At 53.1% G+C, this 57,671-nt stretch carries 46 protein-coding genes (1 of these 46 running past the window's edge); 31 read left to right on the top strand and 15 right to left on the bottom strand.

Annotated features, from left to right (window positions below; all coding sequences use genetic code 11):
* The 11 genes from F4Y39_11750 to F4Y39_11700 all read left to right on the top strand — a co-directional run.
* On the top strand, window positions 1-6,012 hold the 3' portion of the coding sequence (locus F4Y39_11750; protein MYC14391.1) for a T9SS type A sorting domain-containing protein. 282 nt of this gene lie to the left of the window's left edge; only the last 6,012 of its 6,294 coding nucleotides appear in the window; its start codon lies off the left edge, out of view; the stop codon is at window positions 6,010-6,012.
* Window positions 6,013-6,080: 68 nt separating this feature from the next.
* Entirely contained in the window at window positions 6,081-9,854 is a 3,774-nt protein-coding gene (locus F4Y39_11745; protein ID MYC14390.1) for a T9SS type A sorting domain-containing protein, read from the top strand.
* A gap of 89 nt (window positions 9,855-9,943) precedes the next feature.
* Window positions 9,944-12,040, top strand: coding sequence for a T9SS type A sorting domain-containing protein (locus tag F4Y39_11740; GenBank protein ID MYC14389.1), 2,097 nt, complete (start codon window positions 9,944-9,946; stop codon window positions 12,038-12,040).
* Between the two features lie 247 nt (window positions 12,041-12,287).
* A complete protein-coding gene (locus F4Y39_11735; GenBank protein ID MYC14388.1) occupies window positions 12,288-13,310 on the top strand; it encodes a Gfo/Idh/MocA family oxidoreductase in 1,023 nt (340 codons plus the stop codon).
* 181 nt (window positions 13,311-13,491) lie between these two features.
* A complete protein-coding gene (locus F4Y39_11730; protein ID MYC14387.1) occupies window positions 13,492-14,427 on the top strand; it encodes a hypothetical protein in 936 nt (311 codons plus the stop codon).
* Between the two features lie 269 nt (window positions 14,428-14,696).
* On the top strand, window positions 14,697-16,337 hold the full coding sequence (locus F4Y39_11725; GenBank protein MYC14386.1) for an AAA family ATPase: 1,641 nt from the start codon (window positions 14,697-14,699) through the stop codon (window positions 16,335-16,337).
* 145 nt (window positions 16,338-16,482) lie between these two features.
* On the top strand, window positions 16,483-18,006 hold the full coding sequence (locus tag F4Y39_11720; protein MYC14385.1) for a proteasome accessory factor PafA2 family protein: 1,524 nt from the start codon (window positions 16,483-16,485) through the stop codon (window positions 18,004-18,006).
* A gap of 167 nt (window positions 18,007-18,173) precedes the next feature.
* Window positions 18,174-18,365: a ubiquitin-like protein UBact gene (locus F4Y39_11715; GenBank protein MYC14384.1), complete on the top strand. Its 192-nt coding sequence runs from the start codon at window positions 18,174-18,176 to the stop codon at window positions 18,363-18,365.
* Between the two features lie 3 nt (window positions 18,366-18,368).
* On the top strand, window positions 18,369-19,172 hold the full coding sequence (locus F4Y39_11710) for a proteasome subunit alpha (GenBank protein MYC14383.1): 804 nt from the start codon (window positions 18,369-18,371) through the stop codon (window positions 19,170-19,172).
* Complete coding sequence (locus F4Y39_11705) at window positions 19,169-19,966, top strand: hypothetical protein (protein MYC14382.1); 798 nt, start codon at window positions 19,169-19,171, stop codon at window positions 19,964-19,966. The genes F4Y39_11710 and F4Y39_11705 overlap by 4 nt, the downstream gene beginning before the upstream one ends.
* Window positions 19,967-20,074: 108 nt before the next feature.
* Window positions 20,075-21,535, top strand: a complete 1,461-nt coding sequence (locus tag F4Y39_11700) for a proteasome accessory factor PafA2 family protein (protein ID MYC14381.1) — start codon at window positions 20,075-20,077, stop codon at window positions 21,533-21,535.
* 54 nt (window positions 21,536-21,589) lie between these two features.
* Here F4Y39_11700 and F4Y39_11695 read toward each other — a convergent pair whose 3' ends face one another.
* The 6 genes from F4Y39_11695 to F4Y39_11670 all read right to left on the bottom strand — a co-directional run bounded on the left by F4Y39_11695 (window position 21,590) and on the right by F4Y39_11670 (window position 27,865).
* The gene (locus F4Y39_11695; GenBank protein MYC14380.1) at window positions 21,590-22,135 is read right to left on the bottom strand and encodes a DUF1854 domain-containing protein; all 546 of its coding nucleotides are present in this window, start codon (window positions 22,133-22,135) and stop codon (window positions 21,590-21,592) included.
* A gap of 62 nt (window positions 22,136-22,197) precedes the next feature.
* Complete coding sequence (locus tag F4Y39_11690; protein MYC14379.1) at window positions 22,198-23,982, bottom strand: ABC transporter ATP-binding protein; 1,785 nt, start codon at window positions 23,980-23,982, stop codon at window positions 22,198-22,200.
* A gap of 96 nt (window positions 23,983-24,078) precedes the next feature.
* Window positions 24,079-24,702 carry a cysteine hydrolase gene (locus F4Y39_11685; GenBank protein MYC14378.1) on the bottom strand — a complete coding sequence of 208 codons (624 nt, stop codon included), beginning with the start codon at window positions 24,700-24,702 and terminating at the stop codon, window positions 24,079-24,081.
* Between the two features lie 13 nt (window positions 24,703-24,715).
* Window positions 24,716-25,846 carry a DUF1343 domain-containing protein gene (locus F4Y39_11680; GenBank protein MYC14377.1) on the bottom strand — a complete coding sequence of 377 codons (1,131 nt, stop codon included), beginning with the start codon at window positions 25,844-25,846 and terminating at the stop codon, window positions 24,716-24,718.
* A 159-nt stretch (window positions 25,847-26,005) separates the two neighbouring features.
* A complete protein-coding gene (locus F4Y39_11675; GenBank protein MYC14376.1) occupies window positions 26,006-26,218 on the bottom strand; it encodes a hypothetical protein in 213 nt (70 codons plus the stop codon).
* 216 nt (window positions 26,219-26,434) lie between these two features.
* A complete protein-coding gene (locus tag F4Y39_11670; GenBank protein ID MYC14375.1) occupies window positions 26,435-27,865 on the bottom strand; it encodes a sulfatase-like hydrolase/transferase in 1,431 nt (476 codons plus the stop codon).
* Between the two features lie 248 nt (window positions 27,866-28,113).
* Between F4Y39_11670 and F4Y39_11665 the strand changes: the two genes are divergently transcribed.
* Together F4Y39_11665 and F4Y39_11660 are read left to right on the top strand one after the other, a co-directional pair.
* On the top strand, window positions 28,114-28,638 hold the full coding sequence (locus F4Y39_11665; protein MYC14374.1) for a TRAP transporter small permease subunit: 525 nt from the start codon (window positions 28,114-28,116) through the stop codon (window positions 28,636-28,638).
* A complete protein-coding gene (locus F4Y39_11660) occupies window positions 28,635-29,954 on the top strand; it encodes a TRAP transporter large permease subunit (protein ID MYC14373.1) in 1,320 nt (439 codons plus the stop codon). The genes F4Y39_11665 and F4Y39_11660 overlap by 4 nt, the downstream gene beginning before the upstream one ends.
* A gap of 3 nt (window positions 29,955-29,957) precedes the next feature.
* On the opposite strand, the gene F4Y39_11655 is transcribed toward F4Y39_11660, so the two are convergent.
* Window positions 29,958-31,067, bottom strand: coding sequence for a TRAP transporter substrate-binding protein (locus F4Y39_11655; GenBank protein ID MYC14372.1), 1,110 nt, complete (start codon window positions 31,065-31,067; stop codon window positions 29,958-29,960).
* Between the two features lie 162 nt (window positions 31,068-31,229).
* On the opposite strand from F4Y39_11655, the gene F4Y39_11650 reads away from it, so the two are divergent.
* From F4Y39_11650 to F4Y39_11635, 4 genes are all read left to right on the top strand, one after another.
* Entirely contained in the window at window positions 31,230-31,424 is a 195-nt protein-coding gene (locus F4Y39_11650; protein MYC14371.1) for a DUF4160 domain-containing protein, read from the top strand.
* The gene (locus tag F4Y39_11645) at window positions 31,421-31,891 is read left to right on the top strand and encodes a hypothetical protein (protein MYC14370.1); all 471 of its coding nucleotides are present in this window, start codon (window positions 31,421-31,423) and stop codon (window positions 31,889-31,891) included. Before F4Y39_11650 ends, F4Y39_11645 begins: the two co-directional genes overlap by 4 nt.
* 80 nt (window positions 31,892-31,971) lie before the next feature.
* Window positions 31,972-32,559, top strand: coding sequence for a sigma-70 family RNA polymerase sigma factor (locus F4Y39_11640; GenBank protein MYC14369.1), 588 nt, complete (start codon window positions 31,972-31,974; stop codon window positions 32,557-32,559).
* A gap of 10 nt (window positions 32,560-32,569) precedes the next feature.
* A complete protein-coding gene (locus F4Y39_11635) occupies window positions 32,570-32,980 on the top strand; it encodes a hypothetical protein (GenBank protein MYC14368.1) in 411 nt (136 codons plus the stop codon).
* Window position 32,981: 1 nt separating this feature from the next.
* Here the strand turns inward: F4Y39_11635 and F4Y39_11630 are convergent, their stop codons facing one another.
* Window positions 32,982-34,079, bottom strand: coding sequence for a Zn-dependent alcohol dehydrogenase (locus F4Y39_11630; GenBank protein MYC14367.1), 1,098 nt, complete (start codon window positions 34,077-34,079; stop codon window positions 32,982-32,984).
* 280 nt (window positions 34,080-34,359) lie between these two features.
* Window positions 34,360-35,691 (bottom strand): sulfatase, encoded by a 1,332-nt coding sequence (locus F4Y39_11625; GenBank protein ID MYC14366.1) that lies wholly within the window; start codon window positions 35,689-35,691, stop codon window positions 34,360-34,362.
* Window positions 35,692-35,993: 302 nt separating this feature from the next.
* Here F4Y39_11625 and F4Y39_11620 point away from each other — a divergent pair, with 302 nt between their 5' ends.
* From F4Y39_11620 to F4Y39_11605, 4 genes are all read left to right on the top strand, one after another.
* Window positions 35,994-36,608: an NYN domain-containing protein gene (locus F4Y39_11620; protein MYC14365.1), complete on the top strand. Its 615-nt coding sequence runs from the start codon at window positions 35,994-35,996 to the stop codon at window positions 36,606-36,608.
* A gap of 23 nt (window positions 36,609-36,631) precedes the next feature.
* Complete coding sequence (locus F4Y39_11615) at window positions 36,632-37,117, top strand: DUF2231 domain-containing protein (GenBank protein ID MYC14364.1); 486 nt, start codon at window positions 36,632-36,634, stop codon at window positions 37,115-37,117.
* Window positions 37,118-37,122: 5 nt separating this feature from the next.
* Window positions 37,123-37,839, top strand: coding sequence for an RNA methyltransferase (locus F4Y39_11610; protein ID MYC14363.1), 717 nt, complete (start codon window positions 37,123-37,125; stop codon window positions 37,837-37,839).
* Between the two features lie 156 nt (window positions 37,840-37,995).
* Window positions 37,996-39,423, top strand: a complete 1,428-nt coding sequence (locus tag F4Y39_11605; protein MYC14362.1) for a sulfatase-like hydrolase/transferase — start codon at window positions 37,996-37,998, stop codon at window positions 39,421-39,423.
* 24 nt (window positions 39,424-39,447) lie between these two features.
* Here F4Y39_11605 and F4Y39_11600 read toward each other — a convergent pair whose 3' ends face one another.
* Complete coding sequence (locus F4Y39_11600) at window positions 39,448-41,019, bottom strand: 2,3-bisphosphoglycerate-independent phosphoglycerate mutase (protein ID MYC14361.1); 1,572 nt, start codon at window positions 41,017-41,019, stop codon at window positions 39,448-39,450.
* Between the two features lie 169 nt (window positions 41,020-41,188).
* On the opposite strand from F4Y39_11600, the gene acnA reads away from it, so the two are divergent.
* Both acnA and F4Y39_11590 read left to right on the top strand, forming a co-directional pair.
* A complete protein-coding gene (gene acnA / locus F4Y39_11595) occupies window positions 41,189-43,870 on the top strand; it encodes an aconitate hydratase AcnA (GenBank protein ID MYC14360.1) in 2,682 nt (893 codons plus the stop codon).
* Window positions 43,870-44,457, top strand: coding sequence for a Uma2 family endonuclease (locus F4Y39_11590; GenBank protein MYC14359.1), 588 nt, complete (start codon window positions 43,870-43,872; stop codon window positions 44,455-44,457). Before acnA ends, F4Y39_11590 begins: the two co-directional genes overlap by 1 nt.
* Window positions 44,458-44,625: 168 nt before the next feature.
* Here F4Y39_11590 and F4Y39_11585 read toward each other — a convergent pair whose 3' ends face one another.
* From F4Y39_11585 to cysC, 3 genes are read right to left on the bottom strand one after another with little or no spacing between them, the layout of a single operon-like run.
* On the bottom strand, window positions 44,626-45,987 hold the full coding sequence (locus tag F4Y39_11585) for a flagellar biosynthesis protein FlgA (protein MYC14358.1): 1,362 nt from the start codon (window positions 45,985-45,987) through the stop codon (window positions 44,626-44,628).
* Window positions 45,988-46,003: 16 nt separating this feature from the next.
* The gene (locus F4Y39_11580) at window positions 46,004-46,663 is read right to left on the bottom strand and encodes a cyclase family protein (protein MYC14357.1); all 660 of its coding nucleotides are present in this window, start codon (window positions 46,661-46,663) and stop codon (window positions 46,004-46,006) included.
* Window positions 46,664-46,665: 2 nt separating this feature from the next.
* The gene (gene cysC, locus F4Y39_11575; protein MYC14356.1) at window positions 46,666-47,271 is read right to left on the bottom strand and encodes an adenylyl-sulfate kinase; all 606 of its coding nucleotides are present in this window, start codon (window positions 47,269-47,271) and stop codon (window positions 46,666-46,668) included.
* A 250-nt stretch (window positions 47,272-47,521) separates the two neighbouring features.
* On the opposite strand from cysC, the gene F4Y39_11570 reads away from it, so the two are divergent.
* The 3 genes from F4Y39_11570 to queF (F4Y39_11560) all read left to right on the top strand — a co-directional run bounded on the left by F4Y39_11570 (window position 47,522) and on the right by queF (F4Y39_11560) (window position 49,464).
* The gene (locus F4Y39_11570; GenBank protein MYC14355.1) at window positions 47,522-48,688 is read left to right on the top strand and encodes a hypothetical protein; all 1,167 of its coding nucleotides are present in this window, start codon (window positions 47,522-47,524) and stop codon (window positions 48,686-48,688) included.
* Between the two features lie 69 nt (window positions 48,689-48,757).
* Window positions 48,758-49,117 (top strand): NADPH-dependent 7-cyano-7-deazaguanine reductase QueF, encoded by a 360-nt coding sequence (gene queF, locus F4Y39_11565; protein ID MYC14354.1) that lies wholly within the window; start codon window positions 48,758-48,760, stop codon window positions 49,115-49,117.
* Entirely contained in the window at window positions 49,114-49,464 is a 351-nt protein-coding gene (gene queF / locus F4Y39_11560; GenBank protein ID MYC14353.1) for an NADPH-dependent 7-cyano-7-deazaguanine reductase QueF, read from the top strand. The genes queF (F4Y39_11565) and queF (F4Y39_11560) overlap by 4 nt, the downstream gene beginning before the upstream one ends.
* On the opposite strand, the gene F4Y39_11555 is transcribed toward queF (F4Y39_11560), so the two are convergent.
* On the bottom strand, window positions 49,430-51,367 hold the full coding sequence (locus tag F4Y39_11555) for a leucine-rich repeat domain-containing protein (GenBank protein MYC14352.1): 1,938 nt from the start codon (window positions 51,365-51,367) through the stop codon (window positions 49,430-49,432). The two genes, queF (F4Y39_11560) and F4Y39_11555, sit on opposite strands and share 35 nt — an antisense overlap.
* Window positions 51,368-51,440: 73 nt before the next feature.
* The gene (locus F4Y39_11550) at window positions 51,441-52,166 is read right to left on the bottom strand and encodes a redoxin domain-containing protein (protein MYC14351.1); all 726 of its coding nucleotides are present in this window, start codon (window positions 52,164-52,166) and stop codon (window positions 51,441-51,443) included.
* Window positions 52,167-52,387: 221 nt separating this feature from the next.
* Here F4Y39_11550 and F4Y39_11545 point away from each other — a divergent pair, with 221 nt between their 5' ends.
* From F4Y39_11545 to F4Y39_11525, 5 genes are all read left to right on the top strand, one after another.
* The gene (locus F4Y39_11545; protein MYC14350.1) at window positions 52,388-53,677 is read left to right on the top strand and encodes a hypothetical protein; all 1,290 of its coding nucleotides are present in this window, start codon (window positions 52,388-52,390) and stop codon (window positions 53,675-53,677) included.
* Window positions 53,678-53,780: 103 nt separating this feature from the next.
* Window positions 53,781-54,047: a hypothetical protein gene (locus F4Y39_11540; protein MYC14349.1), complete on the top strand. Its 267-nt coding sequence runs from the start codon at window positions 53,781-53,783 to the stop codon at window positions 54,045-54,047.
* 171 nt (window positions 54,048-54,218) lie between these two features.
* Window positions 54,219-55,028, top strand: coding sequence for a phytanoyl-CoA dioxygenase family protein (locus F4Y39_11535; protein ID MYC14348.1), 810 nt, complete (start codon window positions 54,219-54,221; stop codon window positions 55,026-55,028).
* Between the two features lie 121 nt (window positions 55,029-55,149).
* Window positions 55,150-56,718: a DUF4038 domain-containing protein gene (locus tag F4Y39_11530; GenBank protein MYC14347.1), complete on the top strand. Its 1,569-nt coding sequence runs from the start codon at window positions 55,150-55,152 to the stop codon at window positions 56,716-56,718.
* Window positions 56,691-57,572, top strand: a complete 882-nt coding sequence (locus tag F4Y39_11525) for a DUF72 domain-containing protein (GenBank protein MYC14346.1) — start codon at window positions 56,691-56,693, stop codon at window positions 57,570-57,572. Before F4Y39_11530 ends, F4Y39_11525 begins: the two co-directional genes overlap by 28 nt.
* Window positions 57,573-57,671: the final 99 nt, after the last annotated feature.

Raw genomic sequence — 57,671 nt, 5'->3', positions numbered from 1 at the left:
GCAGAAGTTGCGGATTACGCCGCTATAACAGCATTTCCCATTGAGGTGTTTTTTCAAGCTGGTGAGATGAGTGCCTCAAATAGTGGAACCTTTTCGTTTGATCCAGCTCCTGATGGTGCTGGTGATGCTGATGACGAAACGCTTGTAATTCAAGCTGCGACTGGCGAGAACGCTGATGAAAAAACTGGTACAGCTAACCTGACCATACAAGAATTCATATCAAGCATTACGATCTCGCTCGATATGAATAGCTTTGTTGACACGGCTGATGCAACGACCGTGACAGCAGAGGTGATGGTTACTCTGAATGAAGCTCCGTCAGCAGATACTGAAGTGGTTGTGACCCTGACCGATATTACTGATCCTGATGGTGCTGATGGTGATCTGGAGACAGCTGCTGATAATATAGGTACAGCAGAAGCTGCTGATTTTACATTTACCGCTGGTGATCCTATCACAGTGACTGTTGAAGCAGACGCAACCAGTGGCACAGCGGAAGGAACCTTTACGTTCGATCCAGCTCCAGATACTGATGATGCTGATGACGAAATGGTTGTAATTCAAGCTGCAAATGCGGATGCTGGTCAAAGTGTTAGAGCTAACCTGACCATAACAGAACTCTTATCAAGCGTTGCGCTCGCCCTTTCTCCTGATGATAACTTTAAGGAAGGGACCACCACTTCGGTGCTCGCAGAGGCGACCGTTACTCTGGCTGCTATGGCGGAATCGAATATGTCAGTGACTGTGGCCGTGAGCGATATTACTGATGCTGATGGTGCAGATGATGATGTCGCTACGACCGATGATAATATAGGTACAGCAGAAGATGGGGATTACGCCGCTATAACCGCCTTTAACGTTGTGGTTAATATTTCCGAAGGCGCAATGAGTGGCACAGGGCGGGCACTCTTTAGTTTTCAGCCAGCTGCAGATGCTGATAATGATAGCGAAGTGGCTGTACTTGAAGCTGCGGCTGCTGGTCACATGGGTAGAGCCAACCTGGGAATAAGCGAAGGAGAAGTGGAAGAGGTCACAATCACGCTTTCTCCGAGTAGCGTGATGGAAGCGGACGGTTCAACTACCGTGACAGCAGAGGTGACCGTTACCCTGAATTCTGCGGTGGGAGCAGGTACTACTGTGACTGTGGATGTGGCCTTGCGTTCTGCTATGGGTACTGCGGAATCTGGGGATTACACCATTGCAGATCTTGAAGATACCGAGGTGGTTATTGACGGAAACGCCGTTGCCCCAGCTAACATGACCAGCTCAGTCACTGTAACCTTTTCGATTGATCCAGCGCAAGACGGTGATACGGATGACGAAACGGTTCAGATTACCGCTACGGCTGGGGGAGAATCGGGTATGGCTGACCTTACCATAACCGATGATGGTGACTCTGCTGGAAACATCATGATCTCTCTCAGTCTGGACGAGATTAGAGAAAATGTTCGTGCGAGAGATGTGGTAGTAACCGCGACATTGTCTGAGGGGACAGGGCCCGTGACGGTGATGGTGACTACCATGATGACGGGAACACCAGAGGAGATTACGACGGCCACGCCTACAGGCACGATTGAGATCGCGGCTGGTTCTGCCTCTGGATCAACCACGCTATCGCTTGATCCGTCTGATGACGATGTGCTTACGAATAGAAAAATCCGGGTGACAGGTAGTGCTGTGGCCGATGGTTATATGTCAGACTCTGCAGATATTACAGTCCTGGATGATGATAATGCTATCGGAGACCTCACAATCACTGCTGCCAGTCCACCCAGTGTGACTACGGGTGAAGCTACGAACGTGATTTTGACGGTGAAGGGCTTGCTATTCGATAAATTGGAGGATGACGGTACGGTCGTCGCGACTTTGACTACCACCTTAGGATCGTTCCAGAATACCACGAATACCAATGCTGCCTTTGTGACTGTGGATCCGAATAACCCCATGTCTGCCGAAGTTTCAATAGCTATGGCGGATCACGTTGACCTCATTCCCGATCAGGACTCTCCCGATGGCACGAGAAAAATCACACTGACCCTTACTGCGGCTGATGCAGCAACTGAGGGTACGATGATTACCGTGACTGCCTCGGCGGATATGTATAATGCGAGTGAGCGCGTGATTCCCGTAACAACTCGATCCGCCTTTGATCTCCAGGGTTATCGCGTTGTCCTGGTCAAGCCAGCAGCAAATGGCTGGGCAATCATAGGCAATGACAAGGTCGTTGTTGATGTGATGCGCGTCGGTAGCGTAGCGTATCCCTGGTCGCAGTTTGAGAGTATTAAGGCCTCGGTGCGCGATACGGCTCATGATAATTCAGATCCTGCTCATGAGATTGATGCCGTAACCGCGAGAAATTTTAACCTCGAAGACAACGGATCCGTTACTTTTGAGGAACCGGGAAGTCGCAGTCGCGGTGATGTTATCTGGCGCGGCAATGACACGATCCGATTTGAGATCAGGATAAGACCTCGCGATGATTCGGGTACTACAGATCCGGCGAGGGATGGTCAATATCTGGGCGCGTATGTGCATATTGAGTTCACTTCTGGTCAAGCTTCAGACTCATTCACAAATAGGGATTCAGACAAAGCGGTTTATCCTTCTAATCCCACACTTGTGGATGAAGCGAACAGATACAGAGGTGACGGGAAGTTGTTTAAGGTTGATAATCTCGCGCCTTCAAACTCTGCCATTACTGATGTCAGGGTTACATCTGGGTCAGGGGACGACGAAGAAGTGAACTCGGGTATTACTGCTACAGTTGGCGATGATATTCGCGTCGCTATCAAGGTTAGTGGAAATGTTCTTTTCCGAGACTCTGGTGTCCGGGTTCAGGTACGGCCTGTTGATGGTTCCGGGACAGCTATGGGAGGCGTCTCATATCCTGCTGGCGATGTCGCACCTCAGGCTAAGACCGTCAACTTTAGTGCTGCTCAGGTCATCGCTTCCACCGCAGATTCATTGCGTGTCTCCTGGACGGTAAATGAAGGATTCTTCCGATTTAAAACCGATAACTATGTCGAGGGTATAGGACGGCAAGGTGTCTTCTTTGAGCCGGATGAAGCGACGGGTGAGGTCCTTGTACAGGTAAATGATCAGGCGGGCAACTATAGTAGTGTTGCCTTCAAAAAGACGTTTGCCATTGACTCTCGTTCGCCGGGCGTTACGATCCGGTATCCTGCTGCGGATCCCGACAGTATCTATGATCATGCGCATCCCCTGCGTTTTACAGGTCATACATCGGATGATGTGCATGGCTATAGTGAGTTTCTCAATCCTCTGGTCGTTGAAGTGGATGAAGATCTTTCCATGCTCGAGGTCTTTGCAGTCGGAGCGGATACCCTGGATATCACTGACCAGTTTTCTTCGAGTAGTGTAGGGGATTCAACCGTTACTTATGAAACGTACGATCTCAGCTCTCCGAAGAAAGACGGGGAAGGCGATGATGATAAATATCCGGGCAAAGCCTACGTGCCATCGAGCGCGAATATAGCCGGTACAGACATAGAACTCGCTGTTTTGGCGACAGATATATTGGGTAACACAACCAAGACGACGATTTCTGGTGTTACGCACGATGCAGCACCTCCAAAGCTTACGGACTGGTTCCCCAAGAACCGTTTGCTTGAAGAGGACCAGTTTAACGATGCGACACCGCCGGTCTTTACACTGCCGGAAGACGTGGACTCGATTGCGGTCAGGTTCACTGCGACAGGTGGAGCCGATGTCATCAAGGAACGTGGTGGGGTAACGACAAAGGGCGAAGATAGCTTCGATTTCTCTGGTGAGTTAACGGATGAGACAAGCTATGATATGACGATATTTGTCCGCGATCTCGCGGGTAATATCTATATCACGCCTGCGGATTCCTCTTCGGGTATGCGATTTAACGCAGAATTCGATAATCCGATAGCGACCAGGTACACATTCGAAGCCGGGATGGACTCTGTGATTGCTGGTCAGGCAAATATGCTGACGATTCAGGCTGAAGATTACGATGCCGGGTCTGATACGAAGCGCATGGCGCTGACGTATAAGAACATGGCGCGGATCAGTGCCTGGGATACAGACGGTGGTGCTGCCGAGTCCGTGTGGTTTGAAGGCACGGGCGTGACAGATGATGCCGATAATCCCGATGGCGAGGCTATGCTGAGTGCTGCCGATTGGAGAATTGGTAAGCGCACAGTTACGGTCAAGTCGAACAAGGCTACTGGTTTCATCAAGATTATGGTCGAGCATCTGGATTCCGGTATGGGTGATACAGCAGTCGTGGGATTTGGTAGTGCAATCGATAGTCTCTACGTTGGTGCTGCCGACTTTGCCGGGTTTGATATAACCGCCTGGGAAGAAGGCGTAGAAGGCGCTGCACAAGAGATTTGGGGCGATTACACCCTTCGGGTGGTCCCGGTCGATAGGCATGGCAACCCCTCGGTAAGAGCGTTTGCGGCTGATTTCGACGACTCCCTGGATGTGCTGGATACCCGAGTGGGAGACAGTGGTGCCTTTGAATATAAGAATGGCATTGATGTCGAAATTATCGGCGTTCCCGCTATTGAAGACTTTGCTCTGTTGATCTTGAGTATCGGGAAGGATGGCGAGACTTATGATCTCGTCGCACCTGACAATAGACGCAGTCAGACGGTTCAGGTCAGGGTCGTGAATGGGTCCTTGAAAGAGGGCGATACCCGAAGCCAGAACATCAGAAGTACTGCGAAGTTCAAGATTTCTGCTCCTTTGACACCTATGCTTACGCTCTGGGTGCCCGGTATGGAAGAGGATCAGGCGGGTAAAGATGTTATGATTCCCGCTGATCCCGGTGAAATAACGGTCACGGTCGCAGCCGAAGGCTATAATGCTGGCGATATGGTGACCTTTACCCGGAACGGTGAGGATGCAGGGACCGTGGAAGCCGATGACGATGGCGTTGCCAAGTTGATGATTACCGCGAGTGTGGCAAGTACGACGATGGTGTCGGCTACGAATGGTCTGTATGAGACGGGCGAGTTGACAATTGTCTTTGACGATACGCCGCCTAAGCCAGTGCGCAAGCAGTTTGTCGATGCAAACGGCGATCCGGTTTATCTCATCTCTGCAGAGAATATGACAGTTGACGTGGCTGACTTCCTCGCTCTGGTTGCTGCGTTTGGTAGCAGCGAAGGCGATGATAATTACAATGTTCAGGCCGATGTCAATGACGATGGCATGGTTAATGTCGCTGACTTCGTCGAGTTTATCACGTCCTTTGGCAAGACAGCTGTTGGTCCGGCGACGAAGCCGCTCGTGTTGCTGCCCGGCGTAAACGAGAATGCTGAGTTCTCGCTGAGTTTGGGTAGTGAGCGCGTGGTCGCTGGCGAGACGGTGGCTGTCGATGTGTCGCTTGCCAATGTCGCTGCTCTGGTCGGTTATGGGTTCGCGCTCAATTACGAGTCCGATAAGTTCGAGTTCGTGAGTGTGGCGCCTGCCGATGAGGATCTGCTCAAGTCAACAGGTGGAGAGACGCTGTTCCACCATGTGGTTGCCGACGGTCAGGTTACCGTTGCCAATGGTCTGTATAATGGCACGGCGATTTCCGGCGGTGGCGATGTGGTTCGGTTCGTGTTCCGCGTGTTGCGCGAGTTTGAGGATAACGCCAGGTTTGAGATTGCCGACGGTCTGGTCTTTGACCCGGGTCAGCTTTCCAATCCGGCGGTGGTCGCGGGTGTGCTGGAACTTCAGAGTACGCCCAGAGAGTTCGCTTTGCACCAGAACTTCCCCAATCCATTTAACCCGGATACGACCATTAAGTACGATTTGGCCGAGTCCGCCGACGTGACGCTCCAGATTTACAATGTGTTGGGTCAGGTGGTTCGGACGCTGGTCGCTTCCGAGGCGCAGAATGCGGGTCGCTATCAGATTCGCTGGAACGGTATGGATGATCGCGGTGTGCCGGTTTCGAGTGGAATTTACTTCTACCAGATTTCGGCAGACGGAAAGTTCAGTGATGTGCGGAAGCTGATGCTGCTCAAGTAATTCGCCGATGGATCGGGAAGTCTCATCTGGGAAACTTCCCGATCCATATTTTCATATAGGAGTTTGTAATGTTTTTGAAAAAAAGTCTTTTGTCTATGACTGCTTTGGCATTGCTGATATTTGCAGGGCAGGCTTCTGCGCAGAGTATCTCGATCATGGGTACTCCAAGCAAGGTTTCTGGACAGGGCACGGAAATTACGGTTGTCGTGTCCCAAACGGGTATTACCCAATCCGTAAATGCCATACAGGTTGAATTTGATTTTGACCAGTCTCTTTTAACGCTTGCTGCACCTGCTGGCTGGTTACAACCAGATCCCGGCACGGTTTCCCTGTTATCTATTAGTGCAGTACCTGTGCCAGCAAGTGTTCCTTTCACTTTTACGACAAACACAGATGTGGCGGGTCAGGAATTTTCCATTGGCATTAAGTCGGTTACGCTTGATGGCCTTACACTTACCCCATCCGCTGCGGTCTCGTTTAATGGCATTGAAGCTGCTTTGACGAGTGATGGCGCAATCAATGACGATGGTGAACTCGTCGTCAATGTCGCTGTTCCCGATTTGGCGCAAGCAACGACTGGTGCTGAGATCATGTTTGCGGTTGAACCCGCTGGAGCGGCGGCGATCACAGGTGGTATGCCTGCTACCGGTTTGGGAGTACCTCCGGGCGGCGTAAGTGGTATGAGCGTTACACTTCTCGGCATACCGGCTGTGATGCTGGATGGCGGGAGTTACGGCTCTGTGACGTTTACAGTGAATCCCGATGCCACTGAGTTTACCATTAGTGTTGCCTCGTTTACGGTGCTTACTGCAGATGGAATGAGGAGGGGTGTGGGTGGTGGTGATGCTTTGACGGTCGTCCAGTTCGCGCCCTATCTCGAGGCGAGCGCAACTGCGGTTACGGTTGGCCACGGCGAGACGGGTACGGCGACGGTGACCGCGATGGATACGCAGGGCAAAGCGGTTGCGTTTACCGTAGATCCCGCCAGTGCGGGCACAGTGTCGGATGATGGTAATTCTGTGATGTTGTCCGCAACGGGCAATGCCACAGTGTCGGTGTCGGCAATGGTCGGTGGCGTGGCGCTTGGTCCGGTTGAGGTTGTTTTTACCAAGGCACCACCGGAACTACAGACTGAGAGTACCGAGGTGGTGTTTTCAGATTTTGGTGCCTCAGCTTCAGCGATGGTTACGGCTATCGGTTTTGATGCCGGTGCCGAGATTAATTTTAAAATTACGGGTGGTGCCGGGTTTGCTACAGGTGCTGGTGCTGCGACCTGGACGGTGACGACGAGTAATCCCGGGGATGTGACGATGGAGGCCACCGATGGCACGGCGACGACGGCTCCGCTGACGATTTCGTTTGTGAATCCTCCGCCTTATCTGACGGCAGATAACGCCGATGTTATTATTCCGACTGGTGGAGAGGCAACGGTGACAGTTACGGCAACGGGTCTGGGTGACGGTATTACTTATACGTTCACCGAAGTATCCGGTACAGCGTCGGTTAATGCTGTTACGGATGGTGCTATGGTCACGTTGACGGGTAGTGGTGAAGGTTCTGCTGAGGTGACGCTGAAAGCCATGGATAGTGACGGTAAGGAGACAAGTGCGTTGAAGGTTATCTTCAGGGCGATGCCTTCTGTTACGACAAATATGGCTGATGTCGAGGTTCCTCAGTCTGTTGTTCCCAGCGGTTCGTCATCGGTCGTGGCTGTTGGTTTTCCCGAAGGTGCTGAGGTTACGTTCGATGTCCAGGTGACGAGTGGTTCAGAGAGTGATCTTTCAATGTCACAGGATGGCAATGTTTTGTCCTTGACGGCCACGGGTCCAGTTTCTGTGAGTGTGACGGCTTCTGGTGCCGGCGTTACGACGGCTGCGGTAGAAGTTTCGTTTAGCCAGATGAAGCCCGCTGCGCCTGCGAGTGTGATGGTGCAGGATCAGGAAGGCGACAATGGTCACTATGTGATGGTGACTTTTGCCAATTCGGAAAATCACGGAGATGTGAGTCAGTATCGCGTCTATCGCGAGATGATGGTGAATGATTCAGAGGGTAACCCGATGGCAGAGTGGGTCGCCTGGGCTGTTGTCGATGCGATGGATAATGATGGTACGACGCGCGCCGTTGTTCCGGTGACGGATGCGAAGGCAACCCGCTGGGGCGTTGCTGCCGAGACCGGTATGGGTTCGGCAGAGGATGTGATTACGCCTGCTGGCAAGCGCGTGTTCTCCAAGGAGAGCGTGCAACAGTTGGTTCAGTTCCTGGGTCTGGATCCCAATCTCGTTGTGACCGAGGATGAGCTCGCACAGGTGTTTATGCCTTCTGCTGATTATTTGAACGCGCTTATTGGGAACCAGAAGAATGTGGTGTTTGCGGCTCTGGATCCCGATTTGAGTGTGCTCGTCGGTGGCGATTTGGCTGTTCCGCAGAATATCCGCACGGATGGATCTGGTCCCATTGTTTCGTCTGCAATTACGGCGACGGAAGATATGGTGGCTGCGGTTGACGATACAGCCCCTGCTGCTGCGACTGGTCTCGCCGCTGATGTTGAGACCGGAATGGTTACCTGGACGGTGTCCGCCGATGATGGCGGCATGGATATTGTGATGTATCGCGGTTACGGGATTATGATTCCGCACGTGACGGGATACGTGGTCAGAGGCGGTGCTGGCGAAGATTCGATGATTGATATCGGGCCTGCGCCCGCTGGTTCGGGCAGTTTCCAGGTTCCCCAGGCTTTGATCGAGTCTCTGATTAATCAGGGTCTGCCCGCGGTGCTGGTGTCTGTGGTTGCGATGGACGGTACCAATATGACGCCAAGTGTTCCTCTACTTGTTGAGCTTACGCCCACGCGCAGGGGATTTGTGGATGCAGATGGCAATCCCGTTTATATTGTCAGACTTCCCAGGCACGGGGAAACTCAAACGCCGCTGACGGTTGACTTTGAAGACTTTATAGCCTTTACGATGGCGTTTAATACAGATGAGACGCACGAGAACTGGAGAGTCTTTGTTCAGGCTGACCTGAATGACGATAAGATGGTCAATTTCGATGACTTTATCCTGTTCTTTAGCTCGTATGGCAAAGAAGCGCAGGGTCCGGCTGGCAAGTCTCTGATTCCGCCTCCTGGCGTGAATGAGACTGCCGAGTTGACGTTGCGTTTGGGCAGTGATCGCGTGGTGGCTGGCGAGAATATGTTTGTGGATGTGTCTCTCGCCAATGTGCAGGCTCTGATGGGTTATGGGTTTGTGCTTAACTACGATGCCGAGAAGTTCGAGTTTGTAGAGGCGATGCCAGTTGCTGAAGATTTGCTTTTGTCTTCAGGTGGCGAGACGCCGCTGTTGAGGGGTTGGTCGCCTGAGGCCGGGCAGGTTCACGTTATGAATGCGATCGTCAATGGTTCGGAGGTTTCCGGCGGTGGCGATATTGTTCGGTTGGTGTTCCGCGTGTTGCGCGATTTTGAAGATAATGCGCGGTTTGAGATTGCCGAGGGTCTGGTTTTCGATCCGAGTCAACTCGCCAATCCATTGGCTGGCGGTGTGCTGGATATCCAGACGACGCCTACAGAGTTTGCACTGCTCCAGAATTTCCCCAATCCGTTTAACCCCGACACGACGATCGGGTACGAATTGGCCGAGTCCGCCGATGTGACGCTCCAGGTTTACAATGTGGTGGGTCAGGTCGTTCGGACGCTGATTGCTGCTGAACCGCAGTCGGTTGGTCGTTATCAGGTCCGTTGGGACGGTATGGATGATCGCGGGACGCCGGTTTCGAGTGGTATTTATTTCTACCAGCTCTCGGCAGGGAAGTTCCAGGATGTGCGGAAGCTGATGCTGCTCAAGTAATTCGGTAAGGGCGAGGCATGCCTATGTCTCGCCCTTAATTTGTCATTTAGAACTTACAAGGAGTAGTTTTCAGCGAAGGAGTCTTGCAAATGTTTTTGAAAAGAGGATTGTTATTTTTTTCTGCCCTTGCATTTCTGGCGTTTGCGGGTCAAGCCTCTGCTGGTCCCAATGCAAATGCGACGGTGTCGATTGATTTGATTACCGATGGCGGAGCAGGCAATCAGACGGACGATGGCGTTCATGCTGGCAATGTCTCTGGACAGGGCACAAAAATTGCAGTTGAGGTTTTCGCCAAGGGCGTGACCACGTCGCTGGTCGGTGTGAAGATCGAATTTGATTTTAAATCTGAAGAGTTAAAGCTCGATAAGGTCGAGAATAGCGCGTTTCTGTTTGCTATTCCAGAGGCGACGGGCGTAAATTTTGCAGCGACTGCGCCTGTTTCACTGCCCGAGTCCGGTTTTCTTGGACGCGCCGAGTTTTCTACTGTGGCAGATGTGACGGATATGGAATTCCATCTGGGCATTAAAGCGGTGACGCTTGCCGAAAGTGCAGCGTCGAGCGATGTCATCGCGCCAGAGATGATGGCGATGATGAGTACGATTAACTTTAATGTCAAGCCCAGGCTGATGACAGATATGTCTATGATGGATATGTCTATGATGATTCCGGTGCCGCCAGGTGGCACGGGGTCGGTCGTGGTAACGGCGGTGAATTTTGCCGCGGATGCGACGATTACGTTTGATGTACAGGGCGAAATGATCGAGATGGTTCAGTCCATGATGGATGGTGCCAAGCTGACGTTGACGGCGAGTGGCCCGGCAAAGGTGACGGTGACGGCGAGTGATGGCATGACGACGACCGATCCGATTACGATTGAGTTTGTCGAAGTGAGGCTCCCCTCACTGGATGCCGTTGTCGGCATGGACATGATGAATATGATGGATGATGGCATGCTCTCGGCCAGTGCCGGTGCCAATGAAGAGATTGCTATTGAGGTGTTTGCAGGTGATGTAGAAGGTGGTCTCGGCGGTGCGAGTATTGTGTTTATGGTTGATCCGGCTTCTGCGGCAACGATCACGGATTTTGCGCCTGCTGAAGGTATGACGCTGCTGGGTATTTCCGGCAATCAGATCGATGTCGGTGCCGAAGAAGCGGTGATGCTGTCCAATGGTGGTTTTTTGGGTACGCTGAAGCTGATGACGGGTGCCGAGGAGATGCCTTTTTCAGTTGGCGTTGCGTCGTTTAGAGGCGTTCTCGCTTCCGGCGAGGAATCGATGCTACCTGTGCCTGCTCCGGTGTTGTATAACCACGGTCCGGGTCTGGATGTGTCACCTGGTCTCATCAATACAATCCCGCGCGGTGGCACTGCGGTGGTTACGGTTACAGCCTTGCGTTTTCCCGAAGGGGCTACGGTTACGTTCACTGTAGATCTCCTAGAAGGTGTGGGCGATGATCCACAATCCACGATTGAACATTCGGTCGATGGTAATGTCCTGACTTTGACAGCCGCTGGTTATGTTTCTTCGGTTGTGAAGGTGACAGCCTCGGATGGTATGATGGAAGCTCTTGAGGTCACCATTCAATTTACCGAGCAGGTGGCGGTTGAGTTGTCGTCATTTGTCGGTTCGGTGGTTGAAGACCGCGTGGTGATTAATTGGACCACGGCTTCGCAGACCAATAATGCGGGTTTCCGCGTGCTTCGCAGCACGGATGGAGAGACCTACGAGGCGGTTAGCGAGCTTATCTCTGGTGCTGGTACGACCGATCAGTTGATGGATTATATGTTTGAGGATAATAGTCTTCCCGCTGCTGAGATCGTTTATTATGTTCTCGAGCAGATTGATCTGGATGGGACGGTTAACCTTTCGAATCCGATTGAGGTGCTGTTGGGCGCGCGTTTCACCCTGCCCACAGAGTTTTCTTCGGCTGTTTATCCCAATCCGTTTAACCCGAGGACGACGATTTCCTACGAGTTGCCCACTGACACAGCTGTGTCCGTCATTATTTACGATGCGATTGGGCAGGAGATTCGTCAACTCGTGAGCCAGCATTATACGGCGGGTCGCTATAGTGTCCAGTGGGATGCTAAGGACCATATGGGCCGCAGCGTTGGTAGTGGCGTTTATATCGCCAAGATCAAAGCGGGTCCAAATACCGCGATCCAGAAGATGCTGCTGTTGAAGTAGATCCGCAGATGTACGCAGATGATTGTAGGGGCGAGGCATGCCTCGCCCGTCATTGCGGCAGGGTTGTAGCCGCAATCCAGGGTTTTCTAAAAGGCCATTGGACATTTTGTCCAGTGGCCTTTTTTTTGTTATTGCGGTATTATATATGTGAAACTATATTCGAGCACGAATAGAAGTGTGAAGTGGGAGGAGTCATCGCGGCATGTAGTTGAGCCGCGATCCAGAAGGTTTTCAAAAGGAGATTTTGATGGAGAAGGTGCGAATGGGCTTGATCGGGTGCGGTGGCAATATGAGCGGTCATATCAGGCGTTTGATGAATATGCAGGATGTGGAGATTGTGGCGCTTGCAGATCCGAGTGATGAGAGTTTTGCGCGGTTGTACGAACGCGTGCCAGAGACAGAGGCGTTGCCGAGGTTTGCAGATCACAGGGAGATGTTGCAAGAGGTGGAGATGGATGCGACCGAGATTTCTACGCCGCATACGTTGCATTTTGAACAGATTATGGATAGCCTGGATAAGGGTCTGCATGTGCTGACGGAGAAGCCGATGGTTTGTACGGTTGATCACGCGTTTCAGGTGATGGATAAGGCAGAGGAGGTGGATCGCGTTTTGATGGTGTCTTATCAACGGCATCTGGCGCCGACGTTTCGGTTTATTCGGAATCAGATTCAGGCTGGGGAGATCGGAGAGGTTCAGTTTATTCAGGCGATGCAAGACCAGCACTGGTATGAGAATCAACAGGGGAAGTGGCGACAGGTTCACGCGCTGTCGGGCGGGGGTCAGTTGAACGATTCGGGGAGTCATTTGCTGGATATTGTGCTGTGGATGGTGGATCAGGCACCCACGCGCGTGTCGGCGTTTATGGATAATCTGGATACAGAGGTGGATATCAATTCGGCGCTGTCGATTGTGTTTGAGAATGGCGCGCTGGCGAATTTTTCTATTGTGGGTACAGGTCCGGGTCCGGGGATGTGGGAAGATATTACGATTTGGGGCACGAAGGGGGCGATTTATTCTCGCAATGGGAAGTTGACGTGTAAATACGGTGGCAGCGCACCCGTGGAGGTCAATGCAGATAGTTTGCCTTCGCGGTTTGTAAGTCCAGATCAAAATTTTGTGGATGCAATTTTGGGACGCGATGAAGTTCAGGTGCCGCCGGTGTGCGGTTTGCGCGTGATTCAGTTGACGGAGGCCGCATGGGAGTCGGCAGAAAAAAACGGTCGCCCGGTGCGGGTGAAGCGGACGAGAAGTAGGAAGTGGGAAGTGTGAAGGGTGAAGGGTGAGACCAATTGTTGTAGGAGCGAGGCATGCGTCATCGCGGCATGCAGTTGAGCCGCGATCCAGAAGGTTTTGCTTTTGATTTTTATCCTGTTCATCTTTTCATCCTGTAAATCCTGATGAACTGGTCTGAAAATCGACCAGTTGTACATCGCTTCAGACAGAGGTTCTTATGCGTATATCAAAATTAACGATTATTTTGGGGTTACTCGTCGGTGTTGCACCCGATTGTTGGGCGCAGCCCACAGCGCTGACGCTGAAGTTTCCAGAGGGTCGCAAGGCGCGATATAAGCACAAGTTCCGGGTGGAGTATTTCAGCAATATGGGCGAGCAGATTGTGATGGAGAGCGGGCATATTCGCGTGATTATAGATAATGAATGGCGCAGCCATGAAGAGGTGATTGTGCCCCAGGCGTTGCCGGGGAGGACCATTCCCGAAGGGGTGATGGGTGTTCGCGCTGAGATTAAAAAGGGTGCGAGTGCAGCGATTTTTCTGGGCGAGAAGCAGACGTATGAGCAGTTTCCGTTTACGTTTGATCTGTTTAATGACAGGGTTTTTACCTGGCAGGTGACGCCCGAGGGTGTGGTGCAGAAGTTCGAGCCAGATTTTCCCGCGTTTCGCGTGGATCGTCAGGATTTGATTACGGATATGTTCCAGGGAGCGATACCCGCGTTTGCGCCCGTTTTGCCAGAGGGACCGGTTAATAAGGGCGATACCTGGACGGGCGAGCGCGATTTCTGGCGTCCTTTTGCGAGTATGGATATGATGGGGCGCGATTCGCAGATTAAAATTAAGAGTACTTATGAGGTGAAGAATATCAAGAATGAGAAGGGGCGCGTGGAGGTGCATATCGATGAGGAGAGTGAGGTGGAGTACGCGGGATGGGTTGAGGTGAGTGTGGCTTCTCTGTATTACAATGGGAAGGGTAAAGGCGGGGGGTCGTGGGTGATCGATGCGACGCGCGGGCTGGTGCTGGAACACAAGGTGCATTTTGATATCACTAAGCCTGTGGTTATTAAGGCGGGGAAGAAGGATCCGATTCCCAATATCGTCGCTGAGGTTAAGATCGATATGGAACGCAAGTTAGAGAAGCTCGAAAAGGAGTAGGTTCACGGCTTGACACGGGTTTTGAGATATGGTATTCTTGGTTGAAGTGTGAAGAGGGAAGTGTGAAGTAGGAAGAGAGACGTTAAAGGTACCCGTCATCGCGGCATGGGGTTGAGCCGCGATCCAGAAGGTTTTGCTTTTGCCTTTATCCTGTTCATCCTTAAATCCTGTAAATCCTGATTCAGACAGAGAGGGGGTCAGCCATCAATACCAATGATTCTGATCGTCAGAGAAAGTCACCTGAAGATTTTCTTCAGGACTATGTGGATATGCAGCATACGTTTCAGTCGCTGTCGATTATCGATCAAATTTTGATGACGATGGATGAGACGGATCGACGGCGGCCCCTGTTGTACCAGTTGCGCCGGCAGCTTCAGGAAGATGAGATTACATTTGAGGATGCGAGGCGCACGATTGTGGAGTTGGAAGGGGCGCTGGAGAAGGTGACGGCACCGGCAAATCGGGTTGGTACGTTGCTGTCGCCGCCGGAAAATGGCATCGCGTACATTACGGTGGGGGGGGCGGAGTATTACGCCAATGTGGATTCCCGGTTGGATGAGCGACGTTTGAAGGTGGGGACGCGGGTGCTGGTAAATGAGGCGTTTGCCGTGGTGGGCGATATGGGCGAGTCTCCGTCGGGTACGGTGGGTAAAATTGTCGATGTGCTGGATGATGGGCGTTTGCAGGTGGGGCAAGAACACGGTTCACAGACGCATGTTTTGCTGCGGGGAGCAGATCTGGAGGCCGAGGCTTTGAAGGCGGGCGAAGAGGTGCGGATCGATCCGCATTTTCGCGTGGCGCTGGAGAAGATGCCGCATTCCGAGGTTAAGGATTTTTATCTGGAGGAAGTTCCGGATTTGCCGTGGGAGAAGATCGGTGGGCAAAAGGATGCGATTCAGGCGATTAAAGATACGATTGAGATGCCGGTGTTGCACCCAGAGTTGTTTAAGCGGTTTCAGTACAGTACGCCCAAGGGATTTTTGCTGTACGGTCCGCCGGGGTGCGGCAAGACGCTGATTGGGAAGGCGACGGCGTACAATCTGGAGAAGCAGGTGCAGGAAGACGGTCTGAATCTCAAGGCGTGTTTTATGCATATTAAGGGTCCTGAGATTTTGAATATGTGGTTGGGAGAGTCCGAGCGCAAGGTGCGCGAGATTTTTTCTCAGGCGCGCGAGAAGCGGCGCGAGGGGTTTTTGCCGGTGGTGTTTATCGACGAGGCAGAGTCGGTGTTAGGGACGCGGCGGGCGATTCGGTCGCACAATATTTCAAATACGGTTGTGCCGATGTTCTGTTCCGAGATGGACGGGATCGATTCCCTGCAAGATGTGGTGATTATTTTGACGTCCAATCGTCCAGATTTGATCGATCCGGCAATTTTGCGCCCGGGGCGTATTGATCGCAAGATCAAGGTGCTGCGTCCGGATGAGGATGCCGCGCGCGAGATTCTGGGTATTTATTTGACGGCCGATTTGCCGCTGTCAGAGGATGCGTTAAACGCGCACGATGGCGATGTACGGGCAGCGGTTGACGATCTTGTGGCGCGCACGATAGCAGAGATATATGCCAGGCGCGATGATACGCGCTTTTTAGAGGTGTTGCTCAGAAGCGGTCGCAAGGAGGTGTTGAGCCGCGGAGATCTGTGTAGTGGGGCTATTCTCGAGTCTATTGTGCAGCGCGCGAAGGAGATTGCGATTAAGCGGTGTATTGCGTCGGGCGCAGAAGATGGGATTGGTTTTGACGATTTGCTCGTGGGAATAGAGACCGAGTACAGCGAGAATGAGATTTTCCCGCCGACGGATAATACAGAGGATTGGTTGAAGTTGCTGGATTACGATCCGGAAAATGTGGTGCGCGCAGTGCCGATTCGCCCCAGGCGAGAGCGACGCATCTCAAGGCATGGCGTGGTTTGAAGTGTGAAGTGTGAAGTATGAAGTGTGAACAACTGTAGGGGCAAGGCATGCGTCATCGCGGTATGCTTCCCTGCTCAACACCCTGCAGGGACAGGCCTGAGCCGCGATCCAGAAGGTTTTGTCATTACTGGCGTTGTGAGATAATATGACTCGTTTATTCGGTATAGAAACGGAATATGGGATCACGATTGACGAGGTGGATAAGGTCGATGTGGTCGAAGAGTCGATGCAGTTGATTCGATGCTATCAGCAAGGGGCTTTTGTTCCGTTGTGGGATTATCGGCTGGAGAATCCCCGGCGGGATGAGCGGGGGTTTGAGGTTAAAAATCTGTTGAATGATGCCGATGAAAAGGTGCATTTGCAACAGGACCGCAAGCGCAAGATTCCGTTTAAAGAATTGAAGAGCGATTTGATTATTTACAATGGTTCCCGGTTTTACAACGATCACACGCATCCGGAGTATTCAACGGGTGAGTGCACGAGTTTGTTCGAGCTTGTGGCGCAGGATAAGGCGGGGGAGCGCATTGTGGATATTTGCGCGCAGCGGCGCACGGAGATGCTCGATCAGGGCGTTGTGCGGATGTATAAGAATAATACGGATTTCGAAGGGCACAGCTATGGATGTCACGAGAATTATTTGATGGATCGCTCGGTGCCTTTCGAGCGTATATTAGAGGGGTTGTTGCTGTTTTTTCCCACGCGGCAGATTTTTTGTGGGGCTGGGAAGGTGGGTGTTGAGCGGGAGGATCGCGCACCGATTTATCAGTTGTCGCAACGCGCGGAGTTTTTTGAGGTGATCGCGAGTGTGGATACGATGCACAAGCGTCCGGTTGTGAATACGCGCGATGAACCCCACGCAGATGCGGCGCAATATCGCCGGTTGCACGTGATTGTGGGCGATGCCAATATGTCGGAGTATATTACGGCGCTCAAGGTGGGGTCAACGGCGCTGGTGATCGATTTGATTGAGGCGGATTGTTTGCCCGATTATCGGCTGAAGGATCCGATTGCGGCGATGAAGAATATCGCCCGGGATCAGTCGCATGCGTGGCTGGTAGAGGTCGAGGGTCCCGGCCATCGCCTCGTTCCCGCGGTTGAAATTCAGGATGCGTTTTTGGCTCTGGCACGACGCGAGTTTGCCGGGCGGGATCAGGAGACGGATTGGGTGTTGTCTGCGTGGGAAGATGTGATAGAGAAGTTGAGCCGCGATCCAATGGATCTGGTGGGGGTGTGCGATTGGGTGACGAAGAAGTGGCTGATCGATAGTTTTTGCGAGGCGGAGAATCTGGCGTGGGATAATCCCGATGATTTGTTCTGGATGCAGAGTCAGGATCTGGAATATAGCAATGTGGATCGGGATGCGGGGTTGTATTATTTGCTGGAGTCGCAGGGGCAGGTGGTGCGTCTGGTCGGCGATGATGAGGTGGCAGCGGCAATGTCGGAACCGCCTTCGGGTACGCGGGCGTATTTTCGAGGGCGCAGTTTGGAGAAGTTCGGCGATTATGTGTCGTCGATTAACTGGGATCGCATTGTGTTTAAGCGCAATGGTCGCCAGCATGCGGTGGATATGAAATTATTGGTGGATGAAGAGCGGGTGCAGCGTTATAATGAGGTACTCGATAGTTCGGAGACGTTGGAGAGTTTTTTAGAGGCGTTAGAGAAAGTGTGAAGTGTGAATACCTGTAGGGGCGAGGCATGCGTCATCGCGGCAGGGTGTAAGCCGCGATCCAGAAGATTTTGCCCCCTGCTCAACACCATGCAGGGGCAGGCTTTTGCTTTTCATCGGTGTTCATCGGTGTTCATCGGTGGTTGCTTTTTTCATTAAGGAGGCCGTAGATGGATAAGGTCTTACAGTTTGAACGACGGACGAAGCCGGTCGATCCGGGAGGACCTGGTCCGGGTGATGATGGCGATGGTGGCCCCGCGCGCCCGAAGGTGGAGCGGCCAGATACACGCGATTTGCTGCGGCGCATGCGGCGCGTTGATCCCAATCAGGCGCGGCGCTATCGCCAGCGTACAGGCGAGTAGCTTATGCAATCGGGTGGGGATTTTGTCGATTTGCTGCGGCAATCGGGCTACCGGTTTCCGGGTGAGAATTTGGGCGATGTACAGGCCGAGCGCGCGTTGCCTTTTGAGCCTACGGATGCGACGACGATTTTGGCATTTCAATATGCCGATGGGGTGCTCGTTGCGGGCGATCGCCGCGCCACTGCGGGCAATATGGTGCTTTACGACCGCGCGGATAAGGTGATCGATCTGGATGCGTTTTCGGTGATGGCGATTTCGGGGTCGCCTTCTATTGCGTTTGAGATTGCGCGGATTTTAGAGCATGCGTTTCAGTATTATCGCCGCCGTTTGCTCCAGGAGATGAGTTTGCAGGCGAAGTTGCGCCGGTTGTCGCTGTTGATCAAGGATAATTTGCCGATGGCGATGCAGGGTATTGGCGCTGTGATTCCCATTTTTGCGACGTATGACCGGGTGGATGCGCGGGGTAAAATTTATTTTTACGATGCGCTGGGGGCGCAGTTCGAGAGTGCGGATTTTACGACGACGGGGTCGGGGTCGCCGGCGATTCGCGGGGCGATGTATTATTTGAATCGCTGGGGCGGTCGGCGGTTTGTGGATATGGATCGCGATGCGGCTATCGGGCACGCGCTCCAGCTTCTGGATACGGCGTCGGAATACGATTCGGCGACGGGTCGATACGAGCGGTCGGCTGATATTTTTCCGTCGGTGAAGACGATTACGGCGTCGGGTTTGGAAGAGATCGAGACCGAGGCGTTGCGACAGCTCTATGTTCAATATGTGGATGGGGAGGAGGCGGGACGCGCATGATGTTGTCTGATGAGCCGTATCGCTGGGCAGAGGCTGTTGCGAATCGGCGCGATTATATTGAAGATCAGATCCGGACGGGGAGTCCGGTCGTGGGTGTGGGTTACGAGGGCGGGATTTTGTTGTTGACGCTGTCGCAGAGTCAGCAGAAGGTGTTTGAGGTGTACGATCGCCTCTTGCTCGCGGGGATTGGGCATTCGACGGATATCGAGAATCTGCGGCAGGCTGCGATTGATATGGCGCATTCGATTGGGTTTAATTATTCAGAAGACGATGTGACACTGCGTCAAATTGTGTATTTTGGTCTCGGTCCTGCGATTAAGGCGGGGTTTGACGATGTGGTGCGGTCTCCTTTTTTGGCGCGGGTGCTTCTCGCGGAGTTAGATGGGCAGGAGGGCGCGCACATTTTTTATTCTGTGGATTACGATGGCGCGTTTCACCGGCACGAGAAATGGGCTGCTGTGGGGGGTGTTGTGGAGGCGGATGTGATGATGGTGCGCGAGTTGTCGGGTTTGGATACGGAGGCGTTGTCTCTGTCTGATGCCGCAGGTGCCGCGCTTCGCGCATGGGCAATGGGGCGATGGATTGGGAAGATGGATGAGGTGCCCACCGATGCCGACGCGTTGGATCAGGTGGCCGGGGAGGTCGATGTGGCTGATGTGCTTGGGACGGAGTTGAAGGATCTGGAGGTGGAGGCGGTGGTGCTCGAGCGGTCGCGGGTAGGTAAAAACAAGTACCGCAATGTCGATGCAGAAGAAATTGCGCCCGCGCTGGCGCAGTTCATTGAGAATGCGTAAGAAGCGGTCAACGGTCGGCAATTAGAGCCGTCATTGCGGCATGCTTAAAGCCGCAATCCAGTGGGTGGTGGAAGGGAAGGGCTGAAAGCTGAAAATTGAGGGGTCCCAATGAGAGATCGCATTTTTGGCATAGAAACCGAGTATGGGTGTTTGGCGCCCGAGCACGAGGGTTTTGTGAGTCCCGATACCATTTCGGTGAAGGTTAAGGATCACATTTTTCACGTTGACCGTATCGGGATTGTGGATATTCACTATCGCGGACGGGATGAACCCCCGGGCAATGGGGGTTTTTTGTTTAATGCCGGGCGGGTTTATATCGATATGGGGCATCTGGAATACGCGACGCCGGAGTGTATGGGGTTGTGGGATATTGTGGCTTTTGATCGGGCTGGCGATCTCATTTTGCACCGGGCATTGCACGCGCTGGGGTTGGCTAAAGAAGCGTCGTTTTTGAAGAATAATATCGATCACTATACGGGTGCGACGTTTGGCTGTCACGAAAATTATCTGGTCAGGCGCAATGTGCCGTTTTCAACGGTTGTGATTCCCGCGCTGTTGCCGTTTTTGGTGACGCGCCAAATTTTTTGCGGTGCAGGTCGCGTGGGCAGTTATGACGACAGTTTTTATTATTATGGGCACAATGCGCGCGATGTGACCAACCGGGAGGATCCGGTGAATTTCCAGATTTCTCAGCGTGCGGATCATATTGTGACTGAGATTTATCAGTGGATTCAGTTTTCTCGCGCGATTATCAATACGCGAGATGAACCGCTGGCCGATCACAGCAAGTACCGCCGTTTGCACCTTCTGGTGGGCGATTCGAATATGTCGGAGTATGCGACGGCACTGAAGGTCGGCACGACTGCGATGGTGCTGAATCTTCTGGAGCGGAAGATTTTTCCCGGGGATGTGGTGGAGTTGGGCGATCCGGTGTGGGCACTGAAGGAGATTTCGCGCGATCCAACACATAAGTGGATTCTGGACCGGCAGAATGGGCGGTCTATTTCGGCTATTGATATACAGCGCGTTTATCTGGATTTGTCGCAGCGCCATTTGAGGGGTCTGGATGAGGAGTCGGATTGGGTGCTGGATGAGTGGGAGCGCACGCTGGATGATCTGGAGTCCGATCCGATGCAGTTGACAGATCGTCTGGACTGGGTGGCGAAGAAGTGGTTGTTGGATGCGTTTCGCGAGTCGGAGAATTTGAGCTGGGACGATCCGTGGTTGCAGAGTTTGGATCTGGAGTATCACAATATCGATCCCAATCGCGGGTTGTATTTCGATCTGGAGCAACAGGGTAAGATGAAGCGCGTGTTGACCGATGATCGCGTTGAAGAGGCTTGTGGGACGCCTCCGGCTGATACGCGGGCAAAGGCGCGGGCGGCAATGGTGAAGACGTTGTCGCAAAATCGGGTGCGGTATATTGTGGATTGGGATTCGGTGTATTTGGAAAATGATTACCATTTGAGTTTTCGCGATCCGTTTGATACGTATGACGAGGCGGCAGAGGCGTTTGCCGAGGAGGTCGAGATCGCGTCGAAGATGATGGGGTTGAAAAGGGGAAAGTGAGGGGAATTGTGAATATAAACAAAAAAGCCGACCACGACGTGGTCGGCTTTTTTGTTACCTTCTGCTCCTGCCACCTCGTCGTCCAGAGTAGTGGCGAGAGCTCATGGGCAGGTACGCGCGGGCGATTTTTTGACTGGCGCGGTCGAGTTTGGTATAGTTGGGGATTTTGTAGCGTTTGCGCGTTATGGCGTCGGTGAATACGATTTCGGGAAATGCGTTGAGGTTGAGGTTCTGATCGCCGCGGATTGTGAAGCGCATAGGTCCCGCGTCGGTGTTGATGTCCCAGGTTGTGCCGCCTTCTTTGTTGCTTTCGATGTTGAGTATGGTCTGGATTTTGGGGATGTCGTAGCGGTTTTTGAGGTGTTCTTCAACGCGTGCCCGGGATTGTGGGTTTAATCCGTCGAGTGTGGGCAAGAGGCCCAGTTCGGTTCCGTCCCGGTCGCGGAGGCTGATCCATTGGTCGGGCGTGGAAAAGGGGAAGCAGCGCGCGATGTGGTCGATGTGCAGTTCTTCTCCGTTGGCACAGAGGATCAGGCTGTCGCCGTTTTGACGTATGTCAATGGTTTCGGGGATGAGTTGGTTTTGTGTGATGGTATTCATAGGCAAGTGTGAAGTTAAAGGCACGTCATCGCGGCATGCTTAAAGCCGCGATCCAGTGACTTTTACGCTTCTTCCAACGCGAATTGCATGTCGCACAGGCGGGCGTAGAGGCCGTCGCTGGCGAGGAGCTGGGTGTGTGTGCCGTATTCGACGATTTTGCCGCGGTCGATGACGTAGAGGCAGTCGGCGCGGCGCACGGTGGATAAGCGATGGGCGATCGCAAAAGTGGTGCGGCCTTCCATGAGGCGTTCAAGGGCGTTTTGAATGAGCATTTCGGTTTCGGTGTCAACAGAAGATGTGGCTTCGTCCAGGATGAGGATACGCGGGTTGTTGAGGATGGCGCGGGCGATGGAGATGCGCTGTTTTTCGCCGCCGGATAAGCGCACGCCCCGTTCGCCAATGTGGGTGTCATAAGCGTCTGAGAATCCGCAGACGAAGTCGTGTGCGTTGGCCATCATGGCGGCGTTGATGATGTCGGCTTCGGTGGCGTTGAGTTTGCCATAAGCGATGTTTTCGCGGATGGTTCCGTTGAAGAGGAAGGGTTCTTGTAAGACCATGCCGATTTGGCTGCGCAAAGATGCGCGTTGCATGTTTTTGAGGTCATGACCGTCAACGCACACGGTTCCGGAGTCGGGGTCGTAGAAGCGGCAGATGAGGTTGATGATGGTGGTTTTGCCCGCGCCACTGGGTCCAACGAGGCCGATGAGTTGGCCGGGTTGTGCGCTGAGGGATACGCCCTGGAGGACGGGGGGTCCGTGTTCGTAGGCAAAGGTGACGTTTTGAAATTCAACGCCGCCGTTCAGGCGGTCAAAGGGGAGGGCGTTGGGGGTGTCTTTTATCTCGGGCTGGGTGTCCAGGATTTCAAAGATGCGACGCGCTGAGGCAGAGGCGCGCACGATGGTGTCGTTGATGCGGGTGAGGCTTTCTACGGGTCTGTAGAATTGCCAGAGGTAGCTTTGAAAGGCGAAGAGGGTGCCGATGGTGAGGTCGCCCGAGATGATTTGTCGCCCGCCAAAGAGGAGGACGAGGAGGGGCCCCATTGAGATGATGAATCGGGTGAGGGGGTAGAAGCCGACGCGGATTTTGATGATGGTGATGCTGATGGTGAGGAAGGCTTTGCACTTTTGGGTGAAGCGAGAGAGTTCGTGGCCTTCGCGGGCAAAGCATTTGATGACGCGGATGCCGGAGAGGTTGTCTTGCAAAAGGGCGCTGATGTCGGCTATGCGCTCGCGCGCCATGGTGTAATAGGGGCGTATGGTGCGGTTGTAGAAGATGATGAGGATGCTGTATATGGGCATGGGCAACAGGGTGATGAGGGCGAGTTCAAAGCTGAGGGCAAAGAGGATGCTGCCGAAGATGAAGACGGTTGCGATGTCGATGAGTACGCGTTCCAGGGTGTCTGTGACGGTGTATTGGAGGGATTCGACGTCGGCGGTTACGCGCGACATCAATTCGCCCGTGCTGCGGTCGTTGTAAAAGCGCAGTCCCAGGTGCTGGAGGTGGTCATAGACCTGGACGCGGAGGCTGAAGAGGATGTCCTGTCCCGTTCGGCCGAGGAGGTAGCGGTTGATGAAGCTGAAGACGGTGCGGAGTATATAGACGCCGAGGAGGAGCAGGGCGTAGTATTGGAGGAGGTCGAAGTCGGCTGCGATTTTTGTGTCGGAGAATCGATCACCGATGTAGTTCCCTTCTGTGAAGTAGGGGGTTAAGATGTTGTCGATGACTTCGCGCATGAGCAGGGGTTGTACGGCGTCGAGGCCGATGATGAGGAGGGTGGCGCCGATGCCGATGCTCACGCGGCCCAGGTAAGGGCGGATGTAGGTGATGAGGCGGAGGAAGACGTTCATGGGAAGTGTGAAGTGCGAAGGTTGAAGTGTGTAGGGGCGATCGTGAACTGGTCTGGACTGCGACCAGTTGTACACCGCCCGTGGTCGCCCGTTTTTTTACGCGTTGATAATTTGGTCTGTGGATACGATTTCAACGCCCTGTTGCTGCCATTCATCTACCAGGCGGTCCCCGCGTTCGGGGTTGATGGCTTGTGCGGCGTCCAGGACGAGCTGTATGGGCGCTGTGTTGCGGTTTAAGAAGCCGTTGATGGCGTAGGCGTTGCATACGTCGAGGGCTACGCCGTAGAGGACGATGCGGTCGGGTTTGATGGCGTTGAGTACAGGTTCGACGTTGGGGTTGGTGAAGACGTCGAAACGCTGTTTGCGAAAGATGATTTCACCGCTGTGTTTTTGTATCCGGCTGATGAGGTCGCCCGGGGCGTCCGGGTCGATCCAGAGGGGATTTTGCGGTTGGGTTTCGGGTACTTTTTTTTGTCCTTCTGTGCCGGCGATGCAGTGGGGCGGAAAGGTTTCCAGGAAGTCCGGGTTGTCTGAGATTTCAGGGTCGTCTATCTGGTGGTTGTCAACCGAGCCGTAGATGGGGATGTCCCGTTGTCTGGCATGGTCTGTGAGTTTTTTGAGGTTCGGCAAGCGCTTTTCCGATGCAGTGACGTAGAGTTTGCCGTCGGGCATGATGAAGTCGTATTGGGTATCGACATCCCAGAATATGACGCCGGGCATGAGAGACTCCTTTTTAATACAACAAATACTTTTCCCTCACAGTAGCGAATTCCTCCAATTCCCCTTCCCATCGCTCCCATATTTCCCGTGCGCTGTCGCCTTTTAGGAGGGCTTCGCGCACGGTGCTGGTTCCCATGGCCTGGTCAAAGCGTTCATATCGGTCTTTTGGGATTTTGAATTCGGGATATGTTGCCACGAGGTGTGCGAGTATGGATATTTCTGTGCGCGTTGGGCGAAAGGCGATGGGGTCTGTTATGTGCAGGAATATAGCCTGTACTTTTTTGTCGCGAAACAGCCATGTGTCGGGTTCAAATATTATGGGTTGAAATTCTACGCCGGGCAGTTGCAGGGCGTTCAGGTCGCGGGCTGTTTTTTCTGCGTTGATCCACGGCGCGCCAGCGATTTGAAAGGGCATGTCGGTTCCTATGCCGATGTGTACCGTCCCCAATGCGCCAATGGTTCCGGTTGCGGCAAAGGTTATAGCAGATTCGGGCGATGGGATGTTGGGCGATGGCTCGATCCAGTCGCGTCCGATGTCCGCCCAGCGCGTGTTGCGCTGGTAGCCTTCCATAGGGACGACGGTGAGGGAACACGCGAGCAGGTGTTCGCGGTTGAGATATCGGGCGAGTTCTCCTGCTGTGAGTCCATACGCGCGGGGTACCGGATAGAGTCCTCCAACTAATGATCGCCATTTTTCCTCGGTTATGGGTCCATCTACGGTTAGTCCGCCGAGGGGATTGGGGCGGTCGAGGACGATGACGCGCTTGTCGTGTTCGCCCGCCGCTTTTATGACTTTGGTCAGGCTCCAGATGTAGGTGTAGGCTCTGCTGCCCACGTCCTGTATGTCGTAGATTATGACGTCGATGTTGTCCAGTGCGGATTTTAAGGAGCGGTCACTTCCGTAGAGGGAATATACGGGCAGGCTGTCCATTTGTGTGTCGCGCACGTGTTCGCCCGCTTTTGCCTCTGCTTTGATTCCGTGTTCAAGTGCGAATAGGGCGACGAGATTTACGTCCGGGTGCTGTTGCAGGGCGGCGATTGTTGTGATGCCTGTTTTTGTGCGTCCCGTGGGGTTGGTGATCAGGCCGACCCGTGCGTCCGCTACCAGAGGGGTGTGGTGTTCCAAAAATACATCTACACCCATTTGTAGCTCCTGTTTTTGCGAGGTGCAGTTGAGACAGATGGAAAGAAAGAGAATGGAGGTACACCATTTACCTATTTCCACGCTTCGTTCTCCAAAAAAAACGGGCAGTTGCACACATGCGACTGCCCGTTTTGTTACATCAACCCGTTTTTGCTTTTTCTATACGGTTTCAACAGTTCGCGCCAGTTTTTTCCATTTGCCAAAGGCTTTCCAGTTGATGGTTTCGCGTTCGCCATTGCAATTTAATATGCCTGCTTGCAAATATTCTCTGATTCGTCCTTTTACCTGTTGGGGAGATATGTTCAATTGTGTAGCAGCAACTTCTTCACCAATCCCAGCCTCCAGCAGTTTTAACAATGCCGCGTCGTCCATGGCAGGGTTCCTTTTGAGAATTGGGGATAAGAATTAAGGACAAATGCAATATAGCCATTCTTTTCTTATTTGCAAGGTAAATTGTAAAGGTGAGACGTGAGATGTGCGACCCCGTATAGAGACACTACGGGGCAGGCTCCCGTCATCGCGGCCCCTGCTTAAAGCATACAGGGGCAGGCAGGGTGTAAGCCGCGATCCAGAGGTTTTGATTTTTTTTCAAACCGCAGGCAAGGGCGCGTGGTCATTCGTTTCGTGTTGCCACAGTCGAATGCGGGCTGCGATTTCCCGCGCCCGGTCGCGGTGCGCAGGGTCGTCGAAGAGGTTGGTTTCTTCATAGGGGTCGTTGTTCAGGTCGAATAATTCGCACTGGTCGCCGGCACATAAGTTGAGTTTCCACCGGTCTCCGGTTACGGCACAGCGCCAGGGCAAGGTTGACATGAGGTTGATTTTGGGATTGCCCAGGTTGCGGTCGCCAATGCCGTTCCATTCCATGAATGCGGTGTGGTCGCGCAGGTCGGCACCGCCGTTTAAGACGTCGGCACACGGGCGGCCCGGGAGGGTTTCTAATAGTGGCTGATTGGCGAGTTCCACAAGGGTGGCGATCAGGTCCGCGTGTCCAAAGACGCCGTCGATACGCTTTTGCGATTGGGTGAGCCACGGGACGCTTAAGATCATGGGTACGCGCGCGGATTCTTCGTAGAATGCGCGTTTTTCGAACATGGCGTGGTCGCCTGCCATTTCACCGTGGTCGCTGGTGACGGCAAAGATGGTGTTTTCCATTTGTCCGGTTTCTTCCAGTGCCTGTACCATGCGGCCTATGGCGTCGTCGATGATTTTTACGTTGCCGTAGTATTGCGCCCGCAGTTTTCGCCAGGATTTTTCTTGTCGCATGTCGTGACCTTCAACCCTGTTGTTGAGGTAGTGTTCTGCGCGCGCGCGGTTAAATAAGGCGTGTCCTTCTGGTTTTTTGATGAAGGTGGGACCTACGGGTAGGGCATCGGGGTCGTACATGCCGTCGTAGGGTCCGGTCATTGGGGGGTGTGGCTCAAATGTGCTGAATACGAGGAGCCAGGGGCGGTCTGTGTTTTCCCGGATGAATCGCTCGGAGTGGTTGGCGATGAAGGTGCCCATCTGGTATTCTGCGGGGAGTTGGGATCGCTGGCGCGGTGAGTAGATGATTTCTCCAGTGGCGCTGTTGTTTTGGGGTTCTATGCCCTGTTCTTTCATCCAGTAGTAATAGCTGCTGAAGGGCAGGCCAGGGCGGGAGTATTTGTTGCGGTGGTCGTCTTCTGTGCTGATCCATTCGTCGAATCCGTGTTGTCGCACGGAGTCGTCGCCGAGGTGCCATTTTCCAAACATGGCTTTTCGATAGGTGTCGGGTAGCATTTCTGCGATGGATGGGATTTCGTCGCGCAATATGTCCCGGTTGACCATGCATTCGTGATTGTGCGGGTACAGGCCCGTCATGAGGGATCCGCGCGCAGGGGTGCATACGGGTTGTGTGACGTAGGTGTTTTCAAAGACGAAGCTGCGCTCTGCCAATGCGTCTTGATGCGGCGATTGTATCCAGTCGTTGCCGTAACACCGCAGGGTGTCCGTGCGCTGTTGGTCGCTGATGAAGAGCAGGATGTTCGGTTGTTCTGCCATGCGGTTACTCCTTTTTGTGGGTGAGATAATTTGTGTAAATTTACACAAAAAATGATCCTATATCAAAGGTCATATTTTGTCGCCTGCTTTGCGAATTATTGTTTATATTCTGATACACAAGCAACCACAGCCTTTTTATCTGTGATTGCTCCTGGTTTTGATTTTATCCTGTTCATCCTTCCATCACTGGATAGAACCATTCCAGTGCAGGCTCTGCACATCCTGATCCTTTTTTTGAGGAGAGCATTTTGCAGGTGTTAAGAGCATATATCCGATTTGTCGATGGATTAAACGAGCGCGTTGGGCGTGTTGTTTCGTGGCTTACTGCTGTGCTGGTGGCGGTGGTGTGTTACGATGTTTTTACCCGCTATGTGCTGAAGAATAGCCTGGTGGCTGTTCAGGAGTTGGAATGGCATTTGTTCGCGCTCATTTTTCTTTTGGGCGCTGCGTATTCGCTCAAGCACGATCAACACGTGCGCGTGGATGTGTTTTATAGCCGGTTTTCTCCGCGCAAACAGGCGTGGGTGAATTTGATTGGTAGTGTTCTGTTTTTGATTCCGTTTTGCGTTATTGTGATTGTGAGTTCGCAGTATTTTGTGGTTAGTGCTTTCCACATTGGGGAGACGTCACCCGATCCGGGAGGCCTACCCGCGCGTTGGGTGCTCAAGGCGGCTATTCCACTGGGTTTTGTTCTGCTTTTGCTACAGGGCCTAAGTCTGGCGTGTCGGTCTTTGCTTTCCGTCCTGGGGCACGATGAGGAGGTGGATGGATGATTGAGGCGATGCCCCTGATTCTGTTTGGCGTTCTTTTTCTTCTTCTTTTGATCGGTTTTCCCGTTGCGTTTACGCTGGGTGGCGTTTCTTTTATTCTGGGCTATTTGACGTTTGGTCCGGCTTTTTTCAATCTTTTGCCCCTGCGTATCTGGGGTGTGATGACGAATTACGTGCTGATTGCCGTGCCTTTGTTTGTGTTTATGGGGGTGATGCTGGAGAAGTCCGGGCTGGCTGAGAATTTGCTGGAGACGATGGCGTTGCTTTTTGGGCATTTGCGCGGTGGACTGGCGATTTCTGTGGTTGCTGTGGGGGCGCTGTTCGGGGCTTCTACGGGGATTGTGGGCGCGACTGTGGTTACGATGGGTTTGCTGAGTTTGCCGACGATGCTGAAGCGGGGATACCGCCCCGAGGTTGCCGCAGGGACGATTTCAGCGTCGGGTACTTTGGGGCAGATTATTCCGCCGAGTATTGTGCTGGTGCTATTAGGTAGTGTGCTGAATGTTCCGATTGGGGATATGTTTGTGGGTGCTGTGTTGCCCGGGTTTGTTCTGGTTGGTTTTTATGCGGTTTATCTGATTCTGGTTGCGATTTTTAAGTCCGAGTGGGTACCGGCAATGCCAGAGGAGGAGCTCGCGCAATTTCACGGCAGGGCGATGGTGAAGCGCGTTTTGCAGGCGTTTGTTCTGCCGGCTGTTCTGGTTGTTGCGGTGCTGGGTTCTATTTTTGCGGGGGTTGCTTCGCCTACCGAGGCGGCGGCCGTGGGTGCGTTTGGCGCAACGCTTTTGACGGTGTTGCAAAAGCGGTTTTCATATCGGACGCTGAAGTCGGTGATGGTGGAGACGACGCATCTGACGTGTATGGTTTTTCTTATTCTGGTGGGGGCTACGGCGTTTGGTCTGGTGTTTCGCGGTATGCACGGGGATGCGTATTTGACGAATCTGATTCTGTCGGCGAATATGAGTCCGGGGGCGTTTCTCGCGCTTGTGATGGTTATGATTTTTGTGGCGGGATTTTTTATCGATTTTATCGAGATTACGTTTATTATTGTTCCGGTTGTGGCGCCTATTTTTGTGACGTTGGGGGTGGATCTTCTGTGGTTGGGTATTTTGATTGCGATGAATTTGCAGACTTCTTTTTTGACGCCGCCGTTTGGTTTTGCGCTTTTTTATCTGAAGGGGGTCGCGCCGCCCGAGGTCCGCACGGGCCATATTTATCGGGGGATTATTCCGTTTATTATTATTCAGCTTATTGGGCTGACGCTGGTTATTACGTTTCCCGAGATGGCGACGTCTTTGCCAAAATATTTGGGGGGGTAACGATTATGCACTCAAGTTCTCGTAATAGATTTTTTCCGATATCGCCGCCCAGCCGTGCATTTTTTTGCGAAATGATTCATATGCTTCATATACTTTTTTGCTCATGGCATCGGCTGCGACGAGTTCATCTTCGACTTCTCTGGCGTATTTTTGAAGTATGTCGAGGACTTCGTCGGGGAATTTTTTCAGTATGACGTTGTGGTCTTTTATGAGGGTTTGCAGATGCGCGTTGTTTTTTGCTTCAAATTCCGATAGTGTCCAGGCATTTGCGCGCGCTGCGGCGGTTCGCACGATGTCTTGCAGGTTTTTGGGCAGGGTTTGATATGCGGATTTGTTGACGATGAGTTCTATGACGGTGCCGGGTTCGTGCCAGCCGGGATAATAATAGTATTTGGCGGCTTTGTAAAAGCCCATGAGTGTGTCGTGATAGGGTCCGATCCATTCGGTTGCGTCGATGACGCCGCGTTCGAGGTTGGTGAAAATTTCTGCGCCGGCTGATAAGATAGCGGATCCGCCAGCTTTGGATATGACTTTGCCGCCGAGGCCCGGGATGCGCATTTTGAGGCCCTGAAGGTCGCTTGTGGCGTTGATTTCGCGGTTGAACCAGCCGCCCATTTGCACGCCGGTGTTGCCTGCGGGGATGGGGATGAGGTTAAATGGGGCGTAGAGTTCTTCCCATAAGGCGAGGCCTCCGCCACTGGTGATCCAGGCGTTCATTTGTTGGGCGTTCATGCCAAAGGGTACAGAGGCAAAGAATTGGGTTGCCTGCGCTTTTCCCGCCCAGTAATACGCGGCGCCGTGACACATTTCCGCGGTTCCCGCACTGACGGCGTCAAAGCCTTCGAGGGGGGGTATGAGTTCGCCGCCGCCATAGACCTGTATTTTGAGCTGGCCTTCGGACATTTCTTCTGTCCATTTGGCGATGTGTTCAGCGGATTCTCCCAGGATGGGGAAGTGCGGCGGCCAGGTTGTGACCATTTTCCATTCGTATTTTTTTCGCGTTTGTACAGCGGGTGCCCCGGTTTCTTGAGGGGATGCACAGCCCGCCAATAGTGCAGCTCCGCCGGCAAGTCCGGCTTTTTTTATGAAGTCGCGTCGTTTTACTCGTTCCATTGTGTCTCCGATTTAATTGCGGGGTTTGTACAAATCAAATTATACACCCTCTCAATATAAATAAAAAATAGAAAAAGTTTGAACCTTTTGGCCATAATAGGATAAATCAAAATTTTTTTGTCCGCTCTTGACAAGTGTAACCGTATATGGTTACATTTAAGAATGGGTAGAATTCGGCGAGGAAATTTCATTTTTGTGTTTTGGGCTGGCGACCATCCCCCGAGACATGTTCATGTTTATCGATCGGGCAAGCTGGTCGTTAAGTGGGATTTGGAAAACAATAGGGCGATGAAGGGAAAGCCGACGGGTCAAATTTTAAAATATATACGAGAATTGCAAGATAGAGGTGCGCTTTGAAAATTCGAAGAGTTGTGCCGAATAATCGGAAGAAGGCTTTTGAAGTTTATACGTACAATAATACCTATGTGTTTCCCTATGCGGTTGTGCGACCAATACCGCAAAAAGGGCGCTGGGTTGTCAACGTTTATGTGGATCCGGAGTTGGACAATGAGGGGTTTGTCTATGTGCTCGCTTCTGGAGATGAGGGGACGGTTCATATCGATCATGTGCTCGAATACAATCGCGATCCCGGTTATATGGCGGATTTGTTGCTCTATGAGTTGACGTGTCGGGTTCGGGAGGCTGTGAAGAAGTCGCCGTTGAGTACCCGTGAGATTATTCGTCGGCTGGGCACATCGCCCGCGCAATACTATCGTCTTCTGGATCAGACTAATTATCGAAAATCCGCTCGGCAATTGTTCGCGTTATTTCATATTGTGAACTGTAAGGTCGAATTTGTCGTAGAAGCTGATGTGACGCATTAAAAAAAATATGAACTTTTTGGCAATGTCAGGTGTATGCATATGTAGAAACGCGCAGTTAATCACGTACTGTTTGGTTTTTTATGTTCCTGATAAAATATCACACGCTTTCCGATGAAAAGCTCATGGCCCGCATTCAGCGGGGCGATACAGCCGCTTTTGACGAACTCTATACCCGATATAGCAAGCGGATGCTTTATTATTTTCATCGCATGCTGGGGGGGGACGAGGAGAAGGCGCAGGATTTTTTGCAGGATTTGTTTTTGAAAATTGTCGAGAAGCCCGCCCGATTTAAGCGGGGTAATGCCTTTGCGTCCTGGCTTTATACGGTTGCACACAATATGTGCAAGAATGAGTATCGCAAGCAGAGTGTGCGGAAGGTTGTGGTTAATGATCCCGATATCGATATGCATTGTGGCTGGGTTGATGGTGCTTATGCCATAGAAAAGGCGTGCGATGAACGGGCTTTTCTAAGTGCGCTGATGGATGAGCTGGATAAGCTCAGTGTGGATCAGCGTACGACGTTTTTATTGCGGCATCAAGAGTGTCGCAGTATTCGAGAGATTAGTGAGATTCTCGGGTGTCCCGAGGGGACGGTTAAATCGAGGCTGCACCATGTTACGCAGAAGTTGGCAGAAAGACTTCAGGGGCGAAATTCCCTGTGTGGATGAGGAGATGGATATGAGGCGGGTTATTCCGTTTAAAAAGAAAGAGAATGTGGATGAGTTGCTGAGCCAGGTGCTTGCGGTTCCCAGGACCGGCGGTCTTGAACCCGATCCGGCGATTCGCAATGCTGTTGTTGCTCAGATGTCTGCACGAGAACGCGGTGGGTTCAATGTGTTGCGTTCTTTCAGGTTTTCGATGCGCTTGCCCGTTTATCAAATGGCTTTTGCAATGGGGATTGTCCTGTTTGCTGTTTTGGGTATCCGCCAGTCGCAGCCCGATCCCGCGACGACACGGTCTCCCGAATCGCCTGGTGCTGTTATGGATACGAGCCGGACCGATTCTCCCCGGGTTTCGTTTTCGGATACGCTCTCACAACGCGCTATTACTACTATTTTTTCCGCTTCGAGTCCTGTAGATAGTCTTTGATTTAGAAGACGATCAGGCCTCGCGCGACTTCTCCAGCGGCCAGGGCGTCAAAGGCTTCGTTGGCTCCTTCGAGATCAAATCGCCGGGTTACGAGTTCGTCGATTTTTAGTTTTCCAGCGAGGTAGAGTTCTACCATGCGCGGGAAGTCGTCATAGATTCTCGCACTTCCATACCTGCAGCCGCGCAGGATGCGTTCGTTGGACTGGAGGCTGCCGGTGTCAAATGTGACGGTGGAACCGGTGGGAGGCAGGCCGATGAGCAAGCACTGGCCCCTGGATGCGAGACAGTCCCAGGCTTGATTGATGACTTGCGCGTTGCCGACTGCGACAAATGAATAATCCGCCCCGCGTCCGGTGAGGTCTTTTATGGCTTCGACCGGATTTTCTTTGCTGGCGTCTATGGTGTGTGTCGCGCCAAAGGATTTCGCGTATTCCAGTTTGGCGGGGTTGATATCGACTGCTATGATGGGGTGTGCCTGTACCAGGGTTCCGCCCTGTATGACGTTGAGGCCAATTCCCCCGGTGCCGAATACGGCCATGCTCGCTCCGGGCGTTACGGCTGCTGTGTTGATGACGGAGCCTACGCCGGTCATGACCGAGCAGCCGATTAAGGCGGCTACTTCGAGGGGCATGTCTTCCCGGATGGGGACGGCACAGGAGGCGGGCATGACGGAGTATGAGGCGTAGCTACACGCGGGTCCGTAATGGTACACGGTTTGGCCTTTTATTTTCATTCTGGATGTGCCGTCCATTAATACGCCTTTGCCCGGTGGGGTGCGTTCACACAGGTGCGATAGTCCGGTTGCGCAGTAGTGACAGCGCCCGCATGTCGATGCCCAGGATAGGATGACGTGGTCGCCGGGTTTTACGTGTCGAACACCGGGTCCCACTTCTTGGACGATTCCAGCCCCTTCATCGCCGAGTACCATGGGCATTGGATATCCGGTCCAGCTGCCATCTACGACGTGCAAACAACTGTGACATACGCCAGTGGCGGTCATGCGTACCATGACTTCGTCTTCTTTCGGTCCTTCCAGGTCCAGGTCCGCTACTTCCAGCGGTCTTCCCGGCTCATAGAGTAGCGATGCTTGCATTTTCATGGGGTGTCTCCTTAAAAAATGATGTGTTTCTTGTTTTAATTCATGCCTATCAACAGAGCCGTCATCGCGGCAGGTCCCCTGCTTAAGTCATGCAGGGGCATGCTTTAGCCGCGATCCAGAAGGTTTTATCTGCCTTTGATTTCGCCTTTGATTTTGCCTTTCATCCTGTCCATCCTTTCATCACTGGATAGAGGCGTTCCAGTGCAGGCTCTGCCCATCCTGATGAACTGGTCTGGAAATCGACCAGTTGTACACCGCTTCAGACAGAGGTTGACTTCCCCTACACCATAACCTCCGGCGTCTCATTCGGCGAGCGGCCATCGGAGTTGTTGACCTTGGATCCGCCCGGTGCAGCGATGTGCCCGTCTGGCAAGAGGGGGTCATTTGTTTCTTCCATCCATGTGTGCAATCGATGGCTCAGATCTTTCCGCACAGGTGCCATGTCTTCCCGGTCGATGATGTTGTGCGTTTCATCGGGGTCGAATATGAGGTCGTACAACATTTCCTGATCGCGCGGCAATTTTTCCCAGTTTTGATTGAGTAGGTACGCTTTTGTGGGTGTGTCATCTACGTTGGGCAATACGAGTTTGTCGCGGTTGTCGTATCGCCGGATATATTTGTATCTTTCGGTGCGGATGCTCCGCATGGGTTCGTACGCGGCGTGATAGGTGACTTCTGAAAAGATTTCTTCCCGATGGCGGTCTTCGTTTATCAGAGGGTGCAGGGATTTTCCCTGTACGTGGTCGGGTATTTCTATGCCGGCAGCGCGATATGCCGTGGGTAACAGGTCCATCAGGCTGACCATCGCGTTTATGACTTTTCCGCCTTCAAATCCGCCGGGTCCGCGTATGATGAGGTACACGCCGATGCCGTGGTCTGTCAGGTTGCACATGTTGCGCGGAAATTGCAGGCCGTGATCGGCAAAGCAGAATACGAGGGTGTTGTCGGATAGGCCGGTTTCTTCGAGTGCTGCGAGTACGTTGCCGTAGTGGTTGTCCATGATGCGGGCAGAGGCTTTGTAGTCGGCTGTGTCTGCCCGGGTTTCCGGTGTGTCGGGCAAGGGACGAGGTGGGGTGCAGTATTGTTCGCGTTCTGCGGGGTATTTGTCGGGTTCGGCACTGTGAAATGGTCGGTGCGTTTCGTTTAGGCCGAGGTTGAGAAAGAAGGGTTGTTGGGGTGCGTTTTTTATGAAATCCACGACGGCGTCCGCGGGTTCGATCCATTTGGGCTGTCCGGGGTAATTTGTGTCCAGTCCGGAGAGGATTTCGTCATATCCAATGGTGTCCAGGTCCGGTGCGGTGTGTTCCACGCCAGCGGTTGCGGTGAAGTAGCCATTTGTCTTGAAGATGCGGGCGGCATGCCAGTCGTAATTCGTCATGGCAAAGCCGCGGTGTGCAAGGCCCGTCATGCCACAGGTGTGGGGGTACATGCCGGTTAAGAAGCTGGCTCTGCTGGGCGAACAGGTGGGGGCTGTGGCATACGCCCGCCGAAAGAGTACGCCTTGTTCTGACAGTTGCTGCATGTGCGGCGTTGGTACGGCGTGTCCGTAGGGTTCAATATAGGTTCCGGTGTTGTGCGAGTGCATAAATAAGATGTTTGGTCGATCTGTCATAAAACCTTCCTTGTCGAGAGTCTTGTTTGTTTGTATTTTAACCCGCCCATTGTAATGGATTTTTCGCGGGATTGAAATAGTTTTTTTACTTTTAACAGATGTTACGCAGGTCTGGATGTTTGTCATGCTGAGCGGAGTGTAACGGAGCCGAAGCATCTGTTCCACCTGCGTTGGTAGAAGATTTTTCGACTCCGCTGCGCTCCGCTCAAAATGACAGGCCCATTATATTGTGCAGTTGCGTAACATCAGTTTTAACTTCATATTTTGAAAGTTCAGGGTCGTTTCACAGGAGAATTGGATCAATGAAGAAGGTTTTCATCTATTTGGATAATTCCAATATTTTTATTAGCGCGCAAGAGGCCGCTGCAGAGCGCGAGGGGGAGGCCGCTCGCTCGCGCGTGCGTATTCATTTTCGCAATCTCCTCGCTCTGGCACAGGCAGGCCGACCGATTGAGCGGGCCATTGCTGTTGGCTCTATTCCACCAGAGTTGCGTCAGATGTGGAACCGCCTTGAGAATGAGGATGTTGAGGTGCAGTTGTTGGAACGCGGGGCATTGCAGGGTAGCGAACAGGGCGTGGATCAAGTTTTGCAAACGATTATGCTTCGAGATACTGTAGATTATAATGGTGTACCGGGTATTGCTGTCTTGCTCACGGGCGATGGCAGTGGCTTTGTCGATGGCGTTGGATTTCACGCGGATATAGAGCGCATGCATCGCAGGGGCTGGGATATAGAAGTGCTGTCATGGCGTCACAGTTGCAACCGCCGCATGCGAGAATGGGCAGAGGAGAATGGAAAATTTATCGCATTGGACGATTTCTACAATAGTATTACGTTCCTGGAAGGCGCGTGGCCGGGACAACCCGTTGCAGACCCGCGGTATGCAGAGCCATTGCAACTCGACTTGCGCTCATAAAGAAAACGATCTCATCTCCCGTCATGGATATTCATCCTCTTGTTACACACTTTCCCATTGTCTTGTTGGTCATTGGCGTTGTTTGTGATGCGATTGGCATATTGCGTCACCGCGATTTTTTTGTGCGAGTGGGGTTTTTGCTCTTTTCGCTCGGTGCTTTGACCGCGATTCCGGTCGCACTCACAGGGGATAGTGCTGCCGAGGTTGCGCAACATATCGATGGTATTGCCGCAGATTTAGAGGTTCACGATACGCTGGGTACGGTCACCGCGTTTCTGGCTGTTGCGCTGGCACTGGTACGCACGCATTTTGTTTTGAAGAAGAAATTTGTCGGGTTTGTTCGCTATGTGTATCTCGTTTTTGGTCTTGTTACTGCGGGTCTGGTGTGCGCGGCGGGATATACGGGTGGATATTTGGTTTATTTTTACGGCGCTGGAACAGAGCCAGTCACGTCGCAGATTGAGTTGGAAAAGCGCGTGCCGCGAGTCGATAAATTTGAGAGCAGGTAGAGACAATGCCGATTTATCTCAAAAATCCGCACAGTATTCTGGCGGTGCTGAAAAAGCGTCCGCAGGATATTTTCGAGATTCGATTGCCTGCCAAACCGGGCGGTGATGCGTGGCGGACTGTGCGGGAACGGGCAGAGGAGATCGGTGTGCGCGTGTTTTTCGGGCGGGGCGAACAGGGGTCTGTGCGGCAGGGTCGGTCTCGTGGAGGAGACGCTGAAGCTGCGGTTAAAGAACATCCGGGTTGTGATCTCGCGGAGCTGTTTGCCGATAATGGGGGTCTTTTTTTGGCGCTGGATACGGTTCAGGATCCGCAAAATCTGGGGGCGATTTTTCGCTCTGCGGCTTTTTTTGGGGTGCGCGGTGTTTTGCTTAGTCGAGATCGTTCCGCTTCGATGACGGGCGCGGCGTACGATGTTGCTTCGGGGGGTGTCGAGTATGTTCCGTTTTCTGTTCAGACAAATTTGAGCCGGGCGTTGGATGTGGCGAAGGATGCGGGGTTGTGGGTTTTGGGGACTTCTGAGCATGCGGAGAAGGATTTGAGCGCGTTTTCGGCAGATCGCCCCTGGCTTCTGGTGCTGGGGAATGAGGAGAGCGGGATGCGACGCCTTACGCGCGATAAGTGCGATGAGGTATGCCGCATTGCCCCCCGCGGCGCTATCGGGTCTCTGAATGTGTCTGCCGCTGCCGCGATTTGTATGTATCATCTTACAAGGGATGATTAATACCAGAGACGTATCCAATATGTAGGGGCGGGCCCCCGTGCCCGCCCGTCATCGCGGCATGTCCCCTGCTTAAGACCTGCAGGGGCATGCTTTGAGCCGCGATCCAGAAGGTTTTTATTTTCGATTGTACCATAAAACTCATAATAGGAGATTACAATGCCGGATAACAGACCAAATATTTTACTTATTATGACGGATCAGCAGCGCGGGGATTGCCTGGGGATTGAGGGCCATCCCGTGTTGCAGACGCCCAATCTGGACTATATGGCTGCGTCGGGGGTGCGTTTTCGCCACGCTTATTCGGCTTGTCCGGTGTGTGTGCCGGCTCGCCGCACGGTGATTACGGGGCGCAAGCCGAGCAATCACGGCGCGCTTCAAAATGCCCAGGCACCGCTGCCGTGGCCGACTTTGCCCGGGGTTTTGCGCGATGCGGGATATCGCACCCATCTTTCGGGCAAGGCCCACTGGGGTCCGCCTGCGAGGGAGTTGGGGTTTGATTCTGCGGAATGGGCAGATAGTCCGATTTCAGGGGTTGATAATGATTATCAGAAGTATGTGCGGGAGAATGGTGCGGCGTGGCACCGGGCTTCCGATGCGCACGGGATGTATAGCAATGGTTTTCCAGGGCGTCCGTGGCATTTGGATGAGCATTTGCATTTTACGAATTGGTGTACGCAGAAGGGGCTGGAGTTTATCGATTCGCAAAGGGGAGATCAGCCGTGGTTTCTGGCGGTTAATTTTATCCATCCGCACCAGCCGGTTACGCCGCCTGTGCATTATTTTGATAAGTATATGGCGATGGATTTGCCCGAGCCTTATGTGGGGGATTGGGCGCGGGTTTTTGACGGTCCTGTGCGGGGGTTGCAGCCGGAGTGCTGGCGTTTGTGTCTGGATCCTCCGGTTATGAAGGCGACGCGCGCGGGTTATTACGGGTGTGTCGAACATATCGATCATCAGATTGCGCGTCTGGTGAGTGGTCGCGTGTTGCCGGATAATACGATTGTGGTGTTTGCTTCTGATCACGGGGAGATGCTGGGGGATCATCAGTGGCTGCGTAAGCGCAATCCCTTTGAGCCGTCTGCGCGCGTTCCGCTGTTGATGAAGTTTCCCGATGGTTTGGGATTGCCGCAGGAGCAGGTGATCGAGCGTCCGGTTGAGTTGATGGATATTATGCCGACATTGCTCGATGCGGTGGGGGTTCCGATTCCGGATACGGTGGATGGGGAGAGTGTGTTGCCGATTATTCGCGATTCACAAGCAGAATGGCGAGATTATGTGCATGGCGAGTGCGCGAGTGTGCCTACGTCGAATAGCGGGATGCAATACGTGACGGATGGCAAGCGCAAGTTCGCGTATTTGCCCGGGCAGGGGCGGGAGCTGTTTTTCGATGTGGAAAATGATCCATGCGAGATGACCAATCTGGCGGATGATCCAGGGTGGGCGGATGAAATCGCAATGTGGCGGTCCCGTCTTATTGGGGAATTGGTCGGTCGCCCAGAAGGTTTTACAGATGGCGAACAGCTTCTGGTGAAAGACGGCCCAACTGCGGGGAAGATTCCGGTTTGGGAAGGGTATGAAGGGTGAAGCACTCGTCATCGCGGTATGTTTTTAGCCGCGATCCAGAAGGTTTTGCTTTTGCCTTAGATCCTTCCCAGTCATTTCATCGGGTTTTGGCAGGTTGAGGAGGGAGAGCAGGGTGGGGGCGACGTCGCGCAAGGTGCCGCCTTCGCGGAGTTTTCCCCTGTAGGTGGGGTCAACGAGTACAAAGGGTACGGGGTTGGTGGTGTGTGCGGTGTGGGGTTCGCCGGTGTCGTAGTGGATCATTTGTTCGGCGTTGCCATGATCAGCGGTGACGATGGCTGCGCCGTTTGCGTTTTCTATGGCTTGGAGGACGCGGTCCAGGCAGGTGTCAACTGTGGTGACGGCGTGTATGGCGGCTTCGAGGATGCCGGTGTGGCCCACCATGTCGGGGTTGGCGAAGTTGCATATTGCGGCGTCGTATTGGTTGGTTGCGATGGCCTCTGTGAATCGGTCTGCGATTTCAGGTGCGCTCATTTCGGGTTTGTGGTCGTAGGTGGGGACGTCTTTGGGAGATGGTACGAGGATGCGTTCTTCTCCGTCAAAGGGCGTTTCTTGTTGGCCGTTAAAGAAGAAGGTGACGTGGGCGTATTTTTCTGTTTCTGCGATGCGTAGTTGTCGTTTGTTGGCCCGGGCGATGACCGATCCGCAGATGTTGGGCATGTTTTGCGAGAGGGTTTCGGGGGAGTAGGCGATGCCCGTGACGGGTACGTCGGCTTCGTATCGGGTGAGGGTGGTGAAGTGGGTGTTGGGCCAGGTGTGGCGTTCAAAGCCGTCGAAGTTTTTGAGTGCAAAGGCGCGGGTGATTTGCCGGGGTCTGTCGCCTCGGAAGTTGAAGAAGATGACGCTGTCCCCGTCTTTTATGGTGGGGTTGCCAGCGATGGCGATGGGTTTGATGAATTCGTCGGTTTCACCGCGGTTATAGGCGTTTTGTATGGCTGTGATGGGGTGGGTTTCTGTGATGCCTTTGCCCTGTGTGAGGAGGTCATAGGCGATTTGGGTGCGTTCCCAGCGGTGGTCGCGATCCATGGCGTAATACCGCCCGGATATGGAGGCTATGCGGCCTATGCCATGGGTTTTGAACATGGCGAGGAGCTCGCGCATGCGGTGGATTGCGCTTTGGGGCGGTGTGTCGCGTCCGTCTGTGAAGGCGTGGATATAGACGCGGTCTGAGGGGAGGCCGCGCTCGGCTGCCATTTTGATGAGGCTCTCGTAGTGACTGGGCCAGGCGTGTACGCCGCCGTCAGAGACGAGGCCGATGAGGTGGAGGTTGCGGTTGTGGTTTTTGATGCGGTCTATGGCGGCGATTAGAGCTTCATTTTTGTACAGGCTGCCGTCTCGTATGCGGTCGTCGATCTGGGTCATGGCTTGCATGACGGTGCGTCCCGCACCCAGGTTGAGGTGGCCGACTTCGGAGTTGCCCATGAGTCCGTCGGGTAGTCCGACTGCGCGTCCAGAGGTGTTGAGGGTGGTGTGGGCGCAATTGGCCCAGATGCGGTCCATTGTCGGGGTGCTGGCAAGGGCCACGGCGTTGTGGTCCCGGCGCGGGTTTAATCCCCAGCCGTCGAGGATGATGAGTGCGACAAAGCGTTGGTTTGACATAATGGTGGATTTTGGATAGGGGTTGGTGGTTAGTAGTTGGCGGTCAGAAAGTATAAGTTCTGCTCGTTATAATCAAGTGCGAAGCGTACAAAAAGGGTTTGAAAATATGAGTTGTTGTGGTATTTTTCTCATCCTGTGCAATTAAATAACACGAAAAGAGGAACTGTTTATGAGTCAAACGCATAATCCTTTGAATTCGCGTGATACACTTTCTACTATGGCGGGTGATCTCGCAATTTTTCGGCTGGATCGGTTGGAGGTTGATGGGGTTGGGGCGGTGTCGAGTTTGCCGTTTTCCGTGCGGGTGCTGCTCGAGGCGGCGCTGCGAAATCTGGATGGGTATCAGGTGCGGGAGGAAGATGTGGAGACGCTGGCGAATTGGAATGCGGCCAACCCCAATCCGATAGAGATACCGTTTAAGCCCGCGCGGGTGGTGTTGCAAGATTTTACGGGTGTGCCTTCGCTGGTGGATTTGGCGGCGTTGCGTTCGGCTATGGGGCGCATGGGGGGCGATGCAAGTCGGGTTGAGCCGTTGATTCCGGTGGATCTGGTTGTGGATCATTCGGTGCAGGTGGATAGTTTTGCAAATTCGGATGCGTTGCGGAGAAATGCAGAGATCGAGTTTGAGCGCAATCGGGAGCGGTATGAGTTTTTGCGTTGGGGTGCCAATGCATTTGAGAGTTTCAGGGTGGTGCCGCCGCTGACGGGTATTGTGCATCAGGTCAATCTCGAGTATCTGGCGAAGGGGGTTATTGCCCGGGATGGCGTGGCTTTTCCCGATAGTCTGGTGGGGGCAGATTCACATACGACGATGATCAATGGTCTGGGTGTGGTGGGCTGGGGTGTGGGGGGTATTGAGGCAGAGGCGGTGATGCTGGGGCAGCCGATTTATATGCTGACGCCTGAGGTTGTCGGGTTCAAGTTGGATGGGCAGTTGCCCGAGGGTACGACGGCGACGGATTTGACGTTGACGGTGGTTCAGATGTTGCGCGAGAAGGGCGTGGTGGATAAGTTTGTCGAGTTTTACGGCACGGGGTTGACGGGTATTGGGCTGGCTGATCGCGCGACGATTGCCAATATGGCGCCGGAATACGGGGCGACGATGGGGTTTTTCCCGGTGGATGATGAGACGTTGCGTTATCTGGCGCGCACGGGTCGCACGGCGGCAGAGGTGGATGTGGTTGAGCGGTACGCGAAGGAGCAGGGTTTGTTTCGTACAGATGATACGCCGGAGCCGCGGTTTACGGATACGCTTGAACTGGATTTGAGTACGGTGGAGCCGAGTTTGGCGGGTCCAAAACGGCCGCAGGATCGCATTGCGCTGGGGCAGATGAAGGATGCTTTTGAGGGCGCGTTGCGCGCACCGGTGGGCAATAGTGGTTTTGGGCTGGATGATGATGATGCTCAAAAGAGGATGAATGGCGTGCTGGGGCACGGGGCAGTGGTGATTGCGGCGATTACGAGTTGTACCAATACGAGCAATCCTTCTGTGATGGTGGCCGCTGGTTTGTTGGCGAAGAAGGCGGTGGAGAAGGGGTTGAAGGTTCACGCGCATGTCAAGACGAGTCTGGCGCCGGGTTCGCGCGTGGTGTCGGATTATCTCGATCAGGCGGGTTTGACGCCGTATTTGGAGCAGTTGGGTTTTCATACGGTGGGGTATGGCTGTACGACGTGTATTGGCAATAGCGGGCCGTTGCCCGATCCGGTGGTTGCCGCGATTCACGAGGATGATCTGGTTGCTGCGTCGGTGTTGAGTGGGAATCGCAATTTTGAAGGTCGCGTGCATCCGCATGTGAAGGCGAATTATCTGGCTTCGCCACCGCTGGTTGTGGCTTATGCTCTGGCGGGGCGGGTGGATCTGGATTTGACTGCGGAGCCGATAGGGGTGGATGGAGATGGCAATGCGGTGTTTTTGCGCGATCTCTGGCCCAGTCAGGATGAGATTGGCGATACGATTGCACGGGCGCTGAAGCCGGATATGTTTGAGGCGCGCTATGGCGATGTGTTTGAGGGCAATGAGATGTGGAATGCGGTTGGCGGGCAAGAGGGGGATCTCTATGGGTGGCAGGCGGAGAGTACTTATGTGCAGGAGCCGCCGTTTTTTGTGGATTTGTCGTCGGAGTTAGACGCGATTACAGATATTAGAGGTGCGCGGGTGCTGGCGCGATTGGGCGATTCGGTGACGACGGATCACATTTCTCCGGCGGGTTCGATTGCGGTGGATAGTCCGGCGGGGCAGTTTTTGATTGCTCGAGGGGTTGAGCCGATGGATTTCAATTCTTATGGTTCGCGGCGGGGCAATCACGAGGTGATGATGCGGGGTACGTTTGCGAATATTCGCATTCGCAATTCGCTGGTGCCAGGGACAGAGGGCGGTGTGACGGTGCATCTGCCTTCGGGTGAGCAGATGAGTATTTACGATGCGGCGATGCGGTATGTGGATGAGGACGTGCCGTCGATTGTGATCGCGGGCGCAGAATACGGTTCGGGGTCGTCGCGCGATTGGGCGGCTAAGGGTCCGTTACTTCTGGGCGTGCGCGCGGTGCTTGTGGAGAGTTTTGAGCGCATTCATCGCAGCAATCTGGTGGGTATGGGGGTGTTGCCGCTGGAGTTTGTGGCGGGTGAGAATGCCGAGTCGCTGGGGCTTACGGGGCGGGAGGTGTACGATATTACGGGTTTGAGCGATGATTTGCAGCCTTTGCAAGATGTGGCGGTGACGGCGACGGATGAGGATGGGAATGTGAAGTCGTTTTCTGCGACGGTGCGTATCGATACGCCTGTGGAGATCGATTATTATCGCAATGGGGGGATTTTGCATACGGTGTTGCGGGGGTTTTTGAAGGATCAATAATGGAGATTGCAAAGATGGAAACTGTCTTGCATTTTCAGCCGGTGATCGAGGTGAGTGATGAGGATTTTTATGCGTTTTGCCAACTCAATCGCGATGTTTGCATTGAGCGCAATGCGCAGGGAGATGTGATTATTATGCCACCAGCGGGGGGTGAGACGAGCGAGCGCAATGCAGAGATTACTATGCAGTTGCGGTTTTGGGCAAAAGGGGATGGTACGGGTGCGAGTTTTGATTCGTCAGGTGGATTTCAGTTGCCCAATGGGGCGGTGCGGTCGCCCGATGCCGCATGGATTGAATATACGCGGCTGATGGCATTGTCTCCGGAAGACCGACGCAAGTTTGTTCCATTATGTCCCGATTTTGTCATTGAATTGCGGTCGGAAAGTGATCAGTTGGCCCCATTGCAGGAAAAGATGCGGGAATATCTCGATAATGGCCTTAGTTTGGGGTGGTTGATCGATCCATATACACGGCGCGTTTATGTGTATCGCTCTGGTTTGCCTGTAGAAGAATTGGAGCAGCCTTCGCGCATTTCTGGCGATCCTGTTTTGCGGGGATTTGAGCTGGATCTGGATGAAGTTTGGTGAGTAGGTCGGATAATGTTAGAAAGAACCGGGTGCATTATATAGATGTACCCGGTTCTTTTTTTTTACAACTATCGTTGTGTCTCTTTATCTGATGGACTGGATTACTTCGTAATGACACCCGTCATCGCGGCGTGAAGTTGAGCCGCGATCCAGTGGTTTTTATTTGTTTTACAAAAAATGCGCGTCCTGTTCTTTGCGTATTGTCCAGAGGGGGTCGTTGTCTTTGGGTTGTATCGCGCTTGCGGTGATGAATGCGCCAGCGGGGATGTCTTGGCTGAGGGTATTGCCGTTGGCCATGTGGAAGGGCAGGGGGTTGTCGGGCGCGACGGGTAGCGCGGGGCGCATGAGGTATTCGATGTTTTTGCTGTGGTCGTTGCCGATCTGGTCGCCGGCTTTGAGGGGTTCTTTTGCACGGCCCACAACGTCGAAGGATGGGCGGTAGTCGGTGGTGCCCGTGGGCAGGTTTAAGAGGCCCGCGACGAGTGTTGTGATGGGTGTTTCGACGCCGCAGAGGTGATAGGGTCGGTAGATGAGGGCTGTGGTGCCTTTTTTGTTGGGGATGAGTCCTTTGGTGGTGAGGATGTGGCGGGAGTAGGCGTTTTCACAGGCGATGACGATGAAGACGCCGCCGCCCAGGCCGGGTTCGTTTGCCTGGCGCAGGCAGGAGACGCAGTCGATGACGCCGCGATGGGATAAGATGCCGCCGTCTTCTCTGGGCGCGAGGACTTCGGGTATTTCAACGGTGCGGACTACGGGGGTGTGCAGGGTGTCTATATCGGGTATGAGGCCGGTGGCATTGGCGGCGATGGTGAGTTCGGTGACGTCATAACCGGCGATGGCGCCGAGTTCGCCCATGATTTGGCGGCGTTGTGCGATGTGAGCCGAGGGGTTTTGGGCAGAGAATATCTGTTCGTCGGGGATCTGGATTTTGCCTTTGGACCAGACGATGGCGTTGGTTTGCGGGTCGTAAACGCGGTCGGAGTCCAGTGATTTGCCCCCGCAGAGGACTTCGAGGCCCAGGCTGCGCGCCCATTGCACGAGGCCCATGAGCAGGCCGTGCTGGTCGCCGTCAACAGCGGTATAGACGCGTCCGGCTTTGTCTGCGAGGTGTTTGAGGATGGGTCCGACGGTGACGTCGGTTTCTTTGGATACCATGGCGACGTGTTTGCCGTGTCGGATGGCTTCTATGCCGTGTTTTGCGCCTGCACTCGGGACGCCTGTGGATTCTACGATGACGTCGAGGGGCAGGTCCATCATTTGCATGGCGTCGGTGAGGATGACGTGTTTGCCCTGTTCTATAGCTTGGGCTGCCTGTTGGGTGGTGTCGCAGATGATGGTTTTGTCGGTGTCCAGGCCCGCGTGATGATATGCATTTTGGGCTGCGTCCGGGTTTGTGTCGCAGACGACGGGTACGTGGAGTTGATCGACGACGCGCGATTGCGTGACGAGGGCTGTGGCGTAGTGTCCGGTGCCGATGACGCCAACGCGTACGGTGCGGTCAATTTGGGCGAAGAGCTGGTGGTAGATCATGGTGGTTTTCCGGGGGTTATGGTATTGCGATGACGCGAGCCGGTGCGCCGTCGGCTTCGGGGATTTTTAAGGGCAGGGCGAAGAAGGATACGCGGTCTGTTGCTATCCTGCCCGTGTTGCAGATGTATTCGATGAGGATGATGCCTTCGCGCAAGAGTATGTCGTGGGTTACGAATTCGGAAAGGGGTGCTCTCTCGCCACTGAGCAACTGGCGAATGGGGTAGTCCTGGGGAAAGTCAAATGCGATGGCGCGGATGTTTTGCGCGCGTAGCCATTTTGCGGCGGCGCGCGACATGTAGGGTGCGCGGGTCCAGAATTCGGGGGTTTGATGCGATTCTACTTCGTCCCACCGCGTTTTCATGACGACGATGTCTCCAGGCCGTATGTGCTGTCCGGCAGCGCGAATCTGTGCTTCGGTGATCGGCGTTTCTGGCGCGATGCCCGAGAGATCGACGACTGCGGCTTGTCCCACGATTTGGTCGAGTTCGGTTTCGCTGGTGGTGGGTCCTTCCGGGAACATGTGGCGCGGTGCATCGACGTGCGTAAATCCGTGGACTGCCCATCCCATGTGGGTCACTTGCGCCATGTCGCCGGTTTCAAAACTGCTTTTGAGGCTGCGCTCAACGGGCCAGCGGAAGTGGTCGGCAATGGGCATGGTGAGGTCGATGATGGGCATTGTTAGATGTTTTCACGCGTTTCGAGTAAGGCTATGATTTGCAATGCGGCTTCTTGTGGGGTGGTGTCAACGGTGTGTATGACGAGTTCGGGGTTTTCAGGGGGTTCATAGGGGTCAGAGATGCCGGTGAAGTTGGGTATTTCACCTGTGCGCGCTTTTTTGTACAGGCCCTTTGGGTCGCGTTCTTCACATACGTCGAGCGGGGTGTTGATGAATACTTCGATGAAGTCTTTGTCTTCCATGAGTTCGCGCACGCCGTCGCGGTCGGTGCGATAGGGGCTTACAAAGCTGGAGAGGGTGATGATGCCAGCGTCGGCAAAGAGTTTGCCGACTTCGCCGATGCGTCGGATGTTTTCTGCGCGGTCTTCGGCTGAGAATCCGAGGTTTTTGTTGAGGCCGTGGCGGATGTTGTCGCCGTCGAGTACGTAGGCCATGCGCCCGCGTTCGATCAGGGCGTGTTCCGTGGTGAATGCGATGGTGCTTTTGCCGGAGCTGGGCAGTCCGGTGAGCCAGATGAGTGCGCCTTTTTGTTCGAGCAGGTCTTCGCGCTGTTTGCGCGCGACATGGCCTTCGTGCCAGACGATGTTGGTGGCTTTGACTTCGGTCAAGAGATTCCTCCTGGTAAAGATTAAAATGCGTTTTGGACGCTTTAAGATACCAAATTTTGGGTGTGAGGATGTAAGAATATTTAGCGGTCAGTAGTCAGTGTAGGGGCGAGGCATGCCTCGCCCGTCATTGCGGCATGCTGTAAGCCGCCACGCGCAAGCACAACGCCAGTAATCCAGTGGTTTTTTTTATTGTTGTTATACTCCTTGTGATATAATTTAACGTTTAAACAACGAGACAGGAGGGAAAGCCATGGCCGAGCGTAAGAAAATTGCAGCGGTGATTACGTCGTATTTTCCGCGGTCACATGCCGATGTGATTGTGACGAAGTTTTTGAAGGGGTTTCCAACAGATGATGGGTTGCTTTCGCCAGAGGTGGATGTGGTGTCGATGTATCTGGATCAGGTGCATTTCGGACAGGATATCGGGTGCGCGATTGCAGAGGAATACGGTGTGCCGATGTATGGGAGTATTAATCAGGCGTTGACTTTGGGCGGTGATAAGCTGGCGGTGGATGGGGTGTTGCTGATTGGCGAGCACGGCGATTATCCCTGGAATGAGAAGGAGCAACATATGTATCCCCGCAAGTATTTTTTTGAGCAGATTTGCGGGGTGTTCGCTTCGTCGGGGCGGTCTGTGCCGGTGTTTAGCGATAAGCATCTTTCGTATAATTGGCACGATGCAAAGTGGATGTGTGATCGCGCGCGGGAGCTGGAGGTGCCGTTTATGGCGGGGTCGTCTCTGCCGCTTGCATGGCGCAAGCCGTGGCTTGAGTATGAGTTGGATACGGAGATTGAGACGGCGATGTCGGTGGCTTTTGGGGGGCTTGATTCTTATGGTTTTCACGCGTTGGAGACGCTGCAGTGTATGGTTGAGCGCCGCGCGGGTGGAGAGACGGGGATTGTGGCGGTGCAGTGTCTGGAGGGGGATGATGTCTGGGCGTCGGATGCGTGGGATCGCGATTTGTACGCGGCGGCGATAGCGCATATTGAGGCGAAGGAAGATGGCGATGCGCGCGAGCATTGCGAGAATCCGGCTGTTTTTTTGATAGAGTATGCAGATGGGTTGAGGGCGGCGACGTTTATGTTGAATGGGTACACGCGAGGGTGGGGTTTTGCGGCGCGGCGTGGGGAAGAGGTGGATAATATGCGCGTTTTTTTGCCGGATAATCCGCATGCGCATTTTAGTTATTTAAGTTTGAATATTCAGCAGATGTTTTTGACGGGTAAGTCGCAGTATCCGGTTGAGCGCACGTTGCTGATTTCCGGTGCGCTGGAGGCGTTGATAGATTCGCGGTATGAGGGGTACAGGCGGATTGAGACGCCGCATCTGGATATATCTTATCGTTCTTATGAGAAGATGCCGATTCGGCCCACGAGTCCCGATCCGATAGGCGCGAGTTTGGTGCCGTTTGATTAATTTGTGTCTCTATTCGAATGTCATTGCGGTATGATTTTGAGCCGCAATCCAGTGTTTTTTGGAAAACCTATGGGCGATTCCTTATTGCTAAAGTGTGTTGACAATCCCGAGCGCAGGCGGGTTTATACGATTGATTTTGAGTCGTCGGAGTTTACGGCGCTGTACGCGGTGACGGGGCAGCCGATTTTTGCGACGGTTTCGATTTCTTATGCGCCGGGAGAGGTGTGTGTGGAGCAGATGTCGTTGAAGCGGTATTTGGGGTCGTTTCGGAATGAGAAGGTGTTTTACGAGGGTGTGGTTAATAAAATTGTGGATGATTTTGTAGCGGCGTGCGATCCTCTATCGTTAGATGTGACGGGTGATTTTGCAGTGCGGGGTGGTATTGAGACGCGGGTGTCTGTGGCGTATGAGCGCGAGGATGAGGTATGAGTGTGTTAGAGGCGTTTGACAATCCGAATCCAGAGCGGCGTTATACGATTGAGTTTACGTTTCCGGAGTTTACGTCGCTGTGTCCCAAGACTGGGCAGCCGGATTTTGCGACGATTGTGATCTGGTATGTTCCGGGTCCGCGATGCGTGGAGTTGCGGTCGCTGAAGCACTATTTCTGGTCGTTCCGAGATCAGGGGATTTATATGGAGCCTGTGACGAATCAGATTTTGAACGATCTGGTGGCGCTGTGCGATCCGGTCGAGATGGAGGTGATCAGCCGTTTCAATATTCGCGGGGGTGTAGATCACGAGATTACGGCGTCGTATCAGCGGGAAGATGAGGGGTAAATAAACCCCGCTCATTCTCACCTACCGCAGGCTTCGACGCACCAAAGATCACATCAACCCCTCTGCCTTGAAGGGCTGGAATGTGCGTGTTGATTGATGTGGCACTTAGCGGGTTTCCTCTCAAATCAACCCTATCTTCACTGCCCAATCCCGTATTTGCCACTAATGGCGAGATATCCACGATGGTGTTGTAGTCAAGATACAGCCATTTCAGACCGGTCAAGTCTGAGAGTACCGAGATGTCCGAGATAGTGTTGCGCGAAAGACCTAGTCCCGTCAGATAGTTTAAGCCCGCCAGTGCCGACACATCCGAGATCGCGTTGTTGCCAAGCGCCAGATATATCAGATTTGTCAAGTTCGCCAGTATAGCCACATTCGAGATGTTGTTAGAGTCAAGCCCCAGCATTATCAGGTTGGTCAAGCCTGCCAGTGCCGACACATCTGAGATGTTGTTAGAGCTAAGATCCAGCCTTTCCAACCTGGTCAAGCCCGCCAGTGTCGAGACATCTGAGATCGCGTTTTCGCCAAGCACCAGCACTATCAGGTTGGTCAAGCCCGCCAGTGCCGACACGTCCGAGATGTTGTTAGAGCTAAGATCCAGCCCTATCAGGTTGGTCAAGCCCGCCAGTGCCGACACATCTGAAATGTTGTTAGAGACAAGATCCAGCGCTTCCAGATTTGTCAAGTTCGCAAGCGGCGATATATCCAGGGTAAAGTTGTCTCTAAGATTCAGCCGTTTCAGATTTGTTAAGTTCGCAAGCGGCGATATATCCGAGATTAAGTTGTCTCTAAGATGCAGCTCTTCCAGATTTGTTAAGTTCGCAAGCGGCGATATATCCGAGATTAAGTTATGCCGTAGCCATAGCGTTGTCAGACTGGTCAAGTGTCCCAGCGCGGATATATCTGTAAGACCGGTGAAGGAAAGCTCCAGGCTTGTCAGGTTGGTCAGGCTTGATAATGGCGAGAGGTCGTATATACGGTTACTATTACTCAAACCCTCCATATCAAGATTTAATCTTGTCAGACGAGTTGCAAACTCCAGTCCGGTCAAATCTCTGATGTTCGAGTTCGGTACTTCAAGAACGGTCACGCTCGCTATCTCTCTTCTGCTGATCGACGCACCACTCGCCTTGCCCAGACTGTCCGCAATGACCGCACGCAGGTTTGCATCTGGAATGTCAACGATCAATGTACTGCCACCGCCAGAAGAAGGCCCTCCTTTGCCAAAGCTGCTGCTAAAGATCAGAAAATCGCCAAAGCCAATCGCGCCATCGCTGTCCAGATCGTACTTCGCTTCATATCGCCCATCGCCCTGACGGGTCCCAAACTGACCCGCAAATGCCAGAAAGTCGGCAAAATTAACCATACCATCGCCGTCGAAGTCCGATGTGAGGGCTTGTAACTGTAACGCAATGCGAATATTCAGATTTACAGTCTCAAATTGTCCTCCTCGACTGAGTTCTGCACGGACCAACCGAATCGCTGTGCCCGAGAACCCGGCTGTTGTGCGAAAGCGAACGGTACCCACCAGACCGCTATTGGTTGTCGCTTGACCACCCAGAGATGCAATGCCAATTTCGACAAAACCTGTACCTTGCTCTGGGAGTGCCTGAGCATTGGGCAAGACGTCACCCACGTCAAAGCCCTCGTAAGTCACTTGACTGGCATCGTATTCAAAGCGCGCTGCAAGGCCGTTCGCATTTTGTATATCTTTGCCGAAGATCTGAATGGCGACAATTTGATCTGCGGACGCATTGAGGGATGTGATTGCTTGATCACCTGCGGTATCATTTACATCCAGCGAGAGGGAAAAACTATTTTGCGCCGAAAGAGACAGGGGGTACATCAGAAGCGCGAGTAGTGATAAAATTGATAGAATCAGATTCCGCATCGGGTTCTCCATTACAAATGTCTTTCGATTAAAGCTGACTGCTTGTTTTTCTTATGGTTTGACCATGACCGCTGACAGCTTATTTTTAATTATCTATCGCCAGTCGCGTTGCTTCTAAGAACGTTCCATAGTTCTGGTAACCATTAAGCTTACGGACAATCACACCTTTGGCATCAATAAAATAAGATGTGGGATAGCCTGTAACCTCATACGCATTGTTCACTTCTCCCGTCGAGTCGAGAACAAAAGTCCAGGTGTAGCCATATCCTGTGACAAAATGCAGCACCTGGCTGCGCGTTTCTCGTACATCAATGCCGACGATCTGGATAGAGTCACCCATGGTATTTTGCAATTTTTGCATGGCGGGCATTTCAGCTATACAGGGACTACACCAGGTTGCCCAGAAGTTGAGGAATACGGGCTTGCCGCGCTTTTCATAGAGGTTGAACGATTCGCCAGTGAGGGTTCTCAGCGTAAAGTCGGGGGCTTGCATCCCAACTTGAATGCCAACAGGAGCGTCGGTGGTCGGCGGAGGGGTTGTTGTGGTGATTGTCTGCCCGTAGAATTGGGCAAAAAGGACAAAGTCCCGAAAATTGACTGCGCCATCCCCGTTCAGGTCGAACTGGGTTTGGGTTGTCCCATATCCCTGTGAAAATGCGATAAAATCGGCAAAATCCACTTTGCCGCTGTTGTTGAAATCGCAATCTGATGGGGTTGGTGCTGCGTGTACACAGGCAGGTAGGAGCAGTAATATCAATGTGAGGACATACTTAAACATGAGCATACCTCCAGAAAATGCAGGCATATTCATTTAAAAGTAGCAGGCGACTCGTGCCCAAAGCATCTTTGCTATGTAATGATACTATGCGAAATAATTAGCATATCATTTTTAAAAAATAGCCAATTAAAACTCGTTGTCAAGATTAGAGTACGAAATGATTAGAAGTATTTTTGATGCTCAGAATAAATGTCCACAATCGGACCATCCACGGGAGTATATGTTTGATGTGCGTTCACAAGGATAGGAGACATGTGTCAGATTTGGTGCGTGAGATTGAGCGGCTGGTTGCACAGGGTGAATTGTGGCCGGGCTTTGATCCGCTCGCGATTCCTCTTGTTTTTTATGACGGTGACGATACATACCTTTTTCGGTGTTCGGAGGTTCCCGAGGGTTTCAGGGAGATGCGGGTTGGTGAATGCGATGTGTTCGTGTACGATGGACGCTATCCCGTCGTGACTGCCAGCAGTGTTGTCGAGATTGAGGGAACGCCGGCAGCCAGTGTTATGTTCGATGGATCGGCAAATCAATCGCCGACAGTTATAGCTTCGTTAGCAATTCACGAGGCATTTCATGTCTATCAACAGGCTTGTCATCCCACCTGGCAGGGAAACGAAACTGTGCTTTATCTTTATCCGGTGGATGATGCGGATTTGCTGTCTCTTCGGCGGATGGAGACAGAGGCGTTGCGACGGGCGCTCGCTGCGAATGGGTCCGAGGAGAAGCGATGTTGGACGTTGCGGGCACTCAGGGCGCGGCAGGATCGATATGCGGGGATGGATCCGGAGTTTTCTACCTATGAACGGGGTACAGAGTTGCTGGAAGGACTTGCCTCTTATGTGGAGGCGATGTCTGTGGGACAGATGAGTGTGGATTTGCCACGGGAGGGTTATGCCGCGAATGAGGTGCGCGGACGCTGCTACGAGATAGGGCATGCGCTTGCGGTTTTGCTCGATGCGTTTGCGCCAATGTGGAAGACGGTGTTTGAAGCGGATGATGAGCAGGCGTTGGATTTATATCTCGCGGAAGTTCTCGAAAAGAGAGATGGGGGGCGTCAGTGTGGTGACTTTACCGAGGCGGAGATCGCGCATTTTGAAGCTGTTGCGAAAGAAGATGTGCAAGATCTGCTTGCACAGCGGTCTGAGGAAAAGCGGGCGTTTGATTCACAGGCGGGAATGCGCTTGTCTGTTATAGCACCTGATACAGTTCCTCTGCGGGCGAGCGGTTGGGATCCCAGTAATCTCATGATTGTAGAGGGGGGTGTTCTTCATACGCGGTTCGTTAATATCCGTCACGAGAGTGGTCAAGTAGAGATGCTGACGGATAGGATGGATGATGTTGTGGCGCTGACTGTGGCAAAGGGTCCCCATCCGCTGATGAATGGCGTTCTGAGGTTGACTATAGCGGGGCTTGATGCATTAGAGGTGGTGTCTGACGGCGAGGCGGTGAATATTTCTGGCTCTGGCCTGACCGCCCAATTCACCAATGCAACCGTGGATGAAAATGATGGGCAGGTTACTGTATATCTGGATAAGCAGAACTGAGCATTTTTACGAAAAAAAAGCCCATAGGACTTGCTTTAGTCTAAAAGGTCTGTTATAATTCCATAGACGGAGTATAGACCACTACACACGAAGAAAGAAACCCATGCAGATTCCGACACCACAAGACAAACTGTCCGAAATGGACGCCCGCCTGGCGCGCGTCGAGGGAATTGCTGAACAAATGAACACGCGCTTAACTAGCCTTGAAACCCGCGTTGACAACGGCTTTTCCAATATAGACACCCGGTTGACCAACATGGATACTCGCAATAACAGCAATTTCAGGTGGCTTATTGGCCTGCTAGTCGTTGTGTTGCTTGCAAATGTCGGTACAGCCGTTTCAATCATCATGACCTTTGCTAAGCCCTGAACAGAAAAAGGGCTTCTCGAATGCGCCACTACAAATATGAAATTTCTCCCCCGATCTCAATGTGAGGTCGGGTTTTTTGTTGTATCAGGTCACTTTATACTTTTTTCACGATAGGTAAGTGCCTATAATTGGATTGACAGTATCAATTCGCACAAAAGAGGAGAGTGTGTCATGCCTGTGCTTACGGAAGACGAGATCCGTTTTTTCAAACGCGAAGGCTATCTGGTGAAGAAGGGTGCTCTGGATCCCGAGTTGTGCGCCCGTGCGCGCGAGCGCCTGTGGGACGATCCGCCGCCGAGTCTGAAGAAAGACGATCCCGATTCGTGGGTGGGTCCCATTAAGCCGGAAGAGGAATCAATGGATAGCAGCAATTACAAGCGCGGTTATCGCTGGCAATACCGCAAGGTGGGCAGAGAGCCCTGGATGGTCGAGTTGTTGGCAAAGAATCCGGTTGTGTGGGGTGCTGCGGAGCAGATGCTGGGTAAGGGGAATTTTCCAGAGCCTACAGGCGTGCGCGGTATTTATTGCACATTGCCCTATGGTGATGTGGAGCGCCAACCGCGTCATTTGCATGTGGATGCCCATGCGTTCAATTTTGCAGTGGTGGGTTATATCGATCACGTTCCCGAAGATGGCGGCGGTTTTACGGTGTGGCCCAAGAGCCATCGCACGTTTTTCTTCGATTACCAGACGCGCTATCTCAGGGAGCCATTGCCCCGGATGGAGAAGCATAGGGAGCAGTTTCAATCTTGTGACGAGAATTCATATCAGACGCATGGCGAACCCGGCGATATTGTTTTCTGGCATCACCGTATCGGGCATATGGCGTCGGCCAATTATTCGCGGCAGATTCGAAAGGCGGTGTTGTACGATTTCAAGCTGAACGATATGCCCCAGCTTCAGGAAGAACCCCCGGGAGATGATATCTGGGTCGATTGGACAGATGATGTACGGGATGTGTCGATTGAGGATGGGGAATGAGGGGAGGGTCATCGAATGGATGTTCAGTTTTGGGCACTGATCTGGGTCGGCGTTGTGATTATTGTGCTGGGCGTGTTGTTGTATTATGTGATTAAGTCTTATAAGTGAGAGGATTTGGCCGATGTTAGAAGTGCAGCAATATGCAGTGTGCGATTTTGAATTGTATGCGGATGTGGGTGATAAGAATCCATTTGCGGTGGAAGTGACGGCAACTTTTACACACGAACTGGGCGGGGTGGTTGAAAATCTGCCCGGTTTTTTTGATGGGGATAAGTGGGTTGTGCGTTTTAGTCCGGGTACAGAAGGTGTTTGGACGGGGTGTTCTCGGTCTGAGCTTTCGGGTCTGGATGGGTCTGAGTGGCGCGTGCAGTGTGTGGCAAATGAGAATCGCGATGTGCATGGTCTGGTAGGTATTGATCCGGAATACCCACAGCGGTTTGCCTGGTCTGATGGTGCGCCGTTTTTATATCTGGGTTTTGAGTGCGATTGGTTGTTCAGCTATCACCAGGCAGATGCCGAGCGGTGTTACCGACATGTCGATCTGGTTGCGAGCCGGGGGTTCAATTGTTTTGTTATGAATTTATATGCCCATACGGGTTTTGGTTCGCGACCGAATGACGATACGCGCCCTGTGTTGCCCGAGTACCTTTTTGGTCCACCGGAGATGTATTTGTTTGAGGGCGGGAATGATGCGCCGGATCACGAGCGGATGAATATCGATTTTTTCCGCGATTTTGATCGCTTGATGCGCTATTTGCACGGGCAGGGGATTGTGGTTCATCTGATGTTGCAGGTGCAAAATAAGCAGGTGAATTGGCCGGCGCGCGAGACAGAGGCAGATGATCGGTTCTGGCGCTATGCGGTTGCGCGGTACCAGGCTTTTGGGAATGTGATCTGGGATGTGGGGAAGGAGAGCAAGAATCTGTATCGGGAGATGGGCGATCACGATTATGTTCTGGATCGTATGGATATTATTCGCGGGGCGGATGCGTATGGGCATTTGCTGACGGTACACGATGTTGAACTCCGAAATGCGGGTACGCTGTCTGAACCGGATCGCCAGTCGGATTTTGTGACGGATCAGGTGCATTTGTCCGATGCGGCGCGCTATAATCGGGAGGCGATTCGCAGGATGCGAAATTCGGGTACGCCTTATGTGAATGTGGAGTACGGGTATGAGCTTGCCGAGGAACAACTCAAGACTTATCGCGGGCGCACGACTGCCGAGTGGGATGATATTTTGAAGTGGACGTGGGCGATTTATGCGGCAGGCGCGTATCCGTGTTATTATTACGACAATACGTCTTGGGATTTGATTAAGTTTGAGCCGGTGCCAGAGAGCTGGATGAGGTATCGAGAGTTGAGAGACTTTTTGGAGGGTTTGCCATTTAATCAGATGGTTGGGGATAATGAATATGTGGAGCGCGGTCTTTGTCTGGCACTGGCGGGAGATGCGTATCTGGTGTATTTACCCGAGGGAGGCGATACGCGTATCGATTTGTCCGATGTGCAGGAGGAGACGCCGATAGCGGTGGATTGGATGGCGATTTTGACGGGTGAGCGGAGCAGTGGCGAGATGGAGAAGTCGGATTTCTGGGGTGGGTTTAATACCGATTTGGTCAATCCGTTTGGGGATAAAGATCAGCCGTGTGTTGTGGGTTTATGGGTGGGAGGAAAGGGGTCTATATAGAGGCTGTTATGAGTATCGAACGATATTTTTTGGGCTGTCCGATTTGGGGCAATAAAGAGTGGGTGGGCGAGTTGTTTGCGCCCGATGTTGTGCAGAGAGATTTTTTGAGACAGTACGCCTCTGTGTTTAATACCGTGGAGGGCAATACCACTTTTTACGGTTTGCCTTCGGAAAAAGCCGCGATGCGCTGGCTGGCTGATACGCCGCCGGGTTTTCGCTTTGCGCTCAAGTTTCCGCGCGCTATTAGTCACGATAAGCGGTTGCGAGATGCCGAGTTGGAGACGGCTGCGTTTGTAGATGTTCTCACGGTGTTACGGGATCGGGTGGGTCCGTCATTTTTGCAGTTGCCTCCGTCTTATGGGCCGCGCGATTTGCCGGTGTTGGACAGGTTTTTAGACGCGTTGCCCGATACATTTTCTTATGCTGTGGAGATCCGGCACCATCTGTTTTTTGCCGAGGCAGAAAATGAGTTGAATGCGGTGCTCAAAAGCCAGGGCGTGGATCGCGTGGTTTTTGATACGCGCGGGGTGCATAGTGCGCAAGTAGCAAGTAACAAGCCAAAGGTCCCCGTTCGGTTTCTTGCGACGGGGCGTTTTCCTTTTGTGAGGTTTGTCGGGCATCCGGAGGTTGATAAGAATCTGCCGCTTCTCGCAGAGTGGGTGCCGGTGGTTGCCAATTGGATACGCGAGGGGCGAACGCCGTTTGTGTTTATGCATGCGCCCGATGATTTTTACGCGCCGCAGTTGGCGCGCCATTTTCACCAGATGTTGTCCGGGGATATAGATGTCGGCGAGATGCCGCCCTGGCCCGCGGAACAGGTCGTAGAGGCGCCTGTGCAGATGGATTTGTTTTAAGAAAAAGCGCGAATAGACGAATAGACGAGAAAAGCGCGAATAGACGAATAGACGAATAGACGAATCCCACCCAACCACCCCAAATCACTACGAGCTTCG

Source organism: Gemmatimonadota bacterium (genome assembly GCA_009838845.1).
In the GTDB taxonomy this organism is placed as follows: domain Bacteria; phylum Latescibacterota; class UBA2968; order UBA2968; family UBA2968; genus VXRD01.
Note: the sequence above shows the minus strand (reverse complement) of the source record. Positions and strands in the feature narration are given on the sequence as shown.

Coding starts and splice junctions, on each gene's coding strand:
- F4Y39_11630 (MYC14367.1), bottom strand. CDS start 34,079: ATGAAAATGCAAGCATCGCTACTCTATGAGCCGGGAAGACCGCTGGAA.
- acnA (MYC14360.1), top strand. CDS start 41,189: ATGAGTCAAACGCATAATCCTTTGAATTCGCGTGATACACTTTCTACT.
- F4Y39_11530 (MYC14347.1), top strand. CDS start 55,150: ATGTTAGAAGTGCAGCAATATGCAGTGTGCGATTTTGAATTGTATGCG.
- F4Y39_11620 (MYC14365.1), top strand. CDS start 35,994: ATGAAGAAGGTTTTCATCTATTTGGATAATTCCAATATTTTTATTAGC.
- F4Y39_11580 (MYC14357.1), bottom strand. CDS start 46,663: ATGCCCATCATCGACCTCACCATGCCCATTGCCGACCACTTCCGCTGG.
- queF (MYC14353.1), top strand. CDS start 49,114: ATGAGTGTGTTAGAGGCGTTTGACAATCCGAATCCAGAGCGGCGTTAT.
- F4Y39_11725 (MYC14386.1), top strand. CDS start 14,697: ATGCAGCATACGTTTCAGTCGCTGTCGATTATCGATCAAATTTTGATG.
- queF (MYC14354.1), top strand. CDS start 48,758: ATGGGCGATTCCTTATTGCTAAAGTGTGTTGACAATCCCGAGCGCAGG.
- F4Y39_11735 (MYC14388.1), top strand. CDS start 12,288: ATGGAGAAGGTGCGAATGGGCTTGATCGGGTGCGGTGGCAATATGAGC.
- F4Y39_11715 (MYC14384.1), top strand. CDS start 18,174: ATGGATAAGGTCTTACAGTTTGAACGACGGACGAAGCCGGTCGATCCG.
- F4Y39_11740 (MYC14389.1), top strand. CDS start 9,944: ATGTTTTTGAAAAGAGGATTGTTATTTTTTTCTGCCCTTGCATTTCTG.
- F4Y39_11650 (MYC14371.1), top strand. CDS start 31,230: ATGGGTAGAATTCGGCGAGGAAATTTCATTTTTGTGTTTTGGGCTGGC.
- F4Y39_11690 (MYC14379.1), bottom strand. CDS start 23,982: ATGAACGTCTTCCTCCGCCTCATCACCTACATCCGCCCTTACCTGGGC.
- F4Y39_11670 (MYC14375.1), bottom strand. CDS start 27,865: ATGGCAGAACAACCGAACATCCTGCTCTTCATCAGCGACCAACAGCGC.
- F4Y39_11585 (MYC14358.1), bottom strand. CDS start 45,987: ATGATCTACCACCAGCTCTTCGCCCAAATTGACCGCACCGTACGCGTT.
- F4Y39_11535 (MYC14348.1), top strand. CDS start 54,219: ATGCCTGTGCTTACGGAAGACGAGATCCGTTTTTTCAAACGCGAAGGC.
- F4Y39_11550 (MYC14351.1), bottom strand. CDS start 52,166: ATGAATATGCCTGCATTTTCTGGAGGTATGCTCATGTTTAAGTATGTC.
- F4Y39_11615 (MYC14364.1), top strand. CDS start 36,632: ATGGATATTCATCCTCTTGTTACACACTTTCCCATTGTCTTGTTGGTC.
- F4Y39_11675 (MYC14376.1), bottom strand. CDS start 26,218: ATGGACGACGCGGCATTGTTAAAACTGCTGGAGGCTGGGATTGGTGAA.
- F4Y39_11555 (MYC14352.1), bottom strand. CDS start 51,367: ATGGAGAACCCGATGCGGAATCTGATTCTATCAATTTTATCACTACTC.
- F4Y39_11525 (MYC14346.1), top strand. CDS start 56,691: ATGGGTGGGAGGAAAGGGGTCTATATAGAGGCTGTTATGAGTATCGAA.
- F4Y39_11685 (MYC14378.1), bottom strand. CDS start 24,702: ATGCCCGGCGTCATATTCTGGGATGTCGATACCCAATACGACTTCATC.
- F4Y39_11710 (MYC14383.1), top strand. CDS start 18,369: ATGCAATCGGGTGGGGATTTTGTCGATTTGCTGCGGCAATCGGGCTAC.
- F4Y39_11660 (MYC14373.1), top strand. CDS start 28,635: ATGATTGAGGCGATGCCCCTGATTCTGTTTGGCGTTCTTTTTCTTCTT.
- F4Y39_11700 (MYC14381.1), top strand. CDS start 20,075: ATGAGAGATCGCATTTTTGGCATAGAAACCGAGTATGGGTGTTTGGCG.
- F4Y39_11745 (MYC14390.1), top strand. CDS start 6,081: ATGTTTTTGAAAAAAAGTCTTTTGTCTATGACTGCTTTGGCATTGCTG.
- F4Y39_11635 (MYC14368.1), top strand. CDS start 32,570: ATGAGGCGGGTTATTCCGTTTAAAAAGAAAGAGAATGTGGATGAGTTG.
- F4Y39_11610 (MYC14363.1), top strand. CDS start 37,123: ATGCCGATTTATCTCAAAAATCCGCACAGTATTCTGGCGGTGCTGAAA.
- F4Y39_11655 (MYC14372.1), bottom strand. CDS start 31,067: ATGGAACGAGTAAAACGACGCGACTTCATAAAAAAAGCCGGACTTGCC.
- F4Y39_11570 (MYC14355.1), top strand. CDS start 47,522: ATGGCCGAGCGTAAGAAAATTGCAGCGGTGATTACGTCGTATTTTCCG.
- F4Y39_11720 (MYC14385.1), top strand. CDS start 16,483: ATGACTCGTTTATTCGGTATAGAAACGGAATATGGGATCACGATTGAC.
- F4Y39_11680 (MYC14377.1), bottom strand. CDS start 25,846: ATGGGTGTAGATGTATTTTTGGAACACCACACCCCTCTGGTAGCGGAC.
- F4Y39_11625 (MYC14366.1), bottom strand. CDS start 35,691: ATGACAGATCGACCAAACATCTTATTTATGCACTCGCACAACACCGGA.
- F4Y39_11600 (MYC14361.1), bottom strand. CDS start 41,019: ATGTCAAACCAACGCTTTGTCGCACTCATCATCCTCGACGGCTGGGGA.
- F4Y39_11540 (MYC14349.1), top strand. CDS start 53,781: ATGCAGATTCCGACACCACAAGACAAACTGTCCGAAATGGACGCCCGC.
- F4Y39_11730 (MYC14387.1), top strand. CDS start 13,492: ATGCGTATATCAAAATTAACGATTATTTTGGGGTTACTCGTCGGTGTT.
- F4Y39_11705 (MYC14382.1), top strand. CDS start 19,169: ATGATGTTGTCTGATGAGCCGTATCGCTGGGCAGAGGCTGTTGCGAAT.
- F4Y39_11590 (MYC14359.1), top strand. CDS start 43,870: ATGGAGATTGCAAAGATGGAAACTGTCTTGCATTTTCAGCCGGTGATC.
- F4Y39_11605 (MYC14362.1), top strand. CDS start 37,996: ATGCCGGATAACAGACCAAATATTTTACTTATTATGACGGATCAGCAG.
- F4Y39_11695 (MYC14380.1), bottom strand. CDS start 22,135: ATGAATACCATCACACAAAACCAACTCATCCCCGAAACCATTGACATA.
- F4Y39_11640 (MYC14369.1), top strand. CDS start 31,972: ATGTTCCTGATAAAATATCACACGCTTTCCGATGAAAAGCTCATGGCC.